Origin of the sequence: Paraburkholderia caffeinilytica (genome assembly GCF_046030355.1) — a bacterium.
Taxonomy (GTDB): Bacteria; Pseudomonadota; Gammaproteobacteria; order Burkholderiales; family Burkholderiaceae; genus Paraburkholderia; species Paraburkholderia caffeinilytica_B.
This window is the reverse complement of the sequence record NZ_JAQQCQ010000017.1, coordinates 115344-173014: the sequence shown is the minus strand read 5'-3', so window position 1 is coordinate 173014 and position 57671 is coordinate 115344. Positions and strand designations below refer to the sequence as shown.

Annotated in this window: 48 protein-coding genes (2 of these 48 cut by a window edge); 28 read left to right on the top strand and 20 right to left on the bottom strand. The window is 62.9% G+C overall.

Translation table 11 applies throughout. The annotated features are described in order from the left end of the window. Window positions 1-804 carry the 5' portion of a helix-turn-helix transcriptional regulator gene (locus PQQ95_RS24445; protein WP_408441743.1) on the bottom strand. The gene continues 336 nt to the left of window position 1, outside the view, so the window shows 804 of its 1140 coding nt (coding positions 1-804); the start codon lies at window positions 802-804; the stop codon falls past the left edge of the window. A gap of 355 nt (window positions 805-1159) precedes the next feature. Here PQQ95_RS24445 and PQQ95_RS24440 point away from each other — a divergent pair, with 355 nt between their 5' ends. From PQQ95_RS24440 to PQQ95_RS24420, 5 genes are all read left to right on the top strand, one after another. Continuing rightward, window positions 1160-2221: a porin gene (locus PQQ95_RS24440; RefSeq protein ID WP_408441740.1), complete on the top strand. Its 1062-nt coding sequence runs from the start codon at window positions 1160-1162 to the stop codon at window positions 2219-2221. Window positions 2222-2333: 112 nt separating this feature from the next. Beyond that, entirely contained in the window at window positions 2334-3587 is a 1254-nt protein-coding gene (locus tag PQQ95_RS24435) for an MFS transporter (protein WP_408441737.1), read from the top strand. 57 nt (window positions 3588-3644) lie between these two features. Continuing rightward, the gene (locus PQQ95_RS24430; protein ID WP_408441734.1) at window positions 3645-4757 is read left to right on the top strand and encodes a histone deacetylase-like amidohydrolase; all 1113 of its coding nucleotides are present in this window, start codon (window positions 3645-3647) and stop codon (window positions 4755-4757) included. Between the two features lie 201 nt (window positions 4758-4958). Beyond that, window positions 4959-5774: a MoaF C-terminal domain-containing protein gene (locus PQQ95_RS24425; RefSeq protein WP_408441731.1), complete on the top strand. Its 816-nt coding sequence runs from the start codon at window positions 4959-4961 to the stop codon at window positions 5772-5774. After that, window positions 5771-6571, top strand: coding sequence for an SDR family oxidoreductase (locus tag PQQ95_RS24420; protein ID WP_408441728.1), 801 nt, complete (start codon window positions 5771-5773; stop codon window positions 6569-6571). The genes PQQ95_RS24425 and PQQ95_RS24420 overlap by 4 nt, the downstream gene beginning before the upstream one ends. A 16-nt stretch (window positions 6572-6587) precedes the next feature. Here PQQ95_RS24420 and PQQ95_RS24415 read toward each other — a convergent pair whose 3' ends face one another. Then, window positions 6588-7373 carry an SDR family NAD(P)-dependent oxidoreductase gene (locus tag PQQ95_RS24415; RefSeq protein WP_408441725.1) on the bottom strand — a complete coding sequence of 262 codons (786 nt, stop codon included), beginning with the start codon at window positions 7371-7373 and terminating at the stop codon, window positions 6588-6590. A gap of 222 nt (window positions 7374-7595) precedes the next feature. Here PQQ95_RS24415 and PQQ95_RS24410 point away from each other — a divergent pair, with 222 nt between their 5' ends. The 8 genes from PQQ95_RS24410 (at window position 7596) to PQQ95_RS24375 (ending at window position 18605) form a co-directional block, all read left to right on the top strand. Beyond that, the gene (locus tag PQQ95_RS24410; RefSeq protein ID WP_408441723.1) at window positions 7596-8336 is read left to right on the top strand and encodes a response regulator transcription factor; all 741 of its coding nucleotides are present in this window, start codon (window positions 7596-7598) and stop codon (window positions 8334-8336) included. A gap of 264 nt (window positions 8337-8600) precedes the next feature. After that, on the top strand, window positions 8601-10100 hold the full coding sequence (locus PQQ95_RS24405; protein WP_408441720.1) for an aldehyde dehydrogenase family protein: 1500 nt from the start codon (window positions 8601-8603) through the stop codon (window positions 10098-10100). A gap of 66 nt (window positions 10101-10166) precedes the next feature. Next, window positions 10167-11507, top strand: coding sequence for an aspartate aminotransferase family protein (locus PQQ95_RS24400; protein WP_408441718.1), 1341 nt, complete (start codon window positions 10167-10169; stop codon window positions 11505-11507). A 263-nt stretch (window positions 11508-11770) separates the two neighbouring features. After that, window positions 11771-12712 carry a helix-turn-helix domain-containing protein gene (locus PQQ95_RS24395; protein ID WP_408441716.1) on the top strand — a complete coding sequence of 314 codons (942 nt, stop codon included), beginning with the start codon at window positions 11771-11773 and terminating at the stop codon, window positions 12710-12712. A gap of 342 nt (window positions 12713-13054) precedes the next feature. Beyond that, complete coding sequence (locus tag PQQ95_RS24390) at window positions 13055-14503, top strand: APC family permease (RefSeq protein ID WP_408441713.1); 1449 nt, start codon at window positions 13055-13057, stop codon at window positions 14501-14503. 73 nt (window positions 14504-14576) lie between these two features. Continuing rightward, complete coding sequence (locus tag PQQ95_RS24385) at window positions 14577-16292, top strand: arylsulfatase (RefSeq protein ID WP_408441711.1); 1716 nt, start codon at window positions 14577-14579, stop codon at window positions 16290-16292. Window positions 16293-16303: 11 nt separating this feature from the next. Beyond that, window positions 16304-17380 (top strand): formylglycine-generating enzyme family protein, encoded by a 1077-nt coding sequence (locus PQQ95_RS24380; protein WP_408441709.1) that lies wholly within the window; start codon window positions 16304-16306, stop codon window positions 17378-17380. Window positions 17381-17435: 55 nt separating this feature from the next. Next, window positions 17436-18605, top strand: a complete 1170-nt coding sequence (locus PQQ95_RS24375) for a porin (protein ID WP_408441706.1) — start codon at window positions 17436-17438, stop codon at window positions 18603-18605. Between the two features lie 82 nt (window positions 18606-18687). Here PQQ95_RS24375 and PQQ95_RS24370 read toward each other — a convergent pair whose 3' ends face one another. From PQQ95_RS24370 to PQQ95_RS24360, 3 genes are all read right to left on the bottom strand, one after another. Continuing rightward, window positions 18688-19824: a DSD1 family PLP-dependent enzyme gene (locus PQQ95_RS24370; RefSeq protein ID WP_408441704.1), complete on the bottom strand. Its 1137-nt coding sequence runs from the start codon at window positions 19822-19824 to the stop codon at window positions 18688-18690. A gap of 4 nt (window positions 19825-19828) precedes the next feature. Further along, window positions 19829-20506: an HAD family hydrolase gene (locus PQQ95_RS24365; protein WP_408441702.1), complete on the bottom strand. Its 678-nt coding sequence runs from the start codon at window positions 20504-20506 to the stop codon at window positions 19829-19831. 157 nt (window positions 20507-20663) lie between these two features. Beyond that, complete coding sequence (locus PQQ95_RS24360; protein WP_408441699.1) at window positions 20664-21569, bottom strand: LysR family transcriptional regulator; 906 nt, start codon at window positions 21567-21569, stop codon at window positions 20664-20666. Window positions 21570-21826: 257 nt separating this feature from the next. Here PQQ95_RS24360 and PQQ95_RS24355 point away from each other — a divergent pair, with 257 nt between their 5' ends. Together PQQ95_RS24355 and PQQ95_RS24350 are read left to right on the top strand one after the other, a co-directional pair. Next, window positions 21827-22906, top strand: coding sequence for a hypothetical protein (locus tag PQQ95_RS24355; protein WP_408441773.1), 1080 nt, complete (start codon window positions 21827-21829; stop codon window positions 22904-22906). A 174-nt stretch (window positions 22907-23080) separates the two neighbouring features. Continuing rightward, window positions 23081-24604, top strand: a complete 1524-nt coding sequence (locus PQQ95_RS24350; RefSeq protein ID WP_408441697.1) for a CoA-acylating methylmalonate-semialdehyde dehydrogenase — start codon at window positions 23081-23083, stop codon at window positions 24602-24604. Window positions 24605-24761: 157 nt separating this feature from the next. Here PQQ95_RS24350 and PQQ95_RS24345 read toward each other — a convergent pair whose 3' ends face one another. The 6 genes from PQQ95_RS24345 to PQQ95_RS24320 form a co-directional block, all read right to left on the bottom strand. Continuing rightward, complete coding sequence (locus PQQ95_RS24345; RefSeq protein ID WP_408441694.1) at window positions 24762-26126, bottom strand: glutamine synthetase family protein; 1365 nt, start codon at window positions 26124-26126, stop codon at window positions 24762-24764. A 103-nt stretch (window positions 26127-26229) separates the two neighbouring features. Continuing rightward, on the bottom strand, window positions 26230-26463 hold the full coding sequence (locus PQQ95_RS24340; protein WP_408441692.1) for a hypothetical protein: 234 nt from the start codon (window positions 26461-26463) through the stop codon (window positions 26230-26232). 25 nt (window positions 26464-26488) lie between these two features. Further along, window positions 26489-27829, bottom strand: coding sequence for an MFS transporter (locus PQQ95_RS24335; protein ID WP_408441689.1), 1341 nt, complete (start codon window positions 27827-27829; stop codon window positions 26489-26491). A 52-nt stretch (window positions 27830-27881) separates the two neighbouring features. Continuing rightward, on the bottom strand, window positions 27882-28445 hold the full coding sequence (locus PQQ95_RS24330; RefSeq protein ID WP_408441687.1) for an isochorismatase family protein: 564 nt from the start codon (window positions 28443-28445) through the stop codon (window positions 27882-27884). A gap of 16 nt (window positions 28446-28461) precedes the next feature. Beyond that, complete coding sequence (locus tag PQQ95_RS24325) at window positions 28462-28929, bottom strand: MarR family winged helix-turn-helix transcriptional regulator (RefSeq protein ID WP_408441684.1); 468 nt, start codon at window positions 28927-28929, stop codon at window positions 28462-28464. A gap of 83 nt (window positions 28930-29012) precedes the next feature. Beyond that, entirely contained in the window at window positions 29013-29708 is a 696-nt protein-coding gene (locus PQQ95_RS24320; protein ID WP_408441681.1) for an ArsR/SmtB family transcription factor, read from the bottom strand. 161 nt (window positions 29709-29869) lie between these two features. Between PQQ95_RS24320 and PQQ95_RS24315 the strand changes: the two genes are divergently transcribed. The 5 genes from PQQ95_RS24315 to PQQ95_RS24295 all read left to right on the top strand — a co-directional run bounded on the left by PQQ95_RS24315 (window position 29870) and on the right by PQQ95_RS24295 (window position 35577). Then, window positions 29870-31249 (top strand): MFS transporter, encoded by a 1380-nt coding sequence (locus PQQ95_RS24315; RefSeq protein WP_408441679.1) that lies wholly within the window; start codon window positions 29870-29872, stop codon window positions 31247-31249. A gap of 276 nt (window positions 31250-31525) precedes the next feature. Continuing rightward, the gene (locus PQQ95_RS24310; RefSeq protein WP_408441677.1) at window positions 31526-31735 is read left to right on the top strand and encodes a DUF3311 domain-containing protein; all 210 of its coding nucleotides are present in this window, start codon (window positions 31526-31528) and stop codon (window positions 31733-31735) included. A gap of 322 nt (window positions 31736-32057) precedes the next feature. Continuing rightward, window positions 32058-32462 carry a nuclear transport factor 2 family protein gene (locus PQQ95_RS24305; RefSeq protein ID WP_408441674.1) on the top strand — a complete coding sequence of 135 codons (405 nt, stop codon included), beginning with the start codon at window positions 32058-32060 and terminating at the stop codon, window positions 32460-32462. An 18-nt stretch (window positions 32463-32480) separates the two neighbouring features. Beyond that, window positions 32481-33896, top strand: a complete 1416-nt coding sequence (locus tag PQQ95_RS24300) for an NAD(P)/FAD-dependent oxidoreductase (protein ID WP_408441671.1) — start codon at window positions 32481-32483, stop codon at window positions 33894-33896. Between the two features lie 253 nt (window positions 33897-34149). Then, a complete protein-coding gene (locus tag PQQ95_RS24295; protein ID WP_408441668.1) occupies window positions 34150-35577 on the top strand; it encodes an amino acid permease in 1428 nt (475 codons plus the stop codon). 94 nt (window positions 35578-35671) lie between these two features. Here PQQ95_RS24295 and PQQ95_RS24290 read toward each other — a convergent pair whose 3' ends face one another. Then, window positions 35672-36505, bottom strand: a complete 834-nt coding sequence (locus PQQ95_RS24290) for an IclR family transcriptional regulator (protein WP_408441665.1) — start codon at window positions 36503-36505, stop codon at window positions 35672-35674. Window positions 36506-36724: 219 nt separating this feature from the next. Between PQQ95_RS24290 and PQQ95_RS24285 the strand changes: the two genes are divergently transcribed. The 4 genes from PQQ95_RS24285 (at window position 36725) to PQQ95_RS24270 (ending at window position 42902) form a co-directional block, all read left to right on the top strand. Further along, complete coding sequence (locus tag PQQ95_RS24285; protein WP_408441662.1) at window positions 36725-38386, top strand: GMC family oxidoreductase; 1662 nt, start codon at window positions 36725-36727, stop codon at window positions 38384-38386. 210 nt (window positions 38387-38596) lie between these two features. Next, the gene (locus PQQ95_RS24280; RefSeq protein ID WP_408441659.1) at window positions 38597-39901 is read left to right on the top strand and encodes an MFS transporter; all 1305 of its coding nucleotides are present in this window, start codon (window positions 38597-38599) and stop codon (window positions 39899-39901) included. A gap of 143 nt (window positions 39902-40044) precedes the next feature. Next, complete coding sequence (locus tag PQQ95_RS24275; RefSeq protein WP_408441656.1) at window positions 40045-41040, top strand: AAA family ATPase; 996 nt, start codon at window positions 40045-40047, stop codon at window positions 41038-41040. 182 nt (window positions 41041-41222) lie between these two features. Continuing rightward, window positions 41223-42902, top strand: coding sequence for a cobaltochelatase CobT-related protein (locus tag PQQ95_RS24270; protein WP_408441654.1), 1680 nt, complete (start codon window positions 41223-41225; stop codon window positions 42900-42902). A gap of 134 nt (window positions 42903-43036) precedes the next feature. Here PQQ95_RS24270 and pta read toward each other — a convergent pair whose 3' ends face one another. The 6 genes from pta to tauA all read right to left on the bottom strand — a co-directional run bounded on the left by pta (window position 43037) and on the right by tauA (window position 50601). Beyond that, window positions 43037-44074 carry a phosphate acetyltransferase gene (pta, locus tag PQQ95_RS24265; RefSeq protein ID WP_408441651.1) on the bottom strand — a complete coding sequence of 346 codons (1038 nt, stop codon included), beginning with the start codon at window positions 44072-44074 and terminating at the stop codon, window positions 43037-43039. Between the two features lie 232 nt (window positions 44075-44306). Beyond that, the gene (gene xsc, locus PQQ95_RS24260; protein WP_408441649.1) at window positions 44307-46109 is read right to left on the bottom strand and encodes a sulfoacetaldehyde acetyltransferase; all 1803 of its coding nucleotides are present in this window, start codon (window positions 46107-46109) and stop codon (window positions 44307-44309) included. A gap of 167 nt (window positions 46110-46276) precedes the next feature. Beyond that, window positions 46277-47734 (bottom strand): phosphonoacetaldehyde dehydrogenase, encoded by a 1458-nt coding sequence (phnY, locus tag PQQ95_RS24255; protein WP_408441646.1) that lies wholly within the window; start codon window positions 47732-47734, stop codon window positions 46277-46279. A 104-nt stretch (window positions 47735-47838) separates the two neighbouring features. Continuing rightward, a complete protein-coding gene (locus tag PQQ95_RS24250) occupies window positions 47839-48759 on the bottom strand; it encodes an ABC transporter permease subunit (protein WP_408441644.1) in 921 nt (306 codons plus the stop codon). After that, entirely contained in the window at window positions 48752-49567 is an 816-nt protein-coding gene (locus PQQ95_RS24245; RefSeq protein WP_408441641.1) for a taurine ABC transporter ATP-binding protein, read from the bottom strand. Before PQQ95_RS24245 ends, PQQ95_RS24250 begins: the two co-directional genes overlap by 8 nt. A gap of 32 nt (window positions 49568-49599) precedes the next feature. Next, window positions 49600-50601, bottom strand: a complete 1002-nt coding sequence (tauA, locus tag PQQ95_RS24240) for a taurine ABC transporter substrate-binding protein (RefSeq protein WP_408441772.1) — start codon at window positions 50599-50601, stop codon at window positions 49600-49602. A gap of 354 nt (window positions 50602-50955) precedes the next feature. On the opposite strand from tauA, the gene pdxR reads away from it, so the two are divergent. Continuing rightward, window positions 50956-52482 carry a MocR-like pyridoxine biosynthesis transcription factor PdxR gene (pdxR, locus tag PQQ95_RS24235; RefSeq protein ID WP_408441640.1) on the top strand — a complete coding sequence of 509 codons (1527 nt, stop codon included), beginning with the start codon at window positions 50956-50958 and terminating at the stop codon, window positions 52480-52482. A gap of 8 nt (window positions 52483-52490) precedes the next feature. Here the strand turns inward: pdxR and PQQ95_RS24230 are convergent, their stop codons facing one another. Both PQQ95_RS24230 and PQQ95_RS24225 read right to left on the bottom strand, forming a co-directional pair. After that, on the bottom strand, window positions 52491-53243 hold the full coding sequence (locus PQQ95_RS24230) for an IclR family transcriptional regulator (protein ID WP_408441639.1): 753 nt from the start codon (window positions 53241-53243) through the stop codon (window positions 52491-52493). Window positions 53244-53373: 130 nt separating this feature from the next. After that, on the bottom strand, window positions 53374-54138 hold the full coding sequence (locus PQQ95_RS24225; RefSeq protein WP_408441636.1) for an IclR family transcriptional regulator: 765 nt from the start codon (window positions 54136-54138) through the stop codon (window positions 53374-53376). 201 nt (window positions 54139-54339) lie between these two features. Here PQQ95_RS24225 and sauS point away from each other — a divergent pair, with 201 nt between their 5' ends. From sauS to PQQ95_RS24210, 3 genes are all read left to right on the top strand, one after another. Further along, entirely contained in the window at window positions 54340-55785 is a 1446-nt protein-coding gene (gene sauS, locus PQQ95_RS24220; RefSeq protein WP_408441633.1) for an acylating sulfoacetaldehyde dehydrogenase, read from the top strand. Further along, a complete protein-coding gene (locus PQQ95_RS24215) occupies window positions 55782-57458 on the top strand; it encodes an AMP-binding protein (RefSeq protein WP_408441630.1) in 1677 nt (558 codons plus the stop codon). Before sauS ends, PQQ95_RS24215 begins: the two co-directional genes overlap by 4 nt. Window positions 57459-57602: 144 nt before the next feature. Beyond that, window positions 57603-57671 carry the start of an MFS transporter gene (locus PQQ95_RS24210; protein WP_408441628.1) on the top strand. It continues 1311 nt past the right edge of the window, so only the first 69 of its 1380 coding nucleotides appear in the window; it begins with the start codon at window positions 57603-57605; the stop codon falls past the right edge of the window.

The following is a 57671-nucleotide window of genomic DNA, read 5'->3' as shown; positions in this document are numbered from 1 at the left end:
GACCAGCGGCGCCGGCAGATGCTGGTTCTGATAGCCCGGCCATTCGCTGCGCAGAATGGTTTCAAACGCTTTATCTGCCTGGTGCACCGCACCGAAACCGTCGCAGATCGCCCGTGCCGGCGTCGAGACGCCTTCGCGGCGCTCGCGTGTCAGTTGAAACGAGCGGCTGATCGTGAGCGCCGCGCTCAAGTGCGGAATCACGTCCTCCAGCGTTTGCGCATCCGCCGCGGAGAACGGCTTGTCGAGCGCACGGCGATACACCGAGAGGAAAGTCGCGAGCCCAAAGCGATGATCCAGCGCCGATACCACCATCAATTGCGCGAGCCCGTATTTGATCGCCCAGTTGCGAAAACGCGGGTCGATGCCGGGCGCTACGATCGACACGTCCAGCGCGCGGCCGTAGCGGTTCATCGAACCGATCGCGAGCGGATCGCAGTCGCGCACGCGTTGCCAGTCGGTAAAGAACTCGCCCGGCAAGCCATAGACGAAGCTGTTGTGCATCACCGGACCGTTGGCCGTGTGCGTCGTCACGCCGGTCCAGCCGGCGTCGAACGGCAGATGCTGCGATAGAAGGCGGAAGAAGCCGTGCTCGAATTCGCCGATGCCGGTGCGGTTAGCGAGCGCATAGAGGTCGAGCAGGAACAGGCTTAGGCCGCGCGCCGCGGTGCCGTTGCCGGAAAGCGTGCCTTCGAAGTCGGCGCTGCGCTGTTCGAGCGGTGCACCGGCGTAGTCGTCGAGCGGAATGGCGTGGGGCATTTCGCCCAACTGATCGATAACCCGCTTCGTATCTGCGGTGACTGTCACGCTGGCTCCTTCGGCTGTCGATACGGCGCGTCCGGCCGCTTGTGCGGCGTGCGGATCGATTATACGTGGCGCTTTTTTTGAAAAACGCCGCGCTGGAAATGGCGCTACGCCCCCCTCATTTGAACGGCCCCGGCCGCGGATGCCGCGCTGTGTCATTGCGCCGGACCATTCGACACAACCACGCCCGTCAATCGCATCGGGGCGCTGCGCAAGCGCGTGCGGGTTTTCCATACCGTTCATCTGGACGTCTAGTCAGCGCAATTGCCGCTACCGACACTGCCGTTGCACTCGATAAGGAATGCAACCCGCAGCAACGGACACATTACAAAAATATCAGACGGCTTGGAGCTTCTCGATGAAACGAAACGAATCACGGCAACGCAGCAGTCGACGAAAGACGTTAGCAGCATTGAGCGTGGCGGCAGGTTTCTGCGCCGCGACCGCGCACGCGCAATCGAGTGTCACGCTGTACGGTTTGATCGACGCGGGCATTCAATACCGCACGAACGCGGACGGCCAGCATAGCGCGGTCAATCTGCAGAACTATGGCGTGTTGCCGTCGCAGATCGGATTGACCGGCACCGAAGACCTGGGTGGCGGCCTGCAGGCGATCTTCCGCCTCGAGCAGGGCATCAACGTGAATGACGGCACGGCCACGGTGCCGGGTTATGCATTCTTTCGCGGGGCTTACGTCGGATTGACCGGCAAGTTCGGCACCATCACGCTCGGGCGGCAGTTCAGCGTGCTGTTCGACCGCACGGTGTTCTACGACCCGCTGCTGTATGCGGCGTACAGCGGGCAGGGCGTGCTGGTGCCGCTGTCGGCCAACTTCATCGATAACTCGGTGAAGTTCAAGAGCGCCGATTACGGCGGCTTCAGTGCCGAAGCCTTGGCGGCGACAGGTGGCGTGGCGGGCAATTCGCGCTCCGGCCGCGTGCTGGAAATCGGTGCGCAATACGGCGGCAATGGCTACGGCATCAGCGCGGCATTGCATCGGGCGCAAGGCACGGCGTCCGCCGACGGGGATACCTCGGGACTGCAGCAGACCATCGGCACGCTGGCCACGCATTGGGACATCGCGACGCTTTCGCTCTATGGCGGGGCGGAGCGGCAAACGGGTTCGCTCGCGCCGTCGAAAACAGTGGCGTGGGGCGGGGCCCGCTATCAGCTCAACAATTTCGTCGGACTCGCGGGCGGTGTCTATCAGACCTGGTCGAACACGCCGAGCGTCGGCCATCCGACGCTGTTCATCGCGAGCGGCACCTACGCGCTGTCAAAGCGCACGGTGGCGTATGTGAATCTGGGCTATTCGCGCAACAGCAGTCAAAGCTCGCAGCCGGTTTATGAATACGACGCCACGCCGCTCGACGGCGCGTCGCAGTTCGGCGCGATGCTCGGCATGTATCACACGTTTTGAGTTTGCACGCCGCCGGCGTGGCGCTGCAGTTTCGACAGCGCCGGCTCGTAGCCGCCTCTCACAGGCCGCTTATCGGTCTTCGTTGTAATCGCAACCGTTACCTCTGAGCCCCATGAAAACTCCTTCGACTTCTTCATTTGCCACGGCCACTGCGGCCACGGCGTCCGCGGCCGCGCCGCGCGAATTTGCGACGTCCACGCTGCTGTCGCTGGTGGTATTCGCGGCCATTACACCGTTGCTGTTGCTGGTCGCGCCGGCCGTCGCTGCGCAACTCGGTGGACAGCTCGGATTGAGCGCTTCGCAGATCGGCACATATTTCTTCGTCGAACTCGGGGCGTTCAGCTGCGCGACCTTGCCGTCGCTCCTGTGGTTGGGACGGGTCGACGCGCGCCGGGTCGCGGCGATCGCCACGGCGGTGTTTTGCCTCGGCAATTTCGCCACGGCAGTCCTGATGCCGGGTTTCGTCGCGTTGCTGGTGCTGCGCGCGTTGACAGCGCTCGGCGGCGGCACGCTCATGGTGCTGTGCATGACGAGCGCCGCGACGAGCGGCAATCGCGACCGCGTGTATGGCTTGTGGGTGGTCGGTCAGCTGGTGGCCGGTGCGCTCGGCCTGTTCGTGCTGCCGCATCTGTTCGACGCGTTCGGACTGCGCGCGTTGTATGTCGCGCTCGCCGTACTCGCGCTGATTGCATCGCCGCTCACACGCGGCTTCGATCCGGCATTGGGCAGCGCCAGCGGTAAGCACGCGCAACAGGCCGGCTCCGGCATGAAGGGTGGAAACAGCGGGAGCATTGCAAATAGCACGGGGTTTCTCGCGACGCTGGTGATCGGCGGCGTGCTGGCTTTCTATGTGGCGATCGGCGGCGTCTGGACGTTCGCGAGCAAGGCGGCGTCGCTCGCCGGACTCGACGCCGGACATACCGGCGAACTGCTGGCGATCGCGAGCGTGATGGGCATTGTCGGCGCGGCGTGCGCATCGTTCATCGGCAACCGGATCGCGCGTGCCGCGATGCTGCTGACGGGTTACGCGATTCTCGTCGCGGCTTTGCTCGGTCTGTCGGCGCACCCTGGTTCGACGGGTTATGCCGCTGCGATCTTCGCCTTCAAATTCGCGTGGACCTTCGTGTTGCCGTTCATCCTCGCCGCAGCCGCAAAAACCGATACGTCCGGGCGTCTGATCGCCACGCTGAACTTTGTGATCGGTGCTGGACTCGCGGTCGGTCCGCTGATCGCCGGTTTTCTGCTCGATGCCGGCGCGGGACTCGCTACGTTATTTCAGGGCGCGGCGGTGATCTGCGCATTGTCTTTCGTCTGCCTGTTGCGTGTGGAGCGCAGCGGGCGTGAAGTGCCGGGCGTGCGCCAGTGATCGTGCAGGCGAACCGGTCGATCTGAATCCGCAGGTGAACTACAGGTAAGAGAAATCATGAGTAAAACAGCATTTTTCACGGACGAACGCACCTTCTGGCATACAGGTGGCACGCATGCGCTGTTCTTTCCAGTCGGCGGCTGGGTGCAGCCGCCGTCGAGCAGTGGTTACGCGGAATCGCCCGATTCGAAACGCAGACTGCTGGCGCTGATCCAGACCTCGGGGCTGGCCGCATCGCTCGATATGCGGGGTGCCGGGCTTGCCACTGAAGACGATTTGCTGCGCGTCCATCCGCGTGATTATCTGAATCGCTTCAAGGCGCTCAGCGACACGACCGGCGGCGATCTGGGCGACCTCGCACCGTTCGGCAAAGGCAGCTATGAGATCGCCGCGCTTTCCGCAGGGCTGGCCATCAGCGCAATCGACGCCGTGCTCGACAAGCGGGCAAGCAACGCATTCTCGTTGTCACGGCCGCCGGGTCATCACTGTCTGCGCGACAAGCCGATGGGCTTCTGCCTGCTTGCCAATATTCCCATTGCGATCGAAGCGGCCCGTGCGAAATATGGCGTTGAACGCGTTGCGGTGATCGACTGGGACGTGCACCACGGCAATGGCACACAGTCGATCTACTACGACGATCCCAACACGTTGACGATTTCGCTGCATCAGGATCGCTGCTTTCCGCCGGGTTACAGCGGCGCGGATGAGCGCGGCACGGGAGCCGGCGTCGGCGCCAACGTGAACATTCCGCTGTTGCCGGGCGGTGGGCACGACGCCTATCTGTATGCGTTCGAGCGCATCGTGCTGCCCGCGCTCGATGCCTTCAGGCCCGACCTGATCGTCGTGGCGAGCGGGCTCGACGCGAGCGCGGTCGATCCGCTGGCGCGCATGCTGCTGCACAGCGAGAGCTATCGCGCGATGACGCAACTGATGCGCGATGCCGCCGAACGTCATTGCGGCGGCCGTCTGGTGATCGTGCACGAGGGCGGGTATTCGGAAGCGTACGTGCCGTTCTGCGGACACGCGATTGTCGAAACGTTGGCGGACGTTCGCACGCAGGTGACCGATCCGATGCTCGATCTGGCGATCGCGCAACAGCCGAATGACCGTTTCATGGCGTTTCAGCGCGGCTTGATCGATGAGCTGGCCGGCGAGTTCGAGCTGCTGTAACGCTTTTGATGCGCCCGGAGCGTTTGAAGCAAGCGCTGGACCTTCCATGCGGTTCGGGCCACTTGAAGCCGCGGGCGTTGTCATCCTTATGGTCGATGCCGTCACGCTCGCGGCCTCCGTACAGTAGTCACAGGCGCCGCGGCCTCGTATCCGATGCGAGTGAGCCACGGTCAATCATCGAACTACTGGAGCCATACAGATATGACATCTCAACCCGTTTTTATCCAGGTCGGCGCGCTGGCCGAAGGTTTCGCTCCCGACAGCCACATCCTGCCGCCCGTCGACGATCTGACCGGCCGCACGTTGCGGCTCGAATTCGCCGACGGCGCGCCCGAGACGTTGACGTTCATCTCCGCTGGCGCGCTGCGTGCGTCGAATGGTGAATTCGAATGCCGGGTCACGTCGGTGCGCGACGGCATTTACTTCGTCGATTACGTCGGCGGCGGAGACGGCTCGCGGCCAACCGCGACGAGCTACGTACTCGATGTGAAACAGGGCTTGTGCACCTCGGTGACCGGCACCTTGCCGAACGAAAGCGAAGCCCGTACCGATGCGTTCACGCGTGTCGAGCGGGGCATGGAGCTGACCGGCGTACAGGCGCGGTTCCGTCACGGCAGGATTGCACAACAGGACGCTCACGCTCGCGCAGACGCGCCTTTGCATCATCCGACTCGCGAGCTGATCGGCATGCGCAATCTGTACACGTATAGCGCCACGGAACAGTACGAACACGTTTATCTGAACGACAACTTCTATGCGTGGCAATGCCTCTCCGGCGTGGAAGCCGGTCTCGCCGATGTGGACCGTTGCCACTACATCGCCATCGCTGACGATCTGTACCTGTTCGTCTGGCGAGAAAAAATCATTCCGACGCTTGGCGTGGTGATGATCGACCTCGAACGCAAGAAGACTGACGGCAAGATTTTTGGGTATCAGGGCAGCCAGTTCGACACGCTGTCGAATTTCCCGGTCGGCGCGCTTGCGCAAGTGCTCAACGTGACGCGGCATCCGCAATGAACGGCACAGCGCATACGACGAGCGCACGCGATTTCGCCGGCAAGGCGGTGCTGGTGACCGGCGGCGCGCAAGGCATCGGACGCGGCATCGCCGAGGCGTTCGCCGCGCGCGGCGCTTCGGTGGCGATTGCGGATCTGCGCATCGATAGCGCCGCCGAAGCGGCGCAACGTCTGATGCAGCAGGGCGGCGTGGCCCGCGCTTACGAAGCGGACATGGCCGAGTATGCGCAGATCGAGCGCCTCATCGCCGATGTGGAAGCGGACTTCGGCGGGCTCGACGTGGTTGTGCACAACGCCGCGTATTTCCCGCTCACCGCCTTCGATGCGATTACGCCCGCAATCCTGCAGCGCACCTTCGCGGTGAATCTCGCCGCGCTCTTCTGGCTCGCGCAGGCGGCGACGCCCGCGTTCATCCGGCAAGGCGGCGGGCGCATGCTGGCGACCTCGTCGGTGACGGGGCCACGCGTCGCGTATCCGGGGCTCGCGCACTATGCGGCGTCGAAGGCGGGCGTGAACGGTTTCATTCGCGCGGCGGCGTTGGAGCTGGCGAAGCACCGTATCACGGTCAACGGTGTCGAGCCCGGCATGATCCGCACGCCTGCGATGGGCAATCTCGGCGACGATGCGCACAACCGCCGTATCGAACGGGCGATTCCACTCGGAAGGCTGGGCGAACCGGCGGATATCGCGGCGGCCATGCTGTTTCTGGCTTCCGATGCGGCCTCATACATTACCGGCCAAACCATCGTGGTCGACGGCGGCGCGACCTTGCCGGAGTCGACCGCCGTGCTGGGCTAAGGCGCGCCGGCCTCGCTTACATATGATCGAACGCCAGCGTCGGGACATCCACGATCGAGGAGCCGCCGTCGGCAACGAGGGTGGCGCCCGTCACGATCGATGCAGCGGGCGACACCAGAAACTCGCATACGCCGGCAATTTCTTCGGCGTGCGCGGGACGGCGCAACGGCACATCGGCGCAGACACGCTGGTAGGCCGCGTCGAGCGTTTCGTCGTAGCGCTGCATCAATGGTTGCATTTCCGCATCGGCCATCGGCGTGCGGACCCAGCCGGGGCAGACCGCGTTGACGCGCACGCCGTGCGGACCGTAGTCGCGCGCAAGCGAGCGCGTCAGGCCGATCAGCGCGTGCTTCGACGTGGTGTAACCGCAGACGGCGGGCCCCGCTGCGAGCGACGCAATCGAGGCCACCAGCACGATCGCGCCGCGGCGTTCGATCAGATCGGGCAGGCAGGTGCGGGCGGCGACGAAGGCCGTGTCGAGATTTGCGCGCATTGCGGCGGACCAGGTGTCGTCGTCGGTTTCGGTGGCGGTGCCCATGCCGAAACCGCCGGCGCAGCCGATCAAGGCATCGACAGTGCCGCCGTCGGCCTTGATCGCGGCGATGAAGCGCTGCCAGTCGGCGGCGCTGGCAGCGTCGCCGGCGAGTGCCAGGCCGCCGGTTTCGCGCGCGACCCGTTCGAGCGGCTCGCGGCGCCGGCCGATCAGCGCCACGCGTGCGCCGCGCGAAGCAAACAGCCGCGCGCAGGCTTCACCGATACCGGTGCCCGCGCCTGTGATGACAACCGTGCGTTGTTGAGACATGGCATTCCTTACGAATGTGATTGGACGCGATCTGGCGTGATGAAAGGAGCGAAACGTGAACCCAGAGTCTAGGCATGAGAGGCGGTCCGCGGAATCAGGCAAAAGGATGACAACGCGACTGCCGTTTGAGCGCGCAGGTTGCGTCGATTTGCCAATTCGTGCTCACGCAATGGAATCGTACGTTCGTACGATGGTCTTGAGCTGGTGAACCCGGAGAGCGCCATGTTGAACACAATCCGCGACGAAGCCGTGTCCCAGCCCACCTTCGTGCCCGCGCTGGGCGCCGCGGTGAACGCGCTCGCGCAGTTGGTGCGGCCGTCGGCGACGGTTTTCTACTGGGTCGGCGCGGACAACGAACCGTCGGGTTTCGAATTGTTCGGCATGGCCGAGACGATGCACCGCACGTATTTGCAGCGCTACTGCACGCTCGATCCGATGCACCCGTCGCGCTTCTCGACGCAGTCGGGCAGCGTGCTCACGCTCGCGGGCGAGCTGCCCGAGACGGTGCGCAGCGGCTCGGTGTACTGGCGGCGCTTCCTGAATCCGCATCAGGTGGTCGACGTGATGGAGGTCCTGCTGCGGGATGGCACGCGAAGCCCCCGTCCGGTAGCGGCGTTTTCGCTGCTGCGCATGGCGCCCGCGGAGGCCTTCACTGAGGGCGAGCAGCAGCACGCGAGGGCAGTGCAGCCGTTGCTGGAAGCTGCGCTGGTGCCGGCGCTGCGTGACCAGCGGCCGATGCGCACCCATGTGCGTCACGGCGCCGATGCCGATGCCGATATCCGTTCGAACCTGACTCATCGCGAACAGCAGATCGCACGTCTCGTGCGCAACGGCTTGTCGAACAAGGAGATCGCCCGCGACCTCGCGCTCGCGCAGCCCACCGTCAAAACCCACCTGTTGCGCATGTTCCGCAAGCTCGGCGTATCGAGTCGTACGGAAATGATCGGCGCGCTGTTTCTTTAAAGGACCGACGCCATGTTCGATATCTCGACGATGGATGACACGTATGTCGGACCCGTTGAGGCCGATGAGCCGATGTTGCTCTACGCCGTCGCGGCCGTAGCGATGGTGTGCGTTTTGCGTTGCTCGTGCTGTTTTCCCTTAACCCACGGCGCGCCTGCCGATTAGCGCTAACGGTGGACGAACCGCCGTGACACCATTCTTCGACACGATGGCCCCGCGGCCATGGATCAGACAGCAACGAAACCCCAACGAGAGACCCAGGATATGAGTACCGATGCAACGATTGTCGTCAGCGATGCGGTTCGTGCGTTCGTGCAACGCGATTTCGGCCTGTTTATCGGCGGCGCGCAGCAACCCGCGCATTCGGAGCGCCGTCTCGACGTATTCAATCCGGCGAGCGGCGAACGCCTCGCAACGGTTGTGGATGCGGACGCGACCGACGTCGATCGCGCGGTGAGCAATGCGCGCGCCGCATTCGACGCACGTGTGTGGAGCGGCCTGCGTCCCGCCGATCGCGAGCGCATTCTGCTGCGCTTTGCCGATCTGCTCGAAGCCAACGCCGAAGATCTCGCGCAACTCGAAACCTTGAATCAGGGCAAGTCGATCAACATCGCCCGCGCGGTGGAAGTGGGCGCAACGATCGAATATGTGCGCTATATGGCGGGTTGGGCGACCAAGATTACCGGTGAAACGCTGGACGTGTCGATTCCGTTTCCGCCCGGCACGCGCTATACGGCGTTCACGCGCAAGGAGCCGATCGGTGTGGTGGCGGGTATCGTGCCGTGGAATTTCCCGCTGATGATCGCGGTGTGGAAGCTGGTGCCGGCGCTCGCGGCAGGGTGCACCATCGTCATCAAGCCATCGCCGGAAACGCCTTTAACGGCGCTGCGTCTGGCCGAGCTGGCGCTTGAGGCCGGAGTCCCCGCGGGCGTGTTCAACGTCGTCACCGGCGGCCGCGAATGCGGCGCCGCTCTCGCGGCGCATCCGGGCATCAGCAAGATTTCGTTCACCGGCTCGACGCCGACGGGCAAGCTGGTCGGCACGGCCGCCGTGCAGAACATGACGCGTTTTTCACTTGAGCTCGGCGGCAAGAATCCGGCGGTGATGCTCGCCGATATCGATGTCGAGCAGGCAATTCAAGGCGCGCTGGCCGGTGGTTTCTTCAACCAGGGGCAGGTGTGCGCGGCGGCTTCGCGCATTTACGTGCATCGCAGCAAGTACCGGCAAGTAGCGGAAGGTCTCGCCGATATCGCCAACGCCATGACGCTGGGACCGGGCCTCGACCCGGCGGCGCAGATCAATCCGCTCGTGTCCGCGCAGCACCGCGACCGCGTCAATCAACACATCGCGCGCGCTCAGGCAGCCGGTCTGACGTTTCTTGCCGGTGGCAAGCCGGTCGATCTGCCGGGCTACTACGTTCGCCCGGCCGTTATCGCCGACGTGCCGCACGACGCGGCAATCGTGCGCGACGAAGTGTTCGGCCCCGTGCTCGCCATCGTCCCCTTCGACGATCCGCTCGAAGCGCTGCGCCTCGCCAACGATTCACCGTATGGCCTCGCCGCGAGCCTGTGGAGCAATGACCTCAAGACCGTGATGAACCTCGTGCCGCAAATCGAGGCGGGCACGGTGTGGGTCAACTGCCACGTACCGCTCGATCCGGGCATGCCGTTCGGCGGCTTCAAACAGTCGGGCATCGGCCGTGAATTCGGCAAATACGCCATCGAAGGTTTTACAGAAACCAAGTCCGTGTGCATTGCGCATTGAGCCGAACACAGGCACATGCCAGCCACACGAACCTGCCAACAAACTGAACTTAATGGAGTAAGCACGATGGGAACGAACGATTCCGCCTTCTGGCATCCAATGCAACACCCGGCCGAGATGCAGCAACGCGAGCCGATCCGTATCGTACGCGGCGACGGCTGCTATGTGTTCGACGATCGCGGCAATAAGCTTGTCGATGGCGTGGCCGGTCTCTGGAATGTCAACGTCGGCCACAACCGGCGTGAAGTGAAGGACGCGATTGTGCGTCAGTTGGACGAGCTCGAATACTTCCAGCTCTTCGACGGTATTTCGCATCCACGCGCCGAGGAGTTGTCGAAGGTGCTGATCGAGATGCTCGAACCGGAAGGCATGCGCCGCGTGATCTACAGTTCAGGCGGCTCGGACGCGGTCGAATCCGCATTGAAGCTCGCCCGTCAGTACTGGAAGCTGAAAGGCGAAGCGGACCGCACCAAGTTCATTTCACTGAAGCAGGGCTATCACGGTACGCATTTCGGCGGCGCATCCGTGAATGGAAATACTGCGTTCCGGCGCAATTACGAGCCGAATCTGCCGGGCTGTTTTCACGTCGAAACGCCGTGGCTTTATCGCAATCCGTTCACGCAAGACCCTGCCGAGCTCGGCAGGATCTGTGCCGAGATGCTGGAGCGCGAGATCATTTTTCAAAGCCCCGACACGGTTGCCGCGTTCATCGCCGAACCGGTGCAGGGCGCGGGTGGCGTGATCGTGCCGCCGGACAATTACTGGCCGCTGATTCGTGAAGTGTGCGACAAGTACGGCATTCTGCTGATCGCCGACGAAATCGTCACGGGTTTTGGCCGGACCGGCAGCATGTTCGGCAGTCGCGGCTGGGGGGTGAAGCCCGACATCATGTGCTTTGCGAAGGGCATTTCTTCCGGCTACATTCCGCTTGGCGCAACCGCGTTCAACGAGCGTATCGAGCAGGCCTTCATGAGCAATGCGAATTTCACCGGTGCGTTGATGCACGGCTATACCTATGCGGGGCATCCGGTTGCGTGCGCGGCGGCGCTAGCCAACCTGAAGATCGTCAAGGACGAAAATCTGCCGGCGAATGCGGCGCAGCAGGGCGCGCATCTGCTCGAAGCGCTGCGTCCGTTCACCGAGCGCTACGCGGCCGTGGGTGACGTGCGTGGCAAGGGTCTGATGGTCGCGCTCGATCTGGTGAAGTCGAAGCAAACCCGTGAGCCGATCGACCCGGCTTCGGGCTATGCCAACGCGGTGGCGGAAGTGGCGCGCGCGCACGGTGCACTGGTGCGGCCGGTCGGCACGAAAATCATTCTGTCGCCGCCGCTGGTGGTCGAATCGGCGCAGCTCGACGCGCTGGTCGGCGCATTGGCCGCGGGCTTCGATGAAGTGAAATTTGCATAATTGACTTGGTCAAGTGTTGAGGCGCGCTGCAGAATGCACAGGTGCATTCCGGGTTGGGGCAGCGCGCGATGAAATGGAATCCGTGAAAGCGGCGCGGTTTTTTAAATCGAGCCGCATCCGTCAGCCTGGCATAACATTGCTTCTTCATTTGCAGCAGCGGTGTCGCGTGCCGTGGCGCCTGTCTGCATCCAGGTTGGCGTCCGCTACGACAGGCCGGACCGTCATCGCATGATGTAGCCTGTTCAGAGTAGGCGGGAGGGGACATGGACTTCCGGATCAGCACGCTTGCCGACGTGCACGATCATTCGCTGGCGGTGAGCGGATGGGAGCAGATTTATCGTCAGATGACGCCGGGCCGCTTCCAGAGCACGCTCGTGCAGGCGAGTTCGAACGACTTTCATTTCTTTCGCGAAACTACCAATCGCCGGGTGGCGCAGCACGGTGTATCGCCGGCCGGTCTCGCTTCGATCGCGGTGCCGTTGTATGCGCCGCTGGTCGGCACGTTTCAGGGGCGGCGCGTGGATGGCTATGCGCTGCTGCTGCTTGGGGCGGGCGAAGAGTTTCGCTTCTATACGCCGGAGTCGATGCACTATGCGGGCATTAGCGTGTCCGCCGAGATGATGGACGAGCTGCTGAGCGTGACGGTGGGCGAACACGTTAGCTGTCAGATGAGAGGCGGCGTGCTGGCGCTTTCCGACGAGCAAGGTGTAATGCTGCGCGAGCGGCTCGCGCCGTTTCTCGACTCCGCCGAGCGCAATGCTGCCGCGTTTGCGCATCCTGCTGCAACCAAGGTATTCCGCGACGAAATGATCAGCGTGCTGCTCGGCCTGATCGAAAGCGCGTCGCAGGCGCCGCCGCGAGACCTTACGCACACCACGTATAGCGACATCGTGCGGCGTTGCGAGCGCATTCTGCAAGACAACGCCGAACAACCGATTACGGTGCTCGATCTGTGCCGCGCGCTGCGGTGCAGTCGCCGAACCTTGCAAACCAGCTTCCAGCGCGTCGCCAACGTGACGCCAGTCGAATATCTCCGGTCGATCCGGCTCAACGCCGTGCGTCGGTTGCTACGCATGACGAGCGCGGAAGAACTATTGATCGGCGACGCCGCTTGCCGCTGGGGCTTCACACATCTTGGCTATTTCGCCCGCGAATATCGTGACCTGTTCGGCGAATTGCCGTCGCAGACGCCGCGCTTGAGCTGACGCGCGGCGTGCGTTGCCAGGACCGCGCGGGCGTGGCGTGCTGCCCGCCCGATTCTTCGCGCGTTTGCCGGTCGATGCTCAGGCCGACTCCTTGTCCAATTCTCACGCATGAACGGTTCCCGTTTGCGCGCGTGCTTGCGCACGTCCCGCCCGATCTTTCACGTCCGACCGCGATGGCTCGTCTGGCTGCGTGAGCCAACGCCTAGGCGTAAACCCACGTTCGCGCCGCATTGCCGATTTGTGCTCCCGCCCGGCATTTTTGATTTTCTACAGTGCAGCAACACTTGCACTGCGCCCGACCTTGTCGTGATGCAGACGAAGCACAATCCAGGAGCAAAAACTATGAGCGTCGTCGCTGAACCGTCACCGTCCACCGAGTTGCGTAAGGGAGCGTTGGGACTGGGCTTCATCATTTTCTTCGTGATCTCGGCGGCCGGACCGCTGGTCGCGATTGCAGGCGGCTTCCCAATCGGCATCATGCTCGGCAACGGCGCAGGCACGCCGGCCTTGCTGATCGCCACGGTGGCAATCCTGTTGATGTTTTCCGCCGGCTATACGGCCATGTCGCGGCACGTGACCAACGCCGGTGGCTTCTATGCGTTCACGGCTCGCGGTCTCGGCGGCACGGCGGGTGGCGCGGCGGCCTTGATCGCGCTGCTCGGCTACAACACGATGCAGATCGGTTTGTACGGCATGTTCGGCGCGGTGGCCTCGGGCTTCCTTAACGCGCACTTCAACCTCGGTACGCCATGGTGGATCTGCTCGCTCGCTGCGATGGCCAGTATCGGTGTGTTCGGTTACCGGCAGATCGATCTTTCTGCGAAGGTGCTTTCGCTGCTGGTATTCGGCGAGTACATCGTTGTGTTGATTCTCGATCTGGCCATTCTGAAAAACGGCGGCGATAGCGGTATCAACGCGGCTTCGTTCACGCCGCATATCTTCATGAGCGGCACGCCGGCAATTGGCTTTCTATTCTGCTTCGCGAGCTTCATTGGCTTCGAGGCGACCACGATCTATAGCGAAGAGGCGAAAGACCCGCAACGCACGGTGCCGTTGGCAACCTACATTTCAGTGCTGCTGATCGGCGTGTTCTATGCATTCTCCGCGTGGTGCATGGTGATTGGCGCTGGCAGCGACAAGATCGTCAAGACGCTCACCGCATTGAGCGATCCGACCACGTTTCTCTACTCGCTCTCCGATCACTATGCCAACAAGACGCTGACCGCAGCGATGAGCGTTCTGTTCATTACGAGCGTGTATGCGGGCCTGCTGGCTTTTCACAACTCGGCGTCGCGTTATTTCTTTGCCACCGGCCGTGAGGGTTTGCTGCCGCAAGCGCTCGGACGCACGCATCGGGTGCATTGCAGCCCGCATGTCGGCTCGCTTTTGCAAACGGCGGTGGCCGCGATCGTGGTGCTGGTGTTCATCGTCGCGCATGCCGATCCGGTTCTGACGCTGTTCTCGTGGCTCACGAACGTGGCGACGCTTTGCATCATCGCGTTGATGGCGCTTTCATCGGCGGCGGTGTTCGTGTTTTTCAAGCGCATTGGTCGTGACGACATAGGTGTGATGCGCGTCGGCGTGTTGCCGGTACTGTCCGGTCTCGCCCTGGCGGTCGTGCTGGTGCTCGCGATCGTGAATTTTCCGCTGCTGACCGGTGCGGGCGTGGGTGTGTCGTACGCGTTGACCGCCCTGTTGCCGATTTTCGCGGTGGCCGGCGTTCTCGCGGCGAAGAAACTCAAGCAGCGCGACCGTGATGCATTCGATCGGCTTGGGCGATCGAGGTTGTAAAGCATTTAGTAAAAGCGTAGCGACAACAAGACCTGAATTGCGGTTAGGAGGACATCGTGGAAATGGAGATCAAATGAGCTTTCGTACCATCCTTGCAGCAACGTTCGTAGGCGGCGCGTGCGCCGTCATGATGCCGCTCGCGCAGGCGGCCGCCGCGGCGGCCATACCGGCTACACCGCCCGCTGTACCCGGCGCGCGCCCCAATGTGCTGTTGATCGTCGCCGACGACGTCGGGCGCTCGGATATCGGCGCATTCGGTAGCGAAATCGCCACACCGAATCTCGATGCATTGGTCGCGCGCGGCCGCCTGCTCGACACGATGTACGTCGCACCGACCTGTTCGCCGACCCGTTCGATGCTGCTCTCCGGCATGGACAATCATCTGGCCGGCGTCGGCAATATGGCGGAAATGATCACACCGCATCTGACGCCGGAAGAAGTCAATCACCCCGGCTACGAAGGCGGCCTGAATCAGCGGGTGGCGGCCTTGCCGGAAATCATGAAAGACGCGGGCTACTGGACCGTGATGGCCGGCAAATGGCATCTGGGTGGCAGCGACGGCATGCGGCCAGACCAGCGTGGCTTCGAACGCTCGTATGCGTTGATGAACGGCGGTGCGTCGCATTTCAGGCAGAAGGTGATGGCGATTACGTCGGATGCACCGGAGCCGACCTATCGCGAGAACGGCAAGAAGATCGACCTGCCTGCCGACTTCTATTCATCGCGGACATACACCGACAAGCTCATTACCTATCTGCAGGATGCGCAGCGCGGCGGCAAGCCGTTCTTCGCGTATGCGGCCTATACGGCGGCGCATTTGCCGCTGCAAGCGCCTGACGATGAACTGCAGAAGGTGCGCGGCAACTACGACGTCGGCTATGACGTGATCGCGCAGCGCCGGATCGACAAGATGAAGCGCCTCGGTCTCGTGCCGAACGACGCGAAGCCCGCGCCGCTGCCGGAGGGGACGAAACCGTGGGGCGCCTTGAGCGCCGACGAGAAAGCGCGTTCGGCCCGCACGATGGAAGCCTATGCCGCGCTAGTAGCCGATCTCGACCGCAACGTTGGCCGCCTGATCGATTACCTGAAGGCGAGCGGTCAGTATGACAACACGCTGATCGTGTTCCTGTCGGACAACGGCCCGGAAGGCAATAAATGGGACGAGGACAGCGGCAACGCAAAATGGATTGCGCAGACCTTCGACAACTCGCTGGATAACATCGGCCGCGTCAATTCGTTCGTGTTCGAGGGGCCGGCGTGGGGGCAGGTGAGCGCGCAACCGTTCCGCCTCTTCAAGGCCTACACCAATGAAGGCGGGATCCGCTCGCCGGCGTTTGTGTCGTTCCCTGGACATGTGCAGGCGGGCAAGAGCGAACAGGTGCTCACCGTCAAGGATCTGACGCCGACCATTCTCGACTTCGCCAATATCAAGCAACCCGGCATCGAATTCCAGGGCCATACGGTGCTGCCGATGCAGGGCATGTCGATGAAACCGTATCTGACCGGCGAGCGCAAACGCGTGCATGTGGACGACTACGTGTACGGCATGGAGCTGATGGGGCGCAACGCGCTGCGCAAGGGTAACTGGAAACTGGTCTATTCCTACGACAACGGCAAGGGCCACTGGCAACTGTACGACCTCGCGCACGACCGCGCCGAGCTTCACGATCTTTCCTCGAAACGTCCCGACGTACTCGAGCAGATGCTGACCGAGTGGGCGCAATACGTGCAGCAGAACAACGTCGTCGAGACGTGGCGCGATACGTCTTACCCACGCTTGGATTATTGAGGAGAGCCGGCATGAGCATGCACATCCGCAGAGCGGTCGTGCGCTATGGGGCAGCGGTTGTGTGCGTTGTGCTGACCCAGGCGGCGCTCGCGGGGACGGTGGCGGCCGGCGCCGCACCGCAAGCCGGGCAGCTCGGCAACCTGCAGGCGTGTAAGGCGTTCAACGGCTTGCCGCCGGCATCGTCGGATAGCGACCAGGTGCGCGTGCCGGCTGGCAGCTTTGTGATGGGCTCCGATGGCGGCTACCCGGAAGAAGCGCCTGCGCGTAGCGTCAAGGTGGGCAGCTTCATGATCGATCGCTACGACGTGACGAACGCGGAGTTTGCCCGCTTCGTCGCCGCGACCGGATACAGGACGCTCGCCGAGCGGGGACTCGATGCGAAACGCTACCCGTCGTTGCCGGTGGCGATGACGCAGCCCGGCTCGACGGTCTTTCTGCCGCCGAAGGACCTGCTGGTCGGCGCGATGCAGTGGTGGCATTTCGTGCCGGGCGCAGACTGGCGTCATCCCACCGGGCCCGGCAGTTCGATCGACGGGCTCGGCAATCATCCGGTCGTCCATATCGCGTATGAAGACGCGCTGGCCTATGCGAAGTGGCGCGGCCGCGATTTGCCGACCGAAGCCGAGTACGAATACGCGGCGCACGGTGGGACGTCGACCGCTTATCCTTGGGGCGACACCTTCGCGATCCGCTCGAAAATGATGGCCAACACCTGGCAAGGCGCCTTTCCGTTTCAGAACACGGCGAAGGACGGTTTCGTGTCGACTTCGCCGGTCGGCTGCTTTCCGGCCAACGGCTATGGGCTATGCGACATGGTCGGCAATGTCTGGCAATGGGTGAAGGACCCGTGGCAGCAGAACCACGCGCAGCAGGCGAGCGAGCCGCCGCCGAACCCGAACGTCGATCTCGAAGACGCGCTGGTGGCGAAGGCGCGCAGCACCGATCTCGGCACCATCAAGGGCGGTTCGTTTCTCTGCTCGCCGATCTATTGCAAACGCTACCGGCCGAGCGCGCGCCATGCGCAGGACGTGACGATGGGCACCAACCATATCGGTTTTCGCACGGTGTTGAGATTGCCCGGGTCATAGGCGCGCCGGCTTGAGCGCCGTTAAAAAAACTAATTACCCTGATTTGGAGAGTACTTTGAAATCACGAGAAAACGCCGTGAGGATGACGCTCGTCGCTGCGGCCTGCGTCGGATTGTTCGGCGCGCCGTTTGCCGTCCGTGCGCAAAGCCGTGTCACGTTGAGCGGCATTATCGATGCAGGCATCCTGTACGCGAACAATAGCGGCGGCCATGCCGACTGGTCTACGACTAGCGGGCAATTGACGGCGTCGCGCTGGATCATGACCGGCAGCGAGGACCTGGGTGGCGGATCGCGTGCGATCTTCCGTCTGATGAGTCCGTTCAATGTGCAAAATGGGCATGGCACCGGTCGCGCGTTCAACGTCGCCTACGTGGGGCTCGCCGATGACCGCTTCGGCACGATGACGGTGGGCCGGCAATGGGACACGACGATCGACACGGTCTCCGGTTTCGCGTCCAACGAAACATGGGCTGGTTACATCGGCGCACATGTCGGCGATGCGGATAACACCAATGCGAGTTTCAAGGTGAGCAACACCGTCAAATACGCGAGTCCGCAATTCGCCGGACTGAGCTTCGGTGCGACATACGGTTTCAGCAATCAGGCTGCCGCCGCGGACGGTTCGTCGGGTTTTGCGAACAATCGCCTGATGAGTGCGGGGGCGGCTTATGCACACGGACCATTCGCAGCGGGTGTCGGCTTTCTGCAGGCGGATCGTCCGGACGCGCAGCCCGCCGGCGCATTGGGCGCGCCGGGTGCCGGTGTGTACGACGACTATGAGAATACGTTTTCGAGCAGCATCGCCAGCACGGCGGGGGTGAAACGGCAGCGTATCTGGCTCGCGGGGGCTTCGTACCAGTTCTTCGGCGCCCTCACAGTGGGCGGCATGTACTCGAAAACGCAGTACCGCTATCTGGACGCGACCGCGTTGACACTCGATAACTACGAGGCGAATCTGACGTGGCAGATTACACCTGCGTGGCAGACCGGCGTGGCCTACATTCGTACCAACGGACGCTATTCAGGCAGCGGTACGGGTGATGCGGAGCCGGGCTGGGATCAGGTCAACCTCGGCACTGCCTACGCGCTGTCGAAGCGCACAACGCTCTATCTGATCGGCGTCGCGCAGCAGGGCCGTCACGCGGTGGCGCAGATTTACGGTGTCTCGCCGTCCAGCACGCGGCGGCAACTGGTGGTGACGACGGGCATTCAGCATCAGTTTTGATGAGGGCGGTGCGGCGGCGTGCTGATTTTTCATGGATTTCGCCGGTGTTTCGGCGGCCCGGCTGCAATCTGCAACTCGCCGTTCACCAGCCCTGAAAACGTCTCCACTCGACACTCTCGCCGTCCGCCGAAACAGCGTGATACTCGGGGAACTGCGCGCCGGTCGCGCATGCATGATTGGGCAGGATGCGCAGCTTCATGCCGATCGGAAAGCGCTGCGTGATGTCGTCGACCTGCGCACCTTCTTCCGACGACGCCAGAATTCCGTGCTCCTGATTCGCGCCGCTCACCACAAAACCGCCAAGCGGTGTTCCGTTCAGCAGACAGGGCTGACCATAGCCGAAATCGTGCGACTGCTTCGCGGTGCCGCGATCACGGCTCATTGCCATCCAGCCTGCGTCGAGAATCGCCCAGCCCTTATCCGCCTGATGGCCGATCACGGTGGCGAGCACGCTGAGCGCGATATCTTCGAGTGCGCACACGCCGACGTTGTGCATGACCAGGTCGAAGAAAACGTATACACCCGCGCGCACCTCGGTCACGCCATCCAGTTGTTCGGCGGCGAGGGCGGTGGGTGTCGAACCGACGCTGACGGCCGGGCACGGAATGCCTGCGTCGCGCAGCCGTTGTGCCGCGCGCACGCAGCCGGCGCGTTCCTGTTCCGCCAGCGCGGCGAGCGCCTCCGGTGTATGAAGCTCATAGCTGGAACCCGCGTGGGTCATCACGCCACCCACCTTGACGCCGTTCTCATGCAGGATCCGCCCGACTTCGAGCAGCGTGTCCTGTTCCGGCGTAATACCGGAGCGGTGGCCGTCCGTGTCCACCTCGATCCACACCTCGAAGGATTCGCCGTGCTGGTCCGAAAATGCGGCGATGGCCGCGGCGGCGGTCGGATTGTCGACCACCAGTTTCAGGTCGCAACCCTGGCGGCGCAGCGCCAACGCTCGCGGCAGCTTTGAAGGGGCGATGCTGACCGCGTAAAGAATATCGCTGACGCCGGCCGCGAAGAACGCCTCCGCCTCTTTCAAGGTGGAGACCGTGAGGCCGCGCGCACCAGCGGCGATCTGCGCGCGGACCACGTCGATGCATTTGGTGGTCTTGACGTGCGGACGGAATGCCACGCCCAGCGTATTCATATGCGCCTGCATTCGCGCGATGTTTTTCTGCATCCGGGCGATGTCGACCAAGGCGGCAGGGGTATCGATGTGCTCGAGTTTCATGGTTTCACCGGGGAATAGCGTGGTTTGCGGTCTGGCCGAACCGGCTGAGCCACGGAACCAGCGCGTCGAGCGTGGGCGCCTCGAGCTCGGGCGGCTGTGCGCCCGCCACCAGCGGCAGGCCCACGCGGTTATGCCAGTATGTCCGCAAACCGACCGCGGCCGTGCCGAACATATCGTAGCTGGAGCCGGCCACGAACGCAGCCTCATGGGCGCTGACGCCAAGTTTGTCGAGCGCGAGCCGGTAAGGCAACGGGTCCGGCTTGTACATGCCGGCTTCTTCGGCGGTGACGATCGCGTCCCAGTGGATCGGGAAAAGCCCGGCAGCCTGGGTGCCGAGACGGATGGAGCAGTTAGTGACGATCGCCAGTTTGCAATGCGGGCGGAGTGCCTGCAATGCGTCGAGGGCGCCGTTCCAGGGGGCAAGCGTCAGCCAGTCGGCTTCGAGCGCGAGCGCGGCGGATTCCGCCAGCCCAACTTCGGCCGCCGCGTCGCGTACCAATTGTTCATACGCAATGTATTGGCCGCAGCCATAGGTCAGGCGCAAATAGGCCGCACGCCACGCACGGCCCAACTGCTCGGAGCCGGCGGCGTGATTCCATGACGTCCACGAATCGAGCAGGGCGGTCAGGAGGTCGAAAAGGACGGCCTTGGGATAGGCGGTCGGGGTCGAAATGGAGGTCATGATTTAACCGGCGAGGGACGGTGAGCCGATTATAAAGTTTCATTCCTGGCGTGGAGTTCAGCCAGGCTAACTCTAAAATTAAGTTTGAGTGAATCTATCATTAGCGATGTGATACGTGACGTGACCCGTGACGACGTGATCCACCACGTTTCGCGCGTCATCGTCTCCACGGCGGCGATGGCCTGAATCTTCCCTGCAAATACTGCATGAAATGGCGCGTGCGCGCCGGCAATCCCGTGCGCTGATGCGTGAGTGCGATCACATTGGCATCCGGCGCTTTCCAGCCTGCCAGCAATCGCACGAGTTTTCCTTTCGCGATATCGTCCGCGACATCCCATTCTGAGCGCAGGATAATGCCGCGGCCTTCACAAGCCCATTGACGGATCACGTCGCCGTCGTTGCAGCTCAAATGCGGAGAAACGCGCACGCTGTGACGCGTGCGCCCCTTGCTGAACTGCCACAGCGAGACGTCCTCGTTGTTCTCGCGCAGGACAATGCACGGCAGTTTGCTTAATTCTTCCGGCGACTCCGGCTGACCGACACGCTTGAGCAGCGCAGGCGAAGCGCATACGAAGCGCGCATTCGGTGCGATCGTGTAGCCGACCCGATTCGATACCGGCAGCTCGCCGATATGCACGACAATGTCGAAGCGGTCCATCGTCTCGGTCAACGGCTGGTCCGATAGCGTGAGCGCCACGTCGATATCCGGGTGGTGCTGCTGGAACTCGGCGATGGCGGGCGCCAGATGGCGTCGGCCGAATCCCAGCGGCGCATTGATTTTCAGCGTGCCGATCAGACCGCCCCGGCGCGTCTGCAAGTCTTCGAATAGCGAGTCGAACTGCTGGACAAGTTCGGCGCCGCGCTCGCACAGGAGCGCGCCTTCTTCCGTAAACTGCAAACGGCGCGCCGTGCGGTTCACCAGTTGCGTGCCCAGTTTTTTTTCGAGTTGCTGCAGGCGCTGGGTCACCGCTGAAGGCGACAGCCCCAGCTTTCGCGCCGCGGCGATCAGGCTGCCACTTTCGCGGATGGCCAGCAGAAACCGGATGTCGGCCGAGTCGTTCATGGCGGCAACTTTTGAGTTCGGGAGTCTGGCAGCTTAAAGCGTTTGGATGCGTTGCTCCAGTGCCTCGCCAGACGGTATTGCAAGGTAGACTGACGGCTCCGTAACGAAGTCGACAGCTTGACCCGCTAAAGTGGGCCTTTGAGCCAGGTGGGGCAGGCAGCGCCTGTCGTCCGCCGAATTGTTGTCGCTTCCATTTGAAGAGAAGTCCGATGCCGTTGTCACATGGACCGTCGAACGCCGCTGACGGGTCGACCCGCATGCCGAATGATCCCGTCTCTCAACCCACCGAAAGCGCGCAGCAAAGTGCCCTGAAACAGGGGGTATTTCTGCATACGGGCTGGCGCAGCGCAGGAACGTGGGTCTGGTCGCGTCTGCGCGCACTCGATTCCGTGACTGGATTCTATGAGCCGCTCAGCAACGTGCTCGCCGATCTGAGCCTTGCCGATGTCTCCGCGTCCCGTCCTACCTTGACCTCGGGACACCCACCGCTCGCCGCGCCGTATTTCGAAGAATACCGGCCGTTTCTGGAGGAGGGCGCGCGCGGCGTGGCTGGATACCGGAAGCGCTTCGGCACCGATCGTTTCTCATCTGCACCCGACGGGGAATTCCCCGCATTGCAGGCCTATCTGGCCAACCTGTGCGAGCGTACCGCCGAGCACGGCAGCGTACCTGTCTTCAAGTTTTGCCGTTCGTCGGGCCGGCTGCCGTGGCTCAAGCACGCTTTCCCGCAGGCCATGCATGTGGCTGTGCTGCGAAATCCCGCATCGCAGTTTGCCTCGGGGTGGCTGTTGAATCAGCAATGGAGCAATCCGTTTTTCGTCGCCGCACCGTTTCGCGTGCTGGGTTTGAACCAGACGGAGCCGCTGGTCCGGCAGGCCATCGACATCTGCGGCGTGAGTTTGCCGCCTGCCGCGCCCACTTCGGATGACGCTTACGCCGTGGCCTGCGAGCACTATGCGCGCACGGCGCAAGGCGACAATGCCTATCGGGCATTCGTCGCGTTATGGATTCTCTGTGCGCTGCGTATGGCGGACGGTGTCGATCTGATGGTCGACATCGACCGGCTGGGACAGTCGCGCGACTATGCGGCCGGATTGCGCGCCGGATTCGAGGCGCAGACCGGCTTGTCGCCCGATTTCAGCAGCGCGCGCGATCTGCTCGAGGAAACACGCCGCAGCGCGGCGCGCATGGTCGGGATCGACGGCCGGTCGATGCGGGCCGTTCATTCCGCCGCGCTGAAGTTCCTCAAGACGCAGAACGGCGTGGACGCAAGCTTTATCGAGCTTGTGCGTGAAAAGATGGTGTTGGCCAACGAGTTGACCGAGCAATGGCGCTGAGTGCCCTTTCCTGACGTTACGCCGGCTTCGCCGGCCAATACAGTTGCTACGCGGAAAACAATACAGTGAGGCGCGGTTTTATTGCGCTGTATCGGGAATATGACCGGCGCCGTCGATACAGTTGGCGGGTCAACTCCTGCGGTCTACGGTCTATCCCGAACACGAGGTAACGAAATGAATGTAGTGAACGAACAAGCGAAGTTGTCGGTGCAACAGTTGGGCCATTACATCAGCGGCGCTCCGGCTGCGTCGACTAGCGGCCGCTTCAAGGACGTGTTCAATCCCGCCACCGGCCAGGTGACCGGCTCGGTCGCATTGGCATCGGTCGAGGAAGTGGACGCGGCCGTGCAGGCCGCCAAGGCCGCCTTTCCCTCCTGGAGCGAAACCGCGCCGATCAAGCGCGCCCGCATTCTGTTCAAGTTCAAGGAACTGCTGAACCGGCATCACGACGAACTGGCCATGCTGATCACCCGCGAACACGGCAAGGTGTTCACGGACGCGCAAGGCGAAGTGGTGCGCGGCATCGAGGTGGTCGAGTTTGCTTGCGGCATTCCGAATCTGCTGAAGACCGATTTCACCGACCAGATCGGCGGCGGCATCGACAACTGGAATCTGCGCCAGGCACTGGGCGTGGTGGCGGGGATCACGCCGTTCAATTTCCCGGTGATGGTGCCGATGTGGATGTTCCCGGTCGCACTCGCCTGCGGCAACACGTTCGTGCTGAAGCCGTCGGAGCGTGACCCGTCGGCGTCGTTGCGCATTGCGGAACTGCTGAAGGAAGCCGGCTTGCCCGATGGCGTGTTCAACGTCGTGAACGGCGACAAGGTGGCGGTGGATGCGCTGATCGAACACCCGGACGTCGCGGCGCTGTCGTTTGTCGGATCCACGCCGATTGCCGAATACATCTATACGGAAGCGTCGAAGCGCGGCAAGCGTGTGCAGGCGCTCGGCGGCGCGAAGAACCATCTGGTGGTGATGCCCGACGCCGATCTGGACCAGGCCGTCGACGCCTTGATCGGCGCCGCCTACGGTTCGGCCGGCGAGCGCTGCATGGCGATCTCGGTTGCGGTGGCGGTGGGCAATGTTGCCGCTGAACTGATCGAACGTCTGGTGCCGCGCGTGAAGTCGCTCGTGATCAAGAACGGCGAAAATCTCGACGCGGAAATGGGTCCGTTGGTTACCGCCGAACATAAGGCGAAGGTGGCCGGCTATATCGACTCGGGCGTGGCGGAAGGCGCGAAGCTGATCGTCGACGGCCGCGCGCATCCGGTCACGAACGAGGACGGCTTCTTCATCGGCGGTACGTTGTTCGACCAGGTCGGCACGGAGATGAAGATCTACAAGGAAGAAATCTTCGGCCCGGTGCTGGCGGTGGTCCGTGTGCCCGATTTCGCGAGCGCGGTCGAGTTGATCAATGCGCACGAGTTCGGTAACGGCGTGTCGCTCTTCACCTCGGACGGCGGCGTGGCGCGCGCGTTCGGCCGGCAGATCCAGGTGGGCATGGTCGGTATCAATGTACCGATTCCGGTGCCGATGGCGTGGCACTCGTTCGGCGGCTGGAAGCGTTCGCTGTTCGGCGATCACCATGCGTATGGTGAAGAAGGTGTGCGTTTCTATACGCGCTACAAGAGCATCATGCAGCGCTGGCCGGATAGCATCGCGAAGGGGGCTGAGTTCACGATGCCGGTGGCGAAGTAATCAGTAGAGCAGTATTACCGTTATTAAAAAGCCGCGCCTGTTTTGAACTGATCCCGCCAGGTTGGACACCCGTCCAGCGATTTGGGCCGCAGTTCAAAATCAGGCGCGGTTTTTTTTATGCGTCAGCAGCGCGCACGCGGCGCGCAGAGGCAAACAATCAAGCCTGGTTCAGATACCAGCGCCAATCCTGTTCACCGACTTCACCCATGAACTGCCGGTACTCGGCGCGCTTGATCGCCAGGAACACCTTGAGGAATTTCGCGCCGAATACGTCCTTCGCCCAGTCTGATTGTTCCATCGCGTTCAACGCACTGAGCCAATCGGTCGGCAGCAGCGTGGTGGCTTGCGCATAGCCGTTGCCTTCGATCGGCGCGCCCGGGTCGAGGCGTTCGCGAATGCCGTGGTGCGAGGCCGCGAGAATGGCCGCGGCAGCGAGATACGGATTCGCATCGGCGCCGCACACGCGATGTTCGACGTGCCGGCTTGGCGCCGGACCACCTGGCACGCGCAGGCTGACAGTGCGGTTATCGACACCCCATGTCGGCGTGCAAGGCGCGTAACTGTTCGCCTGGAAGCGGCGGTACGAGTTCGCGTTCGGACAGAACATCAGCATCGAATCAAGCAGGCCGTGCAGCATGCCGCCCACTGCCTGGCGCAATAGTGGCGTGCCGGCTTTGTCTTCGGCGGCGAACAGGTTGTCGCCGGCTTCATTGGCGAGGCTCACGTGCATGTGCATACCCGAACCTGCGATGTCAGCGAACGGCTTCGCCATGAAACACGCGTTCATGCCGTGCGCGTTGGCGACACCCTTGACGATGCGTTTGTAGCGTATGGCGTGGTCCATCGCTTCGAGCGCGGGGCCGTGGTCGAGTGTGATCTCCACCTGGCCTGGCGCGTATTCGGAGATCGCGGTGCGTACCGGAATGTTCTGTTCGCGGCAGGCATCGTAAAGATCCTTCAGGAACGGTTCGATCTGTTCCAGTTCGCGCAGACCATATACCTGGGTCGTTCGCGGACGGCGGCCGTCGGTATCGAGCGCGGGTTGCGGGCGGCCTTCTGCATCGCGCTTCGCATCGAGCAGATAGAACTCGAGCTCACAGGCCATCACCGGATAGAAACCGTCCGCTTGCAGAGCATTGACGATACGCGCGAGGAGTTGCCGCGGATCGGCGGCGCCGGCGGGCAAGCCTTCTTCGGGATGCATCTGGACCTGTACCGCGGCGGTCGGGATCTTGCGCCACGGCAGGCGCACGAGACTGCCTGGCAGCGGATACGCGCGGCAGTCGATATCGCCTACGTCCCAAACAAGGCCGCTGTCTTCGGTGTCGTCGCCATTGATGGTCAGATTCATGATCGCGCTCGGCAGCGGCCGGCCGCTGCGATACACGGCGAGTAGTTCTTCACGATGAAGCAGCTTGCCGCGTGGCACGCCGGCGGCGTCGACGATAAAGAGTTCGATAAGGTCGATATCGGGATGCTGCTCGAGGAAACTCAGCGCTTCCTGTTCGTGGGCGAATGTCATGTCGGTTCTCTCTGCGCGTGGGCGCGTGCGTCGTCCTCCGCATCAGATGCGCGGAGCGACGAAAAATCGGAACGGCCGCGCGGATGGCGGCCTCGGATTCAACTCAGGCGAGCGGATGCAGAGAGAACAGCGGAGGGCGCGCGTGGCGGCAATGCCAGATCGCCCAGAAAGCGAGAATCACGTTCAGCAGGGGATTGAGGCGCGCCGTGGCGAGGCGCGTGCGCGCGCACGCCGGTTCGGCGTGGCGACTGCGGCTGAATGACAATGCGGCGGGCTGCATGATGCCCTTGAGTATAGCTGCGGGCCGGGCGCGCTGCGCGACGAATTGACGGGGCACGTCGCTACACCGCGCGCCGCGGCCTTCAAATACCAGCCGACGAATCCTCTTCCGCTTCACTCAACACGGCATTCTGTACTGCCGTGACGGGACTGACATAAGGCGGCGCCTGGCGCGGGTCGTCAATGCTGTAACGCAAACGGCCCGCCTCGACATACACGCGCAACTGACGATACTTCACCAGATAGATCAGGCCGACGATCGCCGCGGCGAAGCCCGATGCAGCGCCGACGCCGAGCGCCCAACGTGGGCCGAAGCGATCCGCGACCCATCCCACTACCGGCGCGCCGAGCGGTGTGCCGCCGAGCGCGATGGCCAGCAGGATCGCGATGACGCGGCCACGCATGACCGGATCGGTGGACAGTTGCACGAGGCTGTTCGTCGACGTGTTGAATGTTTGTGTCGCCCCGCCGATCACGACGAGCGCCAGGCCGAACAGCACATAGTTCGGCATGAGCGCGGCGACCGTGCAGCCCACGCCGAAAATCGCCGCTGCGCCGAGCAGCAGCGCCATGCGAGGCTTCGCTCGACGTGCGGCGAGCAGCGCGCCGGTGACGGAGCCGATCGCCATGGTCGAACTCAGCACGCCGTATTGACTCGCGCCCGCATGAAAGGCGGTGACCGACATGGTCGAGATGAAGATCGGGAAGTTCAGCCCGAAGGTGCCGATCAGAAACAGCATCAATAGCGCGGCCTTCAGATCGGGACGCGTCCACACATACTTGAAGCCTTCCACGAAGCTGCCGCGCGTGCGTACCGCACGCGGCTTCAGATTCAGTTCGCCGATGCGCAACATGCGCAGCGAACCGAGCACGGCGACGAATGAGAGCGCGTTGATCAGAAATACCCAGCCCGTGCCCACCGAGGCGATCAACAGCCCCGCGACAGCGGGCCCGATCATGCGCGCCGCGTTGAACGAGGTGGAGTTCAGCGCGACCGCGTTCGACAGATCGGCTTCGCCGACCAGGTCGGAGACAAAGGTCTGACGCGCCGGTGAATCGAACGCGGTGACGCAGCCGAGCAACCCTGCAAACACGTAGACCTGCCATAACTGCACGAGGCCGGTCACGGTGAGAATCCCGAGGCATAACGCCAGGGTGCCCATTGCCGCCTGGGTGGCGAACAGCAGCTTGCGGCGGTCGAAATGATCGGCCGCATAGCCGGTTAGGGGCAGCAGAAGCATTTGCGGACCGAACTGCAGCGACATCACAATGCCGACGGACGTTGCATTGTGATGCGTGAGTTCGGTGAGCACGAGCCAGTCCTGCGCCGTGCGCTGCATCCAGGTTCCGATGTTGGAGACGATCGCGCCGCTGGCCCATACCCGGTAGTTGAACGTACGCAGCGAACGGAATGTGCCACTCACCGGGCGATCCCCGTGTGGACGATCCGCGCCGTGCAGCGGTTCAAACGGGTGCTCATGCGCGCGATGTCTCGAGCAGCGCGAGGACGTCCTGCGTGGTGCCGGTTTCGCCGAGGCGCGGGAAGATTCGCGTGATGCTATTGGTATGCGCGTCGAGGTTCATGTCCGTCATCGCGTCGACCACGAAGGTGACATTGAAGCCGAGCTCGTGGGCGAAACGCGCAGTGGATTCGACGCCGATGCTGGTGGCCACGCCGACCAGCACCACTTGCGTGACGCCTTGCTGGCGCAGATACGCTTCGAGGTCCGTGTTCGTGAACGCGCCCCAGGTGCGCTTGGTCACCAGATGATCCGACGGCTGCTGATTCAGTTCGGGGATGAGGTCCGCAAAGCCCGCGGGGAAGTCGCCGGCAGGGCGCGACTGTTCCGCGCGGCCGGGCGCGCCGCCTGCCACGTTGACGAGCACCACCGGCAGACCATGACGGCGAAATGCCTCGGCCAGATCAGCGGAGCGCTTGACGATCTCGCTGGTGGGGTGAGCGGTGGGCAGCGCGACGATGCCTTGCTGCAAATCGATGACGACCAATGCGGTCTTTGCGTCGAGCGTGGTGAGAGCCATGATGGTTTCCTGGGAGTTACGAGTCGATGAGGCGTTTGAGCAAGTCGACGCCAATCGCGAGTTGTTTCTGTTCGGCGGCGGAGAAGCGGGTCTGGATCGTACGGAATAGCCAGTCTTCGCGTGCCGCGCGGCTTGCCTTGACCTTCTTGCGGAAGGCGGGCGTGAGGGAGAGAACGGTTTGCCGCCCGTCGTTCGGGTCTGGCGCACCGCTCACGAGGCCGGCCGCTTTCAGAACTGAAAGCGTCTCGCCCATGGATTGCGGACGCATGCCCTGGATACGTGCGAGCGTGGTGACCGTTGCCGGACCTTCGCGTTCCAGCAGGCTGAGAACCTGCACCTGCGACGGCGTGAAATCGCCCACATGGGCTTCTTCGCGCAACCGTCGGCGCAACTTGCCGACAAGTACACGCAGGTCTTCTGCCGTAGCGTGCAGCGCGTCGGGGTCGGAGGCAGGCCGTGTGGGCTGGGTGTCGTTGCTGGACATACCGGCAGATGTGAAGGTTACCTTCGTAGGTTACCTTCGCATCTGCCCCGCGTCAAGTTGACGGTCTGGGGCGTTTAATCAGGTCAGGAAGCGCCGCGCTCGATGCCGAAATGTTTCTTGAGCCCATCCCAACCGGGCGCCGTGACGGTCACCGACCGCGTGGCGGATGACGTGTGCATCCAGCCCCATGCCAGGAAGGCTTCCATCAGCCGGGCGCCTAACGGCCCCGCGACGTGATATTGCCGCTCGGTCCAATCGAGGCATTGACGGCCATGTTCCGTTTGACCGGCCGCCGGATCGCCAATATCGATGCCGAGTTCCTGCAGCCACACGCGGCCGGGCGTGGTGAGGGCGTAGTGGCGCTCGCTCGCCTCGACGATGAAACCCCGCGTGAGCATGCTTTGCGTTACCGCGACGCTGATCCGACCCGCCAGATGGTCGTAACAGCAGCGTGCGAAACGCAGCGCCTGCGCCGAGCGATTCGGCGTATTGCGCCAGGCCGGGGTGACCGGCCCAACTGACGCGAGGCTCTCAAGCACATGCGAAACGTGCGCGCCGGCGAGCCGGTAATAGCGATGCCGGCCCTTGCTCTCCACACTCAGCAAACCGCCGTCGAGCAGCTTGGCGAGGTGCGAACTGGCGGTTTGCGCGGTCACGCCCGCCGCTTTCGCAAGCGCGCCGGCCGACATGACGCTGCCGTCGGCGAGCGTGATCAGCATCACCGAACGCACCGGCTCGGCGATCAGGTGCGCCACGCTTGAAATATTGTGATGGCCCATTTATGTGCAATGTCCGTCATTGATGCGTGGGATTGATGCGTGGATGATGCCCGCCGGCGGGTGAAAAATCGTCCGGTCGCACACTTCGATACAGCCCGAAGCATTCTCTGTGCGGGCCGCCTTATAGTCAACGGAGAACCGGGAAACAGGGGCAGGAACTCTTGAACGATGAACGTGAATATCAGAAGCGGGTACTGATCGCGACGAGCCTCAGCTACGTCATAGTCATCTTGGATACCTCGATCGTCAATGTGGCGCTGGAGCCGGTTGCGGCCAGTCTGGGTTCGGATATCACCGGCCTGCAATGGGTGGTCAATGCTTACACGCTGACATTTGCCAGTCTGCTGCTAAGCGGCGGCGCACTGGGCGACCGGGTCGGCGCGAAGACCGTTTACCTCGCGGGATTGCTGATTTTCGCCTGCGCTTCGGCGTTATGCGGATTGGCGCCGGATTTGCAGATCCTGGTGGCCGCGCGGGTATTGCAAGGTGTCGGCGCGGCATGCTTGGTGCCGTGTTCGCTGACCCTTATCAACCATGCTTTTCCGGTCGCCCGACAGCGCGCCGGCGCGATCGGCGTATGGGCCGGATGCGGCGGTATAGCGATGGCGGCGGGACCTCTCGCCGGCGGTCTGCTGATTCATCTGCTCGGCTGGCGCAGCATTTTTCTGGTGAACGTGCCGATCGCGCTGATCGGCGCGTGGCTGACTACGCGTATCGATTCGGTCCATCCGGCCGCATCGGGCAGACCGATGGATGTCGCCGGGCAACTGCTCGCCATCGTTGCGCTGGGCGCTTCGGTCGCCGTGCTGATCGAGGGGGCGAAGCTCGGGTGGCGAGCGGGCGCGATACAGGCGGGTGCGGCGATTGCGCTTACTGCCTGGGTTGCGTTCGTGCTGGTCGAAGTCAAACGCAAACAGCCGATGCTGCCGTTGGGCTTCTTTCGCAGTCCGGTGTTTTCCGCCTCGGCGTTTGTTTCGCTGATTTCCGGCCTGATTTTCTACGGGTTGTTTTTTCTGCTGAGCCTGTACTTTCAGTCTGCTCGCGGATGGTCGCCGTTGCGGACCGGACTGGCATTCCTTCCGTTGACTGTGATGGTGACCATGGGCAGCTTCGCATCCGGCGCGCTGAACCGGGCGTATGGCGCGCATCGGCTCGTTTGCGGTGGCTTTTTGCTGTATGCGTTGGGTTTCGCCGGGCTCGTCGCGCTCGCGGACGGCGCGCCGTATTGGCGCATTGCACTTTGCTTTCCGGCCGTCGGTTTCGGTGCAGGGGTGATTACGCCCGCCGCGACCGCCGCGTTGATGACGGCGGTAGACAAGACGCGTGCCGGCGTCGCGGCGGGCGTGCTCAACGCGAGCCGGCAGACAGGTTCCGCTTTTGGCGTGGCGATCTTCGGCGCGCTGATGAGCGCAATTCAGCCATTCGACGCCGGGATTCGCGTGGCCGTCTATCTGGCGATAGGCCTGTCGTTGCTCGCCGCGCTGGTTTGGCACATCGCGTTGGCCGTGGCGACGCGTTGTGCAGGCAGCGATGCCTGGTAAGCGGGGTCGATCGCCAAACCTCGTGCTCGGCGTCGCTATGGGGCGCGCGTGCCGGTGTGTCGGTTCGAATATCCTGTGGTCCCTCCTGTGGACCAGGCGATTTATTATCGCTGGTACTAGCCAGCTGCATTTTCGGCCACCGATACTGAAATCGTCTGCTATGACACGTCGTGTCACATCCGCTTGCCGTGGACCGGTCGTCTGGTCCGGTCCTTCATTGGCAGGCGGATTCAGCAGAGACGGTTTCATCGATCACGAAAAGCAGACGGAGACTTCATGCTCAAGTTCCTGATTGGGATCGGCATCCCCTATGTCGGCGTGATAGGCCTGTTGCCTTGGGTCGCGTCAGTCGATCGATTCGTCCTGGGTGTGCCGTTCATCTATGCGTGGATTTTCGCGTGGTTTGTCCTGACGTCCATCTGCCTGCAGGTGTGCTGGCGTCTGTTCGATCGCCACGCGGACGATACGGATCCGCAAACCGCCTGAAGCAGCAGGCGCGTCAGGATGTCCACTGCTTTGAAAGCACGCGTGCGCTGAACCAGCGCCCGCGTGCCACGATCATTGCGTCAAGCACGTCAAGCACGTCAAGCACGTCAAGCACGTCAAGCACGTCAAGCACACCAATTGCCTGAACCCGAATCCCAGGTTCCAGGCCAGTCAACCCGCGTGTCCTCACCACACGCTGCACCAGGCGAAACCAGCGCACTGGCCCTACCGTCGACCGGACACCAAACTTACACTTTTCCCTAAGAGATGCCGCCTGGGCAAGCTCACAAGCCTCATCCAATTCACCAAGCAGGAGACATGCATGGCCACAACAGAAACGTCCGCATCGAAGGTCACCGCGGACACGCTCGCCGCATTTTCCGCCGCGTTCAATCGTCACGATGCGAACGCGCTGATGGACTTCATGACCGAAGACTGTGTGTTCGACGCCGCAGGCGGAAGCGAAGTCCATGGCGCGCGATTCGTCGGCCGCGATGCGGTTCGCGCAGCGTTCGAAACGGTCTTCAGGACCTTCCCGGATGCGCATTGGGGAAAAGGCCGTCATTACGTCATCGGCGAGCGTGGTGTGTCCGAATGGGTGTTCACGGGGACGCATGCGGAAGGCTGGCGCATCGAAGCGGAAGGGTGCGATCTCTTCGAGTTCCGCGATGGTCTCATCGCAGTCAAGCGCGCGTTCCGCAAGGAACGTCCGAAGCAGAACGTTTGACGCCGACGGGAGCCTCACATGGAGCAAAGTGTCATCACACGAGTCGGTGAAGGTCAGGCCGCAGGACGGGACAGTGCCACACAATACGACCCGAGATACGACCCGCTCGTCTCACCGGGACCGGGTTACGGCAAGCAATACGCACCGACCTATTGGGCCGCGACCGCCGGCACGCCGCCACCCGACGATGGCCCGGTCACGAAGGACATCGACGTGGACGTGGCCATCATCGGCGCAGGGTATACGGGACTCGCGACGGCGCTTTGCCTCGCGCGCGAGCATGGCATCAAGGCCGTGGTGCTCGAGGCCAACAAAACCAGTTGGGGTTGCAGCAGCCGCAATGGCGGACAAGGGCAGAATGCGTCGGGACGTCTGTCGCGTTCGCAATGGATCGAGCGTTGGGGCAAAGACGTCGCGTTGAAAATGCACGACGAGATCCAGGAAGGCTTCGACAACTTCAAGTCGCTGGTGGCCGAAATCGATTGCGATCCGCAACCAGGCGGTCACTTTCTGATTGCGCACCGGCCGCGCATGATGGCCAAACTCGCGGCCGAAGCCAAAGTCTGGAAAGACGTTTTCGGTTATCCGTCCGAACTCATCGACCAGGCCACGTTGCGCCGCGAATACGTCAACGATTGCGAGGCGTCCGGCGCACTCCACGAACCCGAAGGTATCGGCATTCACGCGTTAAAACTCGCGTATGGCTATCTGCGGCTCGCACGCGAAGCAGGCGCGCGTGTCCATCCGGCGAGCCCGGTGATCGGCTGGGAAACGATCAATGGCATTCATCATCTGCGCACGCCGGGTGGCGTCGTGCGGGCCCGGTCTGTGGGTATCGCGACCGGCGCGTATACGGCGCCGGACCTCCATCCTTCGCTGACGAGCCGCGTCATGCCGATCCTGTCGAATTCGATGGTGACGCGTCCGCTCACGCAGCAGGAAATCGCCGCCTGTAATTTTCGAACGACACAGGTGCTCACCGATACGCGCACGCTGCGGTTCTACTATCGTTTCCTGCCGGACAACCGGCTGCAGATCGGCAGCCGTAGCGCGATCACCGGTGCGGATGCGCCGAATCCGCGTCACTACGAATTGCTTATCGAGGGGATGGGCCGTAAATTCCCGGCCTTGCGCGGTGTCCAGATCGACTATTCATGGTGGGGCTGGGTGGATGTGAGCCACGACATGATGCCGCGCGTTTGTCAGCCGGATCCGAAGCAGTCGGTGTTTTACGCACTGGGCTACGGCGGCAATGGTGTGTCATATTCGCAGCAGGCAGGGCGGCGCCTCGCGGAACGGATTGCGGGCAAAGGGTCGAAGCAGACCTTGCCGATCTTTACGTCGCCGTTGCCTGGCCATCCGTTCGCGCCGTTCCGTCGTATCGGACAACGGATGCTCTATCAGTTGTATTTCCGGCGCGACGAAAAGCCTTGAACGCGGCGTGCGTGCTGCGTCACCCGCAGCATGTTATTCGCCAGGCGTCGTGCGTCACTTGCACGGCGTTGCGCAGCCACGCAGGCCTGCGCGTTAAATCATAAGAAAAGACACGATACAGCGAGACGCACAAGCGTCCTCGCTCGATCCGAATTGACGGCGCCCAGGTTCGGGGAATGCGCGCAGCTTCGCACGCAAGCCCGCACGCAGCCCCGCACGACCGGCGCCGGCATCAACAGGATGTGGAGGTGACATGCAGGTATCGAACAAGAGTGAACTGAAGACCGGTCTCAAGGAGCGCCACATGACCATGATCGCGCTGGGCGGCGTGATCGGCGCGGGACTGTTTGTCGGCAGCGGCGTCGTGGTCCGGCAGGCCGGTCCGGCGGCGGTCCTGTCGTTTCTGATCACCGGCGGCCTGATCGTGCTCGTCATGCGCATGCTCGGGGAAATGGCCTGCGCCATGCCGGCGGTGGGCTCGTTCTACGAATACGCGCGCCTTGCCTTTGCCGGGAAGCGCGGGCCGGGCAAGCTGGCCGGGTTTCTGACCGGGTGGATGTACTGGTATTTCTGGGTCATCGTCGTGGCCGTCGAGGCGGTGGCCGGCGCGAAACTGGTTCAGTTCTGGTTGCCGGATACGCCGGCGTGGGCGATCAGTCTCGTGTTACTGGTCGTGTTGACGGCGACCAATCTGATTTCGGTGGGCAGCTACGGGGAATTCGAGTTCTGGTTCGCGTCCATCAAGGTGGCGGCGATCGTGGTGTTCCTGTTCCTCGGCGGTCTGTATGTGTTGGGGCTGTGGCCCGCATCGATGCACACCACCTCCGTGATGCCCACGCTCCTCTCGCACGGCGGGCTGATGCCGAAGGGGATCGGGCCGGTGCTGAGCGGCGCCGTCGCGGCGACGGGCTTTTACTTCGGCGCCGAGATCGTCACCATTGCCGCCGCCGAAGCGCATGAGCCGGTCAAGGCCGTCGCCAAAGCTACCAATTCAGTGATTACCCGCGTGCTGATTTTTTATGTCGGCTCGATCCTGCTCGTGGTGGCGCTCGTGCCGTGGGATTCGCCGAAAATGGCGACGCCCTATGTGAGTGCGCTCGATGCGATGGGTATTCCGGCTGCCGCCAACATCATGAATGCGATCGTGCTGACGGCGGTGCTGTCCGCGCTCAATTCCGGCCTGTATGCCGCGTCGCGGATGATGTTTGCGCTGACCCGCCACGGCGATGCGCCGGCTTCACTCGCCAGGGTCAATCGCCGCGGCGTTCCGGTTCGCGCGATTCTGATCGGCACCTTGTTCGGCTATGTGTCGGTCGTGATGTCATATGTATCGCCCGATACGGTGTTCGCATTCCTTGTCAATTCGTACGGCACGGTGGCGATTTTCGTCTACGTGCTGATCGCCGTGTCGCAATTGAAACTGCGCGCCCGGCTCGAGCGCGAGGCGCCGGAGATGCTGCGGGTGAGAATGTGGTGCTACCCGTATCTGACCTGTTTCGCAATCGTTGGCATGATCGGCATTCTGGTGGCGATGGCGTTCATACCGGATCAGCGCACGCCGCTGTGGCTCGGGGTGGTGAGTCTTGGCGTGCTGCTCGTGGCGTATGCGTGGCGGGCGCGGAAAGCCGGCGTCGTTTCAACTGAACCGGAATTCGTCGACTATCGGCCGCGTACTCATTGAGGCCTGTCTGACAGCGTGCTGTTTGATGTGCGGCGGCGGGTCGTTCGCGATCGCCGCTGCACCCTGGTAATGAGCGGTTGGCGGCGCGGCCTCGCTACTTCGACACCGACACTCCCGCCGCCGCAGACTGAAGCAGCGGTCCGATGCGCAAGGCGATCTCCTTGAGCTTCGGCACCGCTTTCAACAGATCCTCCAGACTGGCGCGCGCCGTGGGTGCATGAATGGCCAACGCCGCGAGCACACGGCCATCCTCGACGTTGCGCACCGGCACTGCGACCGCCACCATGCCGCGCACGAACTCTTCGTTGTCGACCCCGATGCCGCGCATGGCGAGACGGTCGAGTTCCGCTTCCAGCAGATCGATATCGGTGAGGGTGCGATACGTCATCGATTTGAGCGGTAAGCGCCGGATGACGAGTCCGCGCTCGGCCGACGTCATCTGCGAGAGAAACAGCTTGCCGCTGGCGGTGCAATGCAGCGGGACGCGCGTGCCCGGTTGCATATGCAGACGCAAGGGTTCGCTCGTCTCGACACGCTCGACGTATAGCACGGTGTCACCGTCGAGCACGGTGAGATTGCAGGTCTCGCCGAGCGATTCCACGAGCGTGCGCAGCAAGGAGCGGCATGCACGCGTAAACGTGCTGTTCGCGAGCGTGGTCAGGGCGAGCTGAGCGGCGCGCGGCCCGAGCGCGATTGCGCGGTCGGCGCCGCGCGAGTCCGGCATGTGCGTGACATAACCGCGTGCTTCGAGCGACTCGATCAGGCGCATCAGGGTCGCCTTCGGAATCTGCAGACGTGAGGACAACTGGGAGAGTGACGACGGTTGTCCGGCGGACGCAAGGTGTTCCAGCACGCTGAGTGCGCGCAGGACGCGGGTATCGTCGGCTGGCTCGTGAGCGGATGAGGGGCGATGCGTGGTGTCTCTCATTGTCCTTCCCGGCGCGGATGACGGTGAATGCAGTCCGGACGGATCAGTGACAACCCGGATGAACGCGTGCGGACAGATTGAATAGTGAAACGAAAAAGTCGGTTTTCGTATCGGATTGTTGAATCGTAACCGGATTCGCTTGAAGTCGACACTGCCATCCAATAAATTGGGACGAAATGATCCGTTTTTAAAAACAAAGGCAGTAGCACGGAGACATCAATGGTACGGAGTTTCGACTACGTGGTCGTCGGCGCGGGATCGGCCGGCTGTGTACTGGCCAACCGCCTCTCAGAGAATGGCCGCTACTCGGTATGCCTGCTCGAAGCCGGGCCGCCCGACCGCTTTCTGTGGATCCATATTCCGATCGGTTATGGCAAAACCATGTTCCATCCGGTCTACAACTGGGGCTTTTACACGGACCCGGATCCGAACATGCATGACCGCAAACTCTACTGGCCGCGCGGGCGCACGCTGGGTGGCTGCAGTTCCATCAACGGGCTGATCTACATTCGCGGTCAGAAAGAGGATTACGACCACTGGGCCGCGCTTGGCAATCGCGGCTGGAGCTGGAAGGAATGCTTGCCTTACTTCCGGCGGCTCGAACACAACGAGCTCGGCGAGTCGCCGACGCGTGGCGTGGGCGGCCCGCTGTGGGCTTCCACGATCAAGCAGCGCCACGAACTCGTGGATGCGTTCATCGCTGCATCGAATCGCCTGGGCGTGCCAACGGTCGACGACTTCAATCAGGGCGATCAGGAAGGGGTCGGTTACTACCAGTTGACCACGCGGCGTGGCTGGCGTTGTTCGACGGCTGTCGCTTACCTGAAGCCGGCGCGCAGTCGTCCGAATCTGCAGATCGAGACCGACGCGCTGGCGTCGAAGATTCTTTTTGAAGGCACGCGTGCTACCGGTATCCGTTACGTGCAGCACGGCAAGGTGCACGAAGTGCGCGCGCACCGCGAGGTGGTGCTGACGGCCGGCGCGCTGCAGTCGCCGCAATTGCTGCAGGTGTCGGGCGTCGGGCCGGCAAAACTGCTCAATGAGTTGGGGATTCCGGTGGTCGCCAATCGAACCGGCGTCGGCGAAAATCTGCAGGACCATTTGCAGGTACGCCTGACCTATGAGGTGACGCGGCCGATCACGACGAACGACTTGCTGCACTCCTGGACCGGGCGCGCGAAGATGGGGCTGCAATGGGCGCTGTTTCGCGAAGGACCGCTGTCGGTTGGCATCAATCAGGGCGGCATGTTCTGCCGCGCCTTGCCGGACGAGGCGAAAACGCCCGACATCCAGTTCCACTTTTCCACGCTCTCAGCCGACACCGCGGGCGGCGACGTCCACGCGTTTCCAGGTTGCACCTATTCGATCTGCCAGTTGCGGCCGGAGTCGCGCGGAAGCGTGCGGATCCGCACGAGCGACATGCGCGACGCCCCGTCGATCCAGCCGAATTATCTGGCCACCGATCTCGATCGCCGCACGACGGTTGCGGGTGTGCGTTTCGCGCGCCGCGTGGCCGCCACGGAGCCCATGGCGTCGTTGATGAAACGCGAAGTGCGCCCCGGCCGGGAAGCGCAAAGCGACGACGAATTGCTGCACTTTTGCCGCGAATACGGCCAGACGATTTTTCATCCGTCCGGCACCGCGAAGATGGGCGTCGCGAGCGATCCGGGCGCGGTGGTCGACGAACGATTGCGCGTGTATGGCACGCAAGGTCTGCGAGTGGTCGATTGCTCGATCATGCCGACGCTGGTCTCCGGCAATACCAATGTGCCGATCGTGATGGTCGCTGAAAAGGCGTCCAGCATGATTCTCGAGGACGCCCGCGCCGGCGACCGGCCGGCCGGGCAAGTGCAATCGCTGAGCATGGAAGCGCAGTATTGAGTCAGAAGCGGAATCTGAAGCAACGAATCTGAAGCAACGAAGCGAAGTGGCCGCAAGAAGTAAAACGATCGCTACCTGACTCGCCGCACGCGAAGTCGACAAAAGCAGCGTGCAGGCAGCGAAATTCGTGCCCCCAGGAGGAGACAGACAGGGGCTCAAAAAGTGCTGCGTTGCCGGGACGGCACGCGGCCATCCATTGGAGAAGACGCTATGGCAATCGATAAGCGGGTTATCCGCCGCGTTGCATTCGCGAGCGTGATTGGCGCGACGGTCGAATGGTATGACTTTTTTCTGTACGGCGTCGTAGCAGGCATCGTATTCAACAAGCTTTACTTTCCTGCTCACGATCCGCTCGTCTCGACCATGCTGGCCTACGGCACGTTCGCCGTCGGCTTCATCACGCGGCCGCTCGGCGGCGTGATTTTCGGTCACTTCGGCGACAAGGTCGGACGCAAGTCCGCGTTGATCTGCACGCTGATCATCATGGGGGTGTCGACGGCGGGGGTCGCCTTCGTACCGACCTTCGATCAGATCGGTATCTGGGCGCCCATTCTGCTGCTTTTCCTGCGCGTGTTGCAGGGCATCGGGCTCGGCGGTGAATGGGGCGGCGCGGTGCTGATGGCTTATGAATATGCCCCGCCGAACCGGCGCGGTCTGTACGCAAGCTTGCCGCAGATCGGCTTGTCGATTGGCTTGTGTTTCGCGTCGGGCATTGTCGCGGGCATTTCCCGGTTGCTGCCGGAAGCGGCGTTTCTGTCGTGGGGCTGGCGGGTCGCGTTTGGCGCATCGCTGCTGCTGGTGGTGCTCGGCCTCTACATCCGTCTCAAGGTGATGGAGACGCCCGAGTTTCTCGCGCTCAAGCGTAATCGCCGCGACGTGAAAATCCCGTTCTTCGACATGATCACGCGCTATCGCGGTTCGGTGCTGCTCGGTATGGGCGCGCGCTGGATCGACGGGGTGTTCTTCAACATCTTCGCGGTGTTCATGATCGGCTACCTCACGCAACGTCTTTCGATGAGCCGCACGGAAGCGCTCACCGGCGTGATGATCTCGGCGATCGTGATGTGCTTCTTCATTCCTTTCTTCGGCAGGATGTCGGATCTGATGGGACGCGCGCGTGTGTATCGCTGGGGCTCGCTGATCTGCGGCATTTCGGTGCTGCCGGCGTTCTGGCTGATGGAGACACAGGCCGGCAATACGCTGGCCGTCTGGCTCGGCGTGGTGATTCCGTTCGGCATCTTCTATGCGATGGTCTACGGTCCGGAGGCCGCGCTCTTTGCCGAACTGTTCGATCCGGAGGTGCGCTACACCGGCATTTCGTTCGTGTACCAGTTCTCGGGCATCTTCGCGAGCGGTCTCACGCCGATCATCGCCACGGCGCTGCTGCGTCTCGACGGCGGCAAGCCCTGGTACGTGTGCGGCTACGTGATTCTGTCGGCGCTGCTTTCGGCATGGGCGGCGCGAGCGATGGAACGGCGCACGAAACCCTTCGACGAAATGGCGACGGCGCGTTGACGGCGCGAGCCGCCGGATCTGTGCGTAAAGCGTCGCTCAGGGTGTGAGATTCAGATTATAATAAAAAGGAACGAATTGTTCCGAAAAATGAAAATCACCCGGCGGCGCCGAATGAACATCCCCGCAGCGGGGAGGAGAATGAAGTGACTGATATCGTGACTGGCAAACCCGACAGAATGGTCGCGGTACGAACCGTTTTCGGCATCGATTCCAGCCTGATGGTGCCCGCGTTCAGCGAGCGCGACGACCACGTGCCGGAGATCGACGAGGTCTATCGCTTCAATCCTGAAGTGACGCTGGCGATTCTGGCCGGCTTCAGCCGTGACCGGCGGGTGATGGTGCAGGGCTTGCACGGCACCGGGAAGTCCACGCACATCGAACAGGTGGCGGCCCGCCTCAACTGGCCGTGCGTGCGCGTCAATCTCGACGGCCATATCAGCCGCCTCGATCTGGTCGGCAAAGACGCGATTGTGGTGCGCGACGACTTGCAGGTCACCGAGTTTCAGGAGGGGATCGTGCCATGGGCCTTGCAGCGCCCGGTCGCCCTGATTTTCGACGAATACGATGCGGGGCGTCCGGATGTGATGTTCGTGATCCAGCGCATTCTCGAACGCGACGGCAAGTTCACCCTGCTCGACCAGAATCGCGTGATTCATCCGCATCCGTATTTCCGCATGTTCGCCACCACCAACACGGTGGGGTTGGGCAATCTGAACGGTTTGTATCACGGCACGCAGGTGCTGAATCATGCGCAGATGGACCGTTGGAACGTGGTGGCCACGCTCAACTATCTGCCGCGCGCGGAAGAGGCCTGCATCGTGCTGGCGCGCGTACCGGAACTTGCTGACGAAGCAGGGCGCGCGCTGATCGAATCGATGGTGAGCGTGGCGGAACTCACGCGCAAGGGCTTCGCCAGCGGTGACCTGTCGACGCTGATGTCGCCGCGCACGGTGATCAACTGGGCGGAGAACTGCCAGATTTTTCGCGATCCCGCGATGGCGTTTCGCCTGACCTTCCTGAACAAGTGCGATGAGGCAGAGCGCTCGATCGTGGCGGAGTATTTTCAGCGCTGCTTTGGGCGCGAACTGGAGCCTGAGGCCGGCGCCCACGCTGAAGACCACACAGCGGGTACCCGTTGATGACATCGGACAGGCCGGAGGCGTTACAGCAAGCGGACCCAGGCGACGCGGCACTGCGCCCGGCTGGCTCACGGCGGGTAGACCCGGGCCAGCCGGCTCCGCAACAAGCGGCTCCGAGCCCGGCGACCGAGCGGCAAGCGACCCTCCGCGGAGAACAGCGCGAAGCGCTTTGCGCCGCGACCGTGCGAGCCCTCACCGGCGACGCCGCGTTGCATTATCGCGAAGGCAGATTGTGCCGCGATTTACGGCCTTTGCCTCTGCACGCACCGCATCTTCGCACCGACCCACAGCAAGACGACTTCGCGTCTTTACGGGGTGCCGCCGATGGCGCGGCCCTGCGAATCATGCACGCCGACGCGGCGTTGCACAGCCGGCTATGCCCGGCCGATCCCGTCGAGCGGATGGTGTTCGAACTGCTCGAACAATTGCGGTGCGAAACGCAGACGCCGCCCGGCATGCCGGGTCTGGTGCAGAATCTGCGCGACCGTTTCGAGGCCTGGTCGCTGGCTTTCTATCGCTCCGGGCTCGTCGAAGACCACCTCGGCATTCTCCTGTACACGGTGGCGCAGATTGCGTGGTCGCGGCTGACGGGCTGGCCTGTGCTCGAACAGACGGAAGGCCTGATCGAAGCCACGCGCGCGGCCATCGTGCCGGTGCTGGGCGTGTCGCTGGCGGGCTTGCGCCGGCATCGGCAGGAGCAGGCGGCGTTCGCTGTCCATGCGCTCGAACTCGCGAGGCTGGTGGGCGAGATGATCCGTGCCGCCCGCGCTGAGGCGCTGGACGATGCCGTCGACGATCCGCAGGAGAGCGACGACAAGGCCCCGCGCACGGCGTTCTCGCTATGGTTCGATGTCGAAGACGACGAGTACAAGGACATGGCCGTTGCGCTGACCGGCAAGAGCCGTGTGCTCGAAGGCTCGGAGCAGGGCTATCGTGCCTATACGACGCGCTATGACCGTGAGCTGTCTGTGAGCACGCTGGTCCGCAAGGCCTTGCTCAGCGAGTTCCGCGAACGGCTCGACGAACGCGTCGCCGCTCAGGGCATTAACGTGGCGCGGCTCGCGCACGCACTGAAGGCAGCGCTGGCAATCTCGCAACGCGATGGCTGGTCGTTCGGTGAAGAGCATGGCCGCATCGACGGACGGCGTCTCGCGCAACTGGTTAGTTCTCCCGCTGAGCGGCGTCTGTTCCGGCTGGAACGAAACACGCTCATGGCGGACTGCGTGGTCGGTTTTCTAATCGATTGTTCGGGTTCGATGAAAGCGCATATCGAGCCGGTGGCGACCATGGTGGATATCCTCACGCGTGCGCTCGACCAGGCCGGTGTGACCACCGAGGTGCTGGGCTTCACTACCGGTGCGTGGAACGGCGGCCGGGCCCGGCTCGACTGGCTGGCGCAGGGCAGGCCGCCTCATCCGGGCCGGCTCAATGAACTGTCCCATCTGATTTTCAAGGACGCCGACCGGAGCTGGCGACGCGCTCGCGCGGATATTGCCGCGCTCTTCAAGGCAGACCTGTTTCGCGAGGGCGTGGATGGTGAAGCGGTCGACTGGGCTTGCGGTCGTCTCGTCGCTCGTCCCGAGGCGCGGCGCATTTTGATCGTGATTTCGGATGGCAGCCCGATGGACAGCGCGACCGGTCAGGCCAACGACGCCTTCTATCTCGACAACCATCTCAAGAGCGTCGTAGCGCGTCATGAAGCCTCGCGCGACGTGGAGGTGTTGGGTCTGGGTGTCGGGCTCGATCTCAGTCCGTATTACCGCCGTTGTCTCGCCGTAGACCTCTCCGTGCCGCCTGACATGAAGCTATTTGCGGAGATTGTCGGCTGGATGGGGGCGCGCGGGCAGGCCGGCAGGAGGTAGCCGGTCCCGCGGCCTGAAAGGAGCAACTGGCGCGAGGGAGCGCAGGTTAAACGCGCAATCGGTCACAACTAACTGACATGTCAAACGCAGTGCGCCGCGTGGTCGAGGTCGTGATCGTGGTGAACCTCAGTGGGTCATGAAGCGAACGGTATGGTATGGGCGTCCATGGGTGTTGCCGCGGTTTGCGCCTGCACGGCAGTCACCGCGATCACGTAGTAGATGTCGTCGGCGCTGCAGCCGCGCGAAAGATCGTTGGCCGGCTTTTTCAGGCCTTGCAGCAAGGGCCCGATTGCCTTCGCGTCGCCGATCCGCTCGGCCAGCTTGTAGCCGATATTGCCGGCTTCGAGGCTCGGGAAAATCAGCACGTTGGCGTGTCCTTGCACCTGCGAGTGTTCGATTTTGCGCATCGCGATCTCGGAGACGAGCGCCGCGTCCAGTTGCACGTCGCCATCGATCGCCAGATGTGGACGCTGGGCCCTCACCTGGCGCGTCGCTTCCACGACCTTGTCGACGGCCGCGTGCCGGGCGCTGCCGCTAGTCGAGAATGACAGCATGGCCACGCGCGGCTCCTCCATCAGCAGGCTTTGCGCGCTGTCGGCCGCTGCCATTGCAATCTGGGCCAGTTCGCCGGCATCGGGGTCCACCACCAATCCGCAGTCGGAGAAAATCAGGCCGCCTTTGAGCGTGTGGAAGGGCTCGCACAACATCATCAGAAAGAAGCTCGACACCAGCTTGAACGAAGGATGAATGCCGATGATCTGGATCGCCGTGCGGACTACGTCGGCGGTCGTGTGGACGGCGCCGGCTACCGAACCGTCGGCATGACCGAGCCGCACCATCAGGTTCGCGAAGCAGAGGGGTTTGAGGATCTCCAGTTTCGCTTCGTCCCGCGTCATGCCCTTCTTGCTGCGCAATGCGAAGAGCTCCTCGCTAAAGGACTCGGCGAGCGGCGAGATGGCAGGATCCACCAACTCCATGCCTGACAGTTCGATGTTCTGCCCAGCAGCCGCGGCGTGAATGCGCGCACTCGCGCCCACCAGCACGATGCGGGCGATGCCCTCACGTGTTGCGCGTTGCGCGGCCTCCAGCATGCGGGGATCTTCCGCTTCGCAGAGCACGATGCGTCTTGGCGAAGTGCGGGCGCGCTCGACGATGCGATTGATGGCTTTCATGGTACTCGGCGGCGATCGGAGTTGAAAAACGGGGAGCCGCAAAGGAAGGCGGGAGGAGGCGAAGCAGGTTGCCAACAAATGCGGCGCGAAAACAAAACAGCCGGAAACACCGTGACCGAAAACAAGGAGGCCAGAAACAAAGAGACCGGAAACGGCAGCCAACATCCCGTTTCCGGCCCGCCGGGCGCGAGGCGATATTCCCCGGCGCCCGGACCGTCAGACAACGGACGGGTCAGACATAGTCCTTGTACTTGTCGAGCAGGCGCACCGGCTTGGCCAGCGCATCGCGGCGGAACGGATCGCCGAGCTCGCGGGTGCACATGATCTCGATGATGGTGGTCTTGCCGTGATTCATCTGCGCATCGATCGCGCGCTTGAGCGCCGGGCCGACGTCCTCGAGCCGGTCCACCGTAACCCCCTCGGCGCCCATCGCCCGCGCAATACCCGCGAAGCTCTGGTTGTCGAGTTCACCCGCGACGAAGCGGCGGTTGTAGAAATCCACCTGGTTTTTCTTCTCGGCGCCCCATTGCCGGTTGTGGAAGACCACTGCGGTGACCGGAATATTGTGGCGCACGCAGGTCATGGTTTCCATCAGGCTCATGCCCCACGCGCCGTCGCCGGCGTAAGAGACCGCAGGGCGATGCGGCGCCGCCACCTTGGCGCCGATGATGGTGGGGAACGCGTAACCGCAATTGCCCCAGCTCATCGCGGCGAAAAAGCTGCGCGGCTTGTTGAAGCGCAGGTAGCTGTTGGCCACGGAGTTGATGTTGCCGATGTCGGTGGAGACCATTACGTCTTCCGGCATGGCCTTTTCGAGCTCGCGCAAGACCTGGCGCGGGTGCAGATAGTTGCCGCCGCCGGGCGTACGCTCGTCTTTCTGCTCCTCGATCATGTCCAGGCTGTAAGGGTCGCGCTCGTGGGTCCAGCCGTCGAGCTCTTTCTCCCATGCCGCCTTCTCCGCGGCGATCTGGCCCGCGCGCTCTTCACGCGAGGCGTCGCAGACCAGGGTGCGGCCTTCGAGGCGCTGCGTGAGTGCAACCGCGGCGGCCTTGGCGTCGCCGCAGATGCCCACGGAGATTTTCTTCACGAGGCCAAGCATCTTGTGGTCGGCGTCGATCTGGATGATCTTGGCGTTCTGCGGCCAGTAGTCCATGCCGTGTTGCGGCAGCGTACCGAACGGTCCCAGGCGCGAGCCGAGCGCGACCACGACGTCGGCGCGCTGGATCAGCTTCATGGCGGCCTTGGAGCCTTGATAGCCGAGCGGACCGCACCACAGCGGGTGATTGGCGGGGAAGGAGTCGTTATGCAGGTAGCTGTTGACGACCGGCGCGCCCAGACGTTCGGCGAGTGCCTTGCATTCCTCGATCGCATCCGCCATGACCACGCCGCCGCCGGAGATGATGACGGGGAATTTGGCCTGCGCAAGCAGTTCAGCCGCTTCGTTCAGGCGTTGATCGCCACCGGGGCCACGGTCGAGTCGCTGCGGCTGCGGAATCTCGGCCTTGATCTGGCCGTAGAAGTAGTCGCGCGGAATGTTGAGCTGGGTCGGGCCCATCTCGGCCAGCGCGCGGTCGAAGCAGCGGCCGGTGAATTCAGCCATGCGCGCGGGATGGGTGACGTGGCCTTGATACTTGGTGAACTCCTGGAACATGGGGAGCTGCTTCGCTTCCTGGAAGCCGCCCAGGCCGATACCCATGGTGCCCGCCTCGGGCGTGATCATGACCACGGGGCTATGCGCCCAATAGGCGGCGGCGATGGCGGTCACGCAATTGCTGATGCCGGGGCCGTTCTGGCCGATCACCACGCCATGGCGGCCCGATACGCGGGCATAGCCGTCGGCCATGTGGCCGGCGCCCTGCTCGTGCACCACGGGAATGAGGCGGATGCCGGCGGGCGCGAAGATGTCCATGGCATCCATGAAGGCCGAGCCCATGATGCCGAACATGTCGGTCACGCCGTTCGCGGCCAGGGTTTCGACGAAAGCTTCTGACGGGGTCATGGCCTGCGGGCCGCTGACGGGGGTGTGATCGCTCATGAGGGCTGTCTCCGATGTTGGTGAAAGCGGAACAATTTGTTCCGAAAAGTGGTTATCTAAAATGTAGAGCATGCACCTTTGATGGTCAATAGGTGATGCGAAATAAACGGTACAACTTGTCTCGAAAATTTAAGAATGTGATGCGGGGTGGCGTGCGAGGGAGCGGATCAGTCCCACGGCAGCGAATAGGTCTTCACGTTGGTGAAGCTTTTCATCGCTTCCTGGACGCCTTCCTTGTAACCAAGACCCGAGTCCTTGATGCCGCCGAACGGCGTCAGCTCGAGCCGGTAGCCCGGCACTTCGCGCACGTTCACGCTGCCCACCTGCAGTTCGGCGATAAAGCGCGTGATGTAATCGAGGCGATTCGTGCAGACCGACGACGAGAGACCGTAGTCAGTCGAATTGGAAATCCGGATCGCGTCGTCGATATCGCGAAAGCGGATCACCGGTGACACGGGCCCGAAGGTTTCGTATTTGACGAGGGGCATGTCCGGGGTGACGTGATCGACCACGGTGGGTGAGTACAGCGCGCCTTCGCGGAGATTGCCGAGCAGCAGCTTCGCGCCGCGGCTGATCGCATCGTTCACCTGAGCTTCGAAAAATTTCGCTGCCGCCTCGTCGATGACGGTGCCCATGTCGGTCGCCGGATCGGCGGGATCGCCGTAACGTATGGCGCGTGTCTTCTCCACGAGCAGTTCGACGAAACGGTCGGCCACCGCCTCGTGCACCAGAATGCGCTTGATCGCGGTACAACGCTGGCCGGAGTTTTTGTAAGAGCCGGAGACGGCGAGCGCGCTGGCTTCTTCCAGGTCGGCGTCTTCCATCACGATGATCGGATCGTTGCCGCCGAGTTCGAGCACCGCGCGTCGATACCCCATCTTGCTGGCGATATATTTGCCGATCTGCACGCCGCCCGTGAAGGTGATCAGATCGACGTGCTCGTTCGTGATCAGTTCGTCGGCAATGTCTTTCGGGTCGCCGGTGACGACCTGCAGCATTTCCTGCGGCAGGCCGGCCGCGTAAAAGATATCCGCGAGCAGGTAGGTGGACAGCGGCACCTTCTCGGAGGGTTTGACGACGATGCGGTTGTTGGTCGCGATGGCGGGCACGATCTTGTGCGCAACCTGATTCATCGGATGGTTGAATGGGGTGATCGCGGAGATGACGCCGAGCAACGGATCGCGCTGGGTGTACACGCGGCGCTTCTTGCCGTGCGGTGTTAGATCGCAGGAGAACACCTGGCCGTCGTCTTTCAACGCTTCATTGGCGCCGAAGGTCATCACGTCGGCCACGCGGCCTGCTTCGTAGAGCGAGTCTTTCTTGCAAAGGCCGGACTCGGCAGTGATCAGGCTGGCGATTTCTTCGGTACGCCGACGGACCCTATCCGCTGCGCGCAGCAGGATCTGTGAGCGCTCGTAGCGCGTTAGCCGCGCCCGATACTGGTGTGCCCAGGCAAAGGCATGTTGCACGTCGGCCAGCGTCGCCTTGGGCACCGTGCCGACCAATTCGCCGGTATAGGGATTGAAGACTTCAATGACCTCCGCGCGCCGGATTTTTTCTCCGCCGATGCGCAGCGCTTCGTGACGCACCGGTGGCAACGGCCAGACTTTCGCGATTGAATTCATACTGCCCTCCAGCGATAACAGACAGCTGAAGTATTGCGGAGGGCACCGCTAGCCGCGTAGTACCAGCCGCCGCCAATCGCTGAGTCCAAGCCGGCCTTCTACACTCACACCCGGCCTTTCCACGGCACCAGCACGCGTTCGAGGTGGCGCATCAGCAAGTCGAAGCACAACGCAAAGAAACCGATGACGATAATGCCCATGATCACCACGTCGCTGGCGAGAAACTCCGCGGCATTGAGCACCATGAAGCCGAGACCGCTGGTCGACGCCACCATTTCCGCGGCGACGAGCGTGGTCCAGCCGACGCCGATGCCGATCCGCATACCCGTGAAAATCTCCGGCAGCGCGGATTTCAGAATCACATAGAACACCACCTGAGTGCGCGAAGCGCCCATCGAATAGGCCGCATGAATCTGCTCGATCGACACGGACCGCACGCCGGAGCGCGCGGCAATCGCGAGTGGCGCGAAGATGGCCAGGTAGATGAGAAAGACTTTGGAGAATTCACCAATGCCGAACCAGATGATGATGAGCGGCAAATAGGCGAGCGGTGGAAGCGGCCGGTAGAACTCGATGGGCGGATCGAAGACGCCGCGCGCAAAACGCGAGACGCCCATCATCACGCCGATGGGAATCGCGGTCACGCAGGCGAGCGCAAAGGCGCCGAACACGCGCAGCAAGCTGATGCCGGTATGTTGCGCGAGCGTGGAGTTGGCGAAGCCTTCGGTAGCGACGTAGATGAACTTTGCGTAAACCGCTTGCGGCGATGGCAGAAACAGCGGCTTGATCCAATGCAGGTTCGTCGCGATAAACCACAGCCCCACGAACAGGGTGACCGTCACGAGGCTCGTCACGGCACTGCTGCCCTGGCCGGGTACGCCGAAGGTGTCGCCGGGTTTCGCCGGTTTCTTGGCGAGCAGCCGGGGACGCCGCTCAGGGGCGCGTGGCGGTTGGACCGGCATGTCGGTGCCGAGTGGGACGTCGTGGCCGCGTGCAAATGCGGGGGCCCGTTTTGAACTAAGCATGTGTCACCTCGGCTTCGGCGGCGTGCATTTTCTCGTCGCCGTAAATGATGCTGAGCACGCGCTCGCGCATGTCGATGAAATCCGGGCTCGACTTGATGGCGCGCGCGTCGCGCGTTTCCAGAAAGCGTCGATTGAAATCCAGCTCGTAGGTGTGCGTGATGCGCCCAGGACGCGGCGACATCACGATCAGGTGGCTGGCCAGAAAGAGCGCTTCCTCCACGCTGTGCGTGATGAAGAAGAACATCTTGCTGGTTTTCGTCCAGACGTCGAGCAGCAGTTCCTGAATGGTTTCGCGGGTCAGCGCGTCGAGCGCGGCCATCGGTTCGTCCATCAGCAGCATGGCGGGGTCGCAGGTCAGCGCGCGGGCGATGCCCACGCGCTGCTGCATTCCGCCGGAGAGCTGATAGATCATGTGCTTGTGAAAGTCCTGCAAGCCGACCAGCGCCAGATTGCGCGCGGCGATGTCGCGCCGCTGCGCTTTCGGCACGCCCTGAAGCTTCAGGCCGAACTCGGCGTTGTCGATCACGTTGAGCCACGGCAACAGGGCGTGCTTCTGGAACACGACGCCCCGGTCGGCGCCGGGTCCGGCGATCGGCGAACCGCCGAGCAGCAACTCGCCGCTGGTCGGCGCGATGAAGCCCGCCATCAGCGAGAGCAGGGTGGTCTTGCCACAACCCGATGCCCCGAGCGCAACGACGAAGTCGCCCGAATTGATCGTCAGATTGATGTTGTCGAGCGCGTGCACGGTCTGGCCGGGCTTGCGCCCCGGAAAGACCACGCTCACATTCTTGACGCTCATACTTTCCATGTTGCCTCCTGATTCGACGGAACCGGTCCACGTCATTTGAGTTTCATTGCCGCTTCGGCGTAAGCCGGGGTCACGAACTTCGAGTAATCGGGCAACACGGCGCTGATCTGCTTCTGGTCCTTCAGGAAGTTCGCCGTGTCCTTCAGCGCGAAGGTCGCGCGGCCCGCACTGCCACCACCCAGCCATTGCGATGAGGCCTGCTCCTGGAGCGTCGGGAAGGCATAGAGCGAGAGGGATTCCGGCACGTCGGCCGGCGAGCCGCCGATCATCTTCGCGATGGCCGTGGCCTGCGGCGACGTGGCGTTCCATTGCGCCGTATTCTTGCGGTATTGATCGTCGGCATCGGCGATGGCTTTCACGAGTTTTGCCATGAAGTCCTTATGCGCCTCGCCCCATTGGCGGTCGACGGCGATTCCGTCGAAGGTCGGTTTGCCGAGCTTCGACAGGTCGCCGGACGTAATCAACACCTTGCCGTTCTTCTTCAGTTGCGCCAGCGCCGGGTCCCACACGTAGGCGGCGTCGATGTCGCCGCGCTCCCACGCCGCGACCAACTGGTTCGGCTGCATGTTGAGGATCTTCACCTCGGACGGGTTGATGCCCCAATGCTGCAGCGCGAACATGGTGTGATAGTGCGTGGTCGACACGAACGGCACGCCGATCGTCTTACCCTTCAGATCGGACGGTTTGGTGATGCCGGAGCCATTGCGCACGACCATCGCTTCGGCCTGGTTGATGTTGTCCAGAATCCAGAAGAGTTGCAGGTCGAGACCCTGGCTGACCGCCGCCGCGAGCGGGCTCGAGCCGATCACGCCGACTTTCACGTCGCCCGAGGCCATGGCGGTCGCGACCTTCGCGCCGGATTCGAACTGCCGCCAGTTGATCTTGTAGCCGGTGTCTTTCTCGATGGAGCCGCTCGCGATCGCAACGACCCACGGGTCGACGATCTGTTGATAGGCGATCGTGACTTCCTTGTCCTGCGCGTGGCTGGCGGGCGCCACCACGCAGGCGAGCGCAGCGAAGGCCGCTACCGTCATGCGGCGCGTCAGATGGCCGAACCAGCGGGACAGCTTTTGGGGGTTGTCGCTTTTCATCGTAGGTCTCCAGAATGGCCGTGCAGGCACGCGAATACACGTGAATTCAACCTTCGCCGACGGGGGCTTGTCCCAATCGCCGGCAATGGGATGATGCGAGTATCGTCAGTAAAAAATGTTGCGGGTTAGGGCCAGACGTGGCTGATCGTTGAGTCCACACCCTTGCACCAGCATGGGCCGCTGCACCGGACTCGCCGGCAGCCGCCCGGGTGACTGGCTGCCGTTTTTTTGCGCGTTCACAATGCCGGTGTCCGCCTTCGTGCGGGCGGACGCCGCCTACAAAAATCAGGAGAAAGCATGGCAAGTCGCACCTCGGTGGCCTTATGGAGCCAACGGTTCCAGCGTTCACCCGAGTCGAACATGAGCCTCCAGGGTCAGATTCGCCAGATGCTGGTGGCCGCGATTCTGGACGGTCAACTGCTGCCGAATCACGCGTTACCGTCCAGCCGGGAACTGGCCGACCAGTTGAGCGTGGCCCGCAACACGGTCGTGCTCGCCTACCAGCAACTCGTGGAGGAGGGCTATCTGATTTCGCGCGAGCGCAGCGGGCATTTCGTCAATCCGGCCATCCTCGAGGGGCGGCACGAATTTGCGCCGCTGCAGACGGTCCCCGAACAGGCGGCCAATGAAGCGCTTGCCAGGCCGGATTGGGACCAGCGCGTCAGAAGGCGGCCGTCCTCGCAGCGCAATATCGTCAAGCCAGGTAACTGGCTGAGCTACGAATACCCCTTTATCTACGGGCAATTCGACCAGTCGCTGTTTCCGACCAACGACTGGCGCGAATGCTGCATGAAAGCGCTCTCGGTGATGGAGATCCGCAACTGGGCGCCGGATCTGATCGAACGCGACGACGATACGCTGATCCAGCAGATCCGCACGCGCGTGCTGCCGCGGCGCGGCGTGTTTGCGATGCCGGACGAAATCGTCGTGACGATCGGCTGCCAGCAGGCGCTGTATCTGATCGCGGACCTGCTCGCGAGCGAACGGACCACCATCGGCTTCGAAAACCCCGGCTATCCGGATGCGCGCAATATCTTCGAAAATCGCCATGCGCGGCTGCAGCCGCTGCCCGTCGACGGCGGCGGCGTGCGCCCGGTCGAGGACGCCGATCTGCTTGCGCAATGCGACTACGTCTATGTGACGCCGAGCCACCAGTGCCCGACCACGGCCACCATGCCTATCGAGCGGCGCCATGCGCTGCTGGAGCAGGCGCAGGCCCATGACTTCGTGCTGATCGAAGACGACTACGAGAGCGAAAACAATTTCTCAGGCACGCCGCACCCGGCGTTGAAGAGCCTGGATACAGCGGACCGGGTGATCTATATCGGCAGTCTGTCGAAGACGTTTGCGCCTGGGCTGCGGCTGGGTTATATCGTCGGGCCGCGTGAACTGGTCCGCGAATTGCGCGCGCTACGGCGTCTGATGGTGCGGCATCCCGCAGCCTATATTCAGCGTGCCTTTGCCACCTTTCTGGCGCTTGGGCACCACGACGCGCTGCTGCGGCGGCTTGCCCACGCTTATCGGGAACGCGCGCAGGCATTGATGGCGGCGCTCGACACGCATCTTCCCGAAGCACGCTATTTGCCGGTTGGCGGCGGCGCGTCGTGCTGGGTAGAAGGGCCGCCGTGGCTCGATGCGACACAGCTTGCCGCGGACGCGCAGGCACACGGCATCCTGATCGAGCTGGGGCGGGTTTTCTTTATGACCGGACTGGAGCAGAACCACTGCTTCCGGATGGGCTTTTCAGCCATCAAGCTCGAAAAGATCGACGCAGGCGTGCGCCTGCTCGCGGACCTCGTGCGCGCGCAGCAGCCCGAGGAATAGACGGCGCGCTAGAACGTCCTGGCGAGCTGCTGAGCGGCTTCCTGAAGGCGCGGTACAAACTCGAGGGCACGCGACAGCGGCGCCCGCGAGACCGGCGCATGAACGGCGATCGCCGCGATGCAGGTGTTGTTCTCATCCATCACCGGCGCGGCCACGCACGCGATACCGGCGACAAATTCCTCATTGTCGATGGCGATGCGCTTGTGCGCGGTGCGGTCGAGTTCCGCTTCCAGCAGTTCGGGGTCGGTGATGGTATTCGGCGTGAAGCGTTCGAGCTTCAGCGTGCGGACGAGGGCGCTGCGCTGTTCGCGCGGCAACATGGCCAGCAACAGCTTGCCGCTCGCGCTGCAATGCGCCGGCACGTGCGAGCCGGGCTTGAGATCAAGCCGCAACGGCCAGGGCGCTTCGAGCCGGTCGAGATACAGCACCTCGGTTTCATGCAGCATTGTGAGGTTGCAGGTCTCGCCGAGATCGGCAACGAGGTTCGACAGGATCGCATGCCGCAGCCGGCGGGCACCCGAATGCATCATGACGCCAAGACCGAGTTGCGCGAGACGCGGCCCGATCACGTAGGCATTCTTCTGGCCGGGTTCGCGGATCACGAGGCCGCCGGCCTCGAGCGACGCCAGCATGCGATGCAGCGAAGCCTTCGGCAGGTCCACGTCCTGGGCAATGTCGGCCAGCGACACCGGACCGTCGGCGCGCACGAGATGTTCCAGCAGGGCGAACGCGCGCAGGGTGGGAGTATCCGCTTTAGTCATGGTGCCGTTCCGGAAAATGGATCGGCGTCATTGTACCGTGCGCCTTTGCCGGCCGCGCTTTTCGCCGGGGCGACGCGGATTTGGCGCGCCATTTCAGCGCTGATCGTCACGTTTTTCGGAATGCAGTGCGCTACTGCCGGAATGTTTTGGCGGTTTCCTCCGCGGCCAACCGCAGATCGGGCAGAAAGGCCAGCAGATCGTCGAGTACGACGCGCCCGACCGGCGCCTGGACGGCGATGGCCGCGCAGGCGCGATTGCGATCCAGCATGACGGGCACCGCGATCGCGATGAGCCCTTGCAAATGCTCCTGGTTGTTGATCGCGAGCTGGCGCCGCCGCGTGATGGTCAATTCCTTGCGTAACTCGCCGCGATCCGTAATCGTCCGCTCGGAATAGGCGCGCAGCGGCAAGGTTTCGATGACCCGTTCGCGCCTCTCCTTGGGAAGAAAGCTGAGCAACAGCTTGCCGCTTGCCGAACAGTGCAGCGGAACATGCGAGCCCGGTTGCAGGTGCATGCGCAGCGGCCATTCCGTTTCCACCCGGTCCACATAGACCACGTCGTTGCCGGCCAGCATGGTCAGATTGCAGGTCTCGCCGATTTTGGCCACCAGTTGTTCAAGCAGCACGTGGCGGGCCGCGGCCGGGCCCGCATGCATCAGCACATTGACCGCCAGCATGCGCACGCGTGGTGAACACTCATACAGGCGGTCGCCGGCGCTGCGCGTGACCAGCCAGGCATCCATCAACTGCACCAGAATGCGATGCACGGTCTGTTTGGGCAGTTCGAGGGCATGGACAAGATCCGTCATGGAAAGCGGGCCGTTTGCCTCTGCCAACGTTTCGAGTACGCGAAATGCACGCACGGCTGCCGCATTCGATTGATTCGACGTCGCCACGCTGTCTCCTCGATGTCGTCGTTATAGGTTGGATTGTGCATCGGTCGGGTTAGTTTTCGGGACTATGGAAAGTCCCGAATATCGCACTTTTCGATTCTGACCCGCCGAGCGCGAGGGATAGTTCAAAAAACGGGACTCCGAAGCAGGTAGGGCTCATTAGATTGGTACCAGTACCCATCTTTTTAGTCCGGAGTGAACCGTATGAATGTCAGGGCCACAGAAGCGGAATCTACGCACGCGAACGCACATCGTGAAGTCGAACGAGCCGTCGCGTCACAGGTTGCGCGTGCACGCGCCGCACAGCGCGCATTCGAGCTCGAAGGGCAGGACGTGCTCGATGCCGCTGCTGCCGCCGCCGCGTGGGCGATCATGGAGCCGGCGCGCAACCGGCAGCTTGCCGAGCTGGCGGTGCGCGATACCGGTCTCGGCAACGCGGACGACAAGTTTCGCAAGAACTATCGCAAGACACTCGGTCTGTTGCGCGATCTGCGCGGGCAGAAGACCACGGGGGTGATCGCGCGTCACGACGCCACCGGCATCGTCGAGATCGCGCGGGCGGTCGGCGTGGTGGCGGCGATCACGCCGTCCACCAATCCGGCCGCCACGCCGGTCAACAAGATCGTCAATGCCCTCAAATGCGGCAACGCCGTCATCGTGGCGCCGTCGCCCAAGGGCTATTCGTCGTGCGCGCTGCTGATCGAATTCATTCATGCGCAATTCGCCAAAGTCGGACTCGCGGCTGATCTCGTCCAGATGCTGCCCGCGCCGATCAGCAAGGCGGCTACCGCTGAACTGATGCGGCAGTGCGATCTGGTCGTGGCGACCGGCTCACAGGCGAACGTGCGGATGGCCTACGCCAGCGGGACGCCCGCGTTCGGCGTGGGTGCGGGGAACGTTGCTTCGATCGTCACGGCGTCCGCCGATTTGCACGATGCAGCGTACAAGATCGCGCGCTCGAAGACGTTCGACAACGCCACCAGCTGTTCATCCGAAAACAGCGTCGTGATCGAAGGCGCGGTGTATGCAGACATGCTGGCCGAACTGACGGCCCGCGGCGGCGTGATGCTCGACGCCGCGCAAAAGGCGCAATTGCAGGCCGCCCTGTGGTCGGACGGCAAGCTATCGGCACACTGCACCGCGCGCTCGGCCACGGCGATTGCACGGGCAGCGGGCCTCGACGACATCGCCGCACGTGAACCCGCATTTCTGATGGTGGAGGAAACCGGCTTCGGCGCTGACTATCCCTTTTCGGGCGAGAAGCTCGCACCGGTGCTGACCGTTTATCGCGCCGACTTCTTCGACGCTGCTGCCGACATCGTGCGCGGCATCTACGCCTACATGGGAGCAGGGCATTCGGTCGGTCTGCACTCCGCCGACCCCGGGCAGGCTGAGCAGCTCGGTTCGACGCTGCCGGTTGCGCGCGTGATTGTGAATCAGGCGCATTGCCTCGCGACGGGGGGCAACTTCGATAACGGTTTGCCCTTCTCGCTCTCGATGGGATGCGGAACGTGGGGGCGCAACAACTTCTCGGGCAATCTCAACTTTCACCATTACCTGAACATCACGCGCGTGGCCTACCCGATCGAAGAGCGTGTCCCCGAACTGGACGACGTACTCGGAGATTTCTTCGCGAGGTATGGCAAATGAAGACGCCTCACACCATCCGCGCGCTGATCGAGGCGCGTGCCGCGCAGTATCCCGACAAGCCGTTCCTGCTGGCGGCCCCCGAATGTGCTGACGACGGCGGCGCTGCCGCGCGTGCCGACGTATTGACCTTTGCACAACTGCGTGCCGACTGCCGCACGCTCGAGACGGTTTTTCACGAAGCAGGCTTGCAGGCCGGCGACGTCGTGTCGGTCTTCATGGGCAACGGCATTCATACGGCAAGGCTGCTGCTCGCAGCGATGTACAGCGGGCTCGTCGCCAACCCGCTCAATCTGCTGTGCCAGCCGTCGCAGTTGCGCTACATCGTCGAGCATTCGGACACGCGCATGGTCTTTGTGTCGAGCGATACGCACGCGGCGATGTCGGGCGCGATTGCCGAATTGCGCGAGCAGGGCTTGACTCGCGACATCGCGTTGTTGCAGACGTCGCCCGATGCCGCTATTGCGCCGATGGTGGCCGCCGCCGAACCCGCGTTGGCGGAAACGACCGTTTCCGTGGACGTGCATGCGAAATCGGCGCAGCGCGCATCGCGCGCGCCATGCGCGGAACACATGAAACACCCGGACGTATGGGATACCGAAACGTCGTCAACCGGCGAGCCCGATGCGAGCGACATAGCGTTGCTGATGTACACGTCCGGCACCACGGGCGCACCGAAGGGCGTGCTGCTCGACCATCGGAACCTGCTCGCCAACGCGCGCAATATTTCTCAGGAACACCGGCTCGGCACCGGCGACCGGGTCTTCGCTGCGTTGCCGCTTTATCACATCAATGGTCTCGTCGTGACGCTGCTTGCGCCGCTCTTCCATGGCGGATCGGTGGTGATGACGCCGCGTTTTTCCGCGCGCACCTATTGGCGCGATGTTGCGCGTCACGGCTGCACGTGGATCAACGTGGTGCCGACTATCGTCGCCTATCTGCTCAACAACGACGAACCGTGCACGTTCGATCTGTCCGCGCTGAGATTTTGCCGCAGCGCGTCGGCGGCGCTGCCTGTCGATCATCATCGCGCGTTCGAGGCGCGTTTCGGGATCGGCATCATCGAGACGATGGGGATGACCGAAACCGCCGCGCCCATGTTCAGCAATCCCTATGATCCGGCGCACCGAAGAATCGGCAGTATCGGTCTGGCTTCGGGCGGTGAAGCGAAGGTGATCGATCGTGACGGGCGCGAATGCGCACCCGACGAGTGCGGCGAACTCGTGTTGCGTGGTGAACAGGTCATGCGCGGCTATTACAAGCGCCCGGAGGAAACACGTGCGGCCTTCACCGCCGACGGGTGGCTCCGCACCGGCGACCTCGGTTATCGCGACGGTGACGGTTACTTCTACATCAACGGCCGTGCGAAGGAATTGATCATCAAGGGTGGCGAAAACATCGCGCCGCGCGAGATCGACGAAGCGTTGCTCAAACACCCCGGCGTGCTGGATGCGGCGGTGGTGGGGGTGCCGGATTCCGCTTATGGCCAGGAGATCGTCGCCTTCATCGTGCCGCGCGTGGCGCACGGGCAGGGTGCGCTCGACATCGCGGATCTGCATGAGCATTGTCTGCGCGAGCTGGGCCGCTACAAGACGCCGAAGGAGTTTCGCTTTGTTGCGGACCTGCCGCGTGGACCTTCGGGCAAGGTGCAGCGCCTGAAGCTCGTGCCGACCTGACGGCGCGCACAGCGGCGTGCCCGGATCGCGCGGCAAGCACAGGAGGTGGGCGCGCGTCGAGACGCAGTCGGCGCGACGCAGTACGACGGACGGATCGAATGATCACAGACGCCCCGGCGTCACATAAGAGACACAGGAGACAGCATGCAAACGCACAAGCGGCGTGTGAAGACACGCCACATCATCCTGGCCGTCATGTGCCTGATGTATTTC

Bases quoted from the DNA above. Each gene is read 5' to 3' on its own strand.
- xsc (WP_408441649.1), bottom strand. From the start codon at position 46,109: ATGAGCGATCACACCCCCGTCAGCGGCCCGCAGGCCATGACCCCGTCA.
- PQQ95_RS24360 (WP_408441699.1), bottom strand. From the start codon at position 21,569: ATGAACGACTCGGCCGACATCCGGTTTCTGCTGGCCATCCGCGAAAGT.
- PQQ95_RS24345 (WP_408441694.1), bottom strand. From the start codon at position 26,126: ATGACATTCGCCCACGAACAGGAAGCGCTGAGTTTCCTCGAGCAGCAT.
- PQQ95_RS24430 (WP_408441734.1), top strand. From the start codon at position 3,645: ATGAGTAAAACAGCATTTTTCACGGACGAACGCACCTTCTGGCATACA.
- PQQ95_RS24305 (WP_408441674.1), top strand. From the start codon at position 32,058: ATGGCCACAACAGAAACGTCCGCATCGAAGGTCACCGCGGACACGCTC.
- PQQ95_RS24370 (WP_408441704.1), bottom strand. From the start codon at position 19,824: ATGAAACTCGAGCACATCGATACCCCTGCCGCCTTGGTCGACATCGCC.
- PQQ95_RS24300 (WP_408441671.1), top strand. From the start codon at position 32,481: ATGGAGCAAAGTGTCATCACACGAGTCGGTGAAGGTCAGGCCGCAGGA.
- PQQ95_RS24365 (WP_408441702.1), bottom strand. From the start codon at position 20,506: ATGACCTCCATTTCGACCCCGACCGCCTATCCCAAGGCCGTCCTTTTC.
- PQQ95_RS24415 (WP_408441725.1), bottom strand. From the start codon at position 7,373: ATGTCTCAACAACGCACGGTTGTCATCACAGGCGCGGGCACCGGTATC.
- PQQ95_RS24280 (WP_408441659.1), top strand. From the start codon at position 38,597: ATGGCAATCGATAAGCGGGTTATCCGCCGCGTTGCATTCGCGAGCGTG.
- PQQ95_RS24425 (WP_408441731.1), top strand. From the start codon at position 4,959: ATGACATCTCAACCCGTTTTTATCCAGGTCGGCGCGCTGGCCGAAGGT.
- PQQ95_RS24310 (WP_408441677.1), top strand. From the start codon at position 31,526: ATGCTCAAGTTCCTGATTGGGATCGGCATCCCCTATGTCGGCGTGATA.
- PQQ95_RS24295 (WP_408441668.1), top strand. From the start codon at position 34,150: ATGCAGGTATCGAACAAGAGTGAACTGAAGACCGGTCTCAAGGAGCGC.
- PQQ95_RS24350 (WP_408441697.1), top strand. From the start codon at position 23,081: ATGAATGTAGTGAACGAACAAGCGAAGTTGTCGGTGCAACAGTTGGGC.
- PQQ95_RS24355 (WP_408441773.1), top strand. From the start codon at position 21,827: ATGCCGAATGATCCCGTCTCTCAACCCACCGAAAGCGCGCAGCAAAGT.
- sauS (WP_408441633.1), top strand. From the start codon at position 54,340: ATGAATGTCAGGGCCACAGAAGCGGAATCTACGCACGCGAACGCACAT.
- pta (WP_408441651.1), bottom strand. From the start codon at position 44,074: ATGAAAGCCATCAATCGCATCGTCGAGCGCGCCCGCACTTCGCCAAGA.
- PQQ95_RS24410 (WP_408441723.1), top strand. From the start codon at position 7,596: ATGTTGAACACAATCCGCGACGAAGCCGTGTCCCAGCCCACCTTCGTG.
- PQQ95_RS24440 (WP_408441740.1), top strand. From the start codon at position 1,160: ATGAAACGAAACGAATCACGGCAACGCAGCAGTCGACGAAAGACGTTA.
- PQQ95_RS24320 (WP_408441681.1), bottom strand. From the start codon at position 29,708: ATGGGCCATCACAATATTTCAAGCGTGGCGCACCTGATCGCCGAGCCG.
- PQQ95_RS24325 (WP_408441684.1), bottom strand. From the start codon at position 28,929: ATGTCCAGCAACGACACCCAGCCCACACGGCCTGCCTCCGACCCCGAC.
- PQQ95_RS24290 (WP_408441665.1), bottom strand. From the start codon at position 36,505: ATGAGAGACACCACGCATCGCCCCTCATCCGCTCACGAGCCAGCCGAC.
- PQQ95_RS24385 (WP_408441711.1), top strand. From the start codon at position 14,577: ATGAGCTTTCGTACCATCCTTGCAGCAACGTTCGTAGGCGGCGCGTGC.
- PQQ95_RS24420 (WP_408441728.1), top strand. From the start codon at position 5,771: ATGAACGGCACAGCGCATACGACGAGCGCACGCGATTTCGCCGGCAAG.
- PQQ95_RS24390 (WP_408441713.1), top strand. From the start codon at position 13,055: ATGAGCGTCGTCGCTGAACCGTCACCGTCCACCGAGTTGCGTAAGGGA.
- PQQ95_RS24250 (WP_408441644.1), bottom strand. From the start codon at position 48,759: ATGCTTAGTTCAAAACGGGCCCCCGCATTTGCACGCGGCCACGACGTC.
- PQQ95_RS24245 (WP_408441641.1), bottom strand. From the start codon at position 49,567: ATGGAAAGTATGAGCGTCAAGAATGTGAGCGTGGTCTTTCCGGGGCGC.
- pdxR (WP_408441640.1), top strand. From the start codon at position 50,956: ATGGCAAGTCGCACCTCGGTGGCCTTATGGAGCCAACGGTTCCAGCGT.
- PQQ95_RS24380 (WP_408441709.1), top strand. From the start codon at position 16,304: ATGAGCATGCACATCCGCAGAGCGGTCGTGCGCTATGGGGCAGCGGTT.
- PQQ95_RS24395 (WP_408441716.1), top strand. From the start codon at position 11,771: ATGGACTTCCGGATCAGCACGCTTGCCGACGTGCACGATCATTCGCTG.
- PQQ95_RS24215 (WP_408441630.1), top strand. From the start codon at position 55,782: ATGAAGACGCCTCACACCATCCGCGCGCTGATCGAGGCGCGTGCCGCG.
- PQQ95_RS24400 (WP_408441718.1), top strand. From the start codon at position 10,167: ATGGGAACGAACGATTCCGCCTTCTGGCATCCAATGCAACACCCGGCC.
- PQQ95_RS24405 (WP_408441720.1), top strand. From the start codon at position 8,601: ATGAGTACCGATGCAACGATTGTCGTCAGCGATGCGGTTCGTGCGTTC.
- tauA (WP_408441772.1), bottom strand. From the start codon at position 50,601: ATGACGGTAGCGGCCTTCGCTGCGCTCGCCTGCGTGGTGGCGCCCGCC.
- PQQ95_RS24330 (WP_408441687.1), bottom strand. From the start codon at position 28,445: ATGGCTCTCACCACGCTCGACGCAAAGACCGCATTGGTCGTCATCGAT.
- phnY (WP_408441646.1), bottom strand. From the start codon at position 47,734: ATGAATTCAATCGCGAAAGTCTGGCCGTTGCCACCGGTGCGTCACGAA.
- PQQ95_RS24435 (WP_408441737.1), top strand. From the start codon at position 2,334: ATGAAAACTCCTTCGACTTCTTCATTTGCCACGGCCACTGCGGCCACG.
- PQQ95_RS24230 (WP_408441639.1), bottom strand. From the start codon at position 53,243: ATGACTAAAGCGGATACTCCCACCCTGCGCGCGTTCGCCCTGCTGGAA.
- PQQ95_RS24285 (WP_408441662.1), top strand. From the start codon at position 36,725: ATGGTACGGAGTTTCGACTACGTGGTCGTCGGCGCGGGATCGGCCGGC.